54 protein-coding genes and 1 pseudogene (2 of these 55 cut by a window edge) are annotated in these 55707 nt (G+C 73.6%); 28 read left to right on the top strand and 27 right to left on the bottom strand.

Going from position 1 to position 55707, the window contains the following annotated elements:
• The 7 genes from CYQ11_RS04735 to CYQ11_RS04705 form a co-directional block, all read left to right on the top strand.
• Positions 1-847 carry the 3' portion of a bifunctional 3,4-dihydroxy-2-butanone-4-phosphate synthase/GTP cyclohydrolase II gene (locus CYQ11_RS04735; RefSeq protein WP_099197602.1) on the top strand. Its footprint begins 449 nt before the window's first position, so the window shows 847 of its 1296 coding nt (coding positions 450-1296); its start codon lies off the left edge, out of view; the stop codon is at positions 845-847.
• Positions 848-872: 25 nt separating this feature from the next.
• Positions 873-1358 (top strand): 6,7-dimethyl-8-ribityllumazine synthase, encoded by a 486-nt coding sequence (gene ribH / locus CYQ11_RS04730; RefSeq protein WP_099197601.1) that lies wholly within the window; start codon positions 873-875, stop codon positions 1356-1358.
• A 33-nt stretch (positions 1359-1391) separates the two neighbouring features.
• Positions 1392-1661 (top strand): phosphoribosyl-ATP diphosphatase, encoded by a 270-nt coding sequence (locus tag CYQ11_RS04725; protein WP_071963644.1) that lies wholly within the window; start codon positions 1392-1394, stop codon positions 1659-1661.
• Between the two features lie 62 nt (positions 1662-1723).
• On the top strand, positions 1724-2572 hold the full coding sequence (hisG, locus tag CYQ11_RS04720; RefSeq protein ID WP_099197600.1) for an ATP phosphoribosyltransferase: 849 nt from the start codon (positions 1724-1726) through the stop codon (positions 2570-2572).
• A 61-nt stretch (positions 2573-2633) separates the two neighbouring features.
• Positions 2634-3098: a PH domain-containing protein gene (locus CYQ11_RS04715; RefSeq protein WP_099197599.1), complete on the top strand. Its 465-nt coding sequence runs from the start codon at positions 2634-2636 to the stop codon at positions 3096-3098.
• A gap of 185 nt (positions 3099-3283) precedes the next feature.
• A complete protein-coding gene (locus tag CYQ11_RS04710; RefSeq protein ID WP_181143582.1) occupies positions 3284-4621 on the top strand; it encodes a hemolysin family protein in 1338 nt (445 codons plus the stop codon).
• Entirely contained in the window at positions 4618-5697 is a 1080-nt protein-coding gene (locus CYQ11_RS04705; protein WP_099197598.1) for a hemolysin family protein, read from the top strand. The genes CYQ11_RS04710 and CYQ11_RS04705 overlap by 4 nt, the downstream gene beginning before the upstream one ends.
• Positions 5698-5761: 64 nt before the next feature.
• Here the strand turns inward: CYQ11_RS04705 and CYQ11_RS04700 are convergent, their stop codons facing one another.
• Together CYQ11_RS04700 and CYQ11_RS04695 are read right to left on the bottom strand one after the other, a co-directional pair.
• Positions 5762-7645 carry an AAA family ATPase gene (locus CYQ11_RS04700; protein WP_099197597.1) on the bottom strand — a complete coding sequence of 628 codons (1884 nt, stop codon included), beginning with the start codon at positions 7643-7645 and terminating at the stop codon, positions 5762-5764.
• Positions 7646-8162: 517 nt separating this feature from the next.
• Entirely contained in the window at positions 8163-8780 is a 618-nt protein-coding gene (locus CYQ11_RS04695) for a uridine kinase family protein (protein ID WP_240003135.1), read from the bottom strand.
• Between the two features lie 182 nt (positions 8781-8962).
• Between CYQ11_RS04695 and CYQ11_RS04690 the strand changes: the two genes are divergently transcribed.
• Together CYQ11_RS04690 and CYQ11_RS04685 are read left to right on the top strand one after the other, a co-directional pair.
• Positions 8963-10333, top strand: a complete 1371-nt coding sequence (locus CYQ11_RS04690; protein ID WP_099197596.1) for a C39 family peptidase — start codon at positions 8963-8965, stop codon at positions 10331-10333.
• Between the two features lie 596 nt (positions 10334-10929).
• On the top strand, positions 10930-13149 hold the full coding sequence (locus CYQ11_RS04685) for a putative bifunctional diguanylate cyclase/phosphodiesterase (RefSeq protein ID WP_099197595.1): 2220 nt from the start codon (positions 10930-10932) through the stop codon (positions 13147-13149).
• Here CYQ11_RS04685 and CYQ11_RS04680 read toward each other — a convergent pair.
• Positions 13089-13589: a DUF779 domain-containing protein gene (locus CYQ11_RS04680; protein WP_240003134.1), complete on the bottom strand. Its 501-nt coding sequence runs from the start codon at positions 13587-13589 to the stop codon at positions 13089-13091. The genes CYQ11_RS04685 and CYQ11_RS04680 overlap by 61 nt on opposite strands.
• Before the next feature lie 232 nt (positions 13590-13821).
• Here CYQ11_RS04680 and CYQ11_RS04675 point away from each other — a divergent pair, with 232 nt between their 5' ends.
• A complete protein-coding gene (locus CYQ11_RS04675; RefSeq protein WP_240003148.1) occupies positions 13822-14439 on the top strand; it encodes a DUF4291 domain-containing protein in 618 nt (205 codons plus the stop codon).
• Positions 14440-14541: 102 nt separating this feature from the next.
• Here CYQ11_RS04675 and CYQ11_RS04670 read toward each other — a convergent pair whose 3' ends face one another.
• Together CYQ11_RS04670 and CYQ11_RS29400 are read right to left on the bottom strand one after the other, a co-directional pair.
• Entirely contained in the window at positions 14542-15294 is a 753-nt protein-coding gene (locus CYQ11_RS04670; protein WP_338105368.1) for a class F sortase, read from the bottom strand.
• Positions 15295-15361: 67 nt separating this feature from the next.
• Positions 15362-15460: an LPXTG cell wall anchor domain-containing protein gene (locus CYQ11_RS29400; RefSeq protein WP_181143581.1), complete on the bottom strand. Its 99-nt coding sequence runs from the start codon at positions 15458-15460 to the stop codon at positions 15362-15364.
• A 45-nt stretch (positions 15461-15505) separates the two neighbouring features.
• Here CYQ11_RS29400 and CYQ11_RS29395 point away from each other — a divergent pair, with 45 nt between their 5' ends.
• Positions 15506-16078: a hypothetical protein gene (locus CYQ11_RS29395; RefSeq protein ID WP_181143580.1), complete on the top strand. Its 573-nt coding sequence runs from the start codon at positions 15506-15508 to the stop codon at positions 16076-16078.
• Between the two features lie 155 nt (positions 16079-16233).
• Here CYQ11_RS29395 and CYQ11_RS04660 read toward each other — a convergent pair whose 3' ends face one another.
• Positions 16234-16374, bottom strand: a complete 141-nt coding sequence (locus CYQ11_RS04660; protein ID WP_205041773.1) for a hypothetical protein — start codon at positions 16372-16374, stop codon at positions 16234-16236.
• Between the two features lie 108 nt (positions 16375-16482).
• Between CYQ11_RS04660 and CYQ11_RS04655 the strand changes: the two genes are divergently transcribed.
• On the top strand, positions 16483-17154 hold the full coding sequence (locus CYQ11_RS04655; RefSeq protein ID WP_205041772.1) for an HNH endonuclease family protein: 672 nt from the start codon (positions 16483-16485) through the stop codon (positions 17152-17154).
• Positions 17155-17228: 74 nt separating this feature from the next.
• Here CYQ11_RS04655 and CYQ11_RS04650 read toward each other — a convergent pair whose 3' ends face one another.
• The 4 genes from CYQ11_RS04650 to CYQ11_RS04635 form a co-directional block, all read right to left on the bottom strand.
• Positions 17229-18137 (bottom strand): oxidoreductase, encoded by a 909-nt coding sequence (locus CYQ11_RS04650; RefSeq protein WP_099197592.1) that lies wholly within the window; start codon positions 18135-18137, stop codon positions 17229-17231.
• A 205-nt stretch (positions 18138-18342) separates the two neighbouring features.
• Positions 18343-18744 carry a hypothetical protein gene (locus CYQ11_RS04645; RefSeq protein WP_099197591.1) on the bottom strand — a complete coding sequence of 134 codons (402 nt, stop codon included), beginning with the start codon at positions 18742-18744 and terminating at the stop codon, positions 18343-18345.
• A 239-nt stretch (positions 18745-18983) separates the two neighbouring features.
• Positions 18984-20507, bottom strand: coding sequence for an acetaldehyde dehydrogenase ExaC (gene exaC / locus CYQ11_RS04640; protein ID WP_099197590.1), 1524 nt, complete (start codon positions 20505-20507; stop codon positions 18984-18986).
• A gap of 45 nt (positions 20508-20552) precedes the next feature.
• Positions 20553-21812, bottom strand: coding sequence for a GAF domain-containing protein (locus CYQ11_RS04635; protein WP_099197589.1), 1260 nt, complete (start codon positions 21810-21812; stop codon positions 20553-20555).
• Positions 21813-22014: 202 nt separating this feature from the next.
• On the opposite strand from CYQ11_RS04635, the gene CYQ11_RS29390 reads away from it, so the two are divergent.
• Together CYQ11_RS29390 and CYQ11_RS04625 are read left to right on the top strand one after the other, a co-directional pair.
• A complete protein-coding gene (locus tag CYQ11_RS29390; RefSeq protein WP_240003132.1) occupies positions 22015-22278 on the top strand; it encodes a holin in 264 nt (87 codons plus the stop codon).
• Positions 22279-22762: 484 nt separating this feature from the next.
• Positions 22763-23503: a hypothetical protein gene (locus CYQ11_RS04625; RefSeq protein ID WP_099197588.1), complete on the top strand. Its 741-nt coding sequence runs from the start codon at positions 22763-22765 to the stop codon at positions 23501-23503.
• Between the two features lie 110 nt (positions 23504-23613).
• Here CYQ11_RS04625 and CYQ11_RS04620 read toward each other — a convergent pair whose 3' ends face one another.
• The gene (locus CYQ11_RS04620; protein ID WP_099197587.1) at positions 23614-23790 is read right to left on the bottom strand and encodes a zf-HC2 domain-containing protein; all 177 of its coding nucleotides are present in this window, start codon (positions 23788-23790) and stop codon (positions 23614-23616) included.
• A gap of 49 nt (positions 23791-23839) precedes the next feature.
• Between CYQ11_RS04620 and CYQ11_RS04615 the strand changes: the two genes are divergently transcribed.
• Positions 23840-24421, top strand: coding sequence for a sigma-70 family RNA polymerase sigma factor (locus CYQ11_RS04615; protein ID WP_099197586.1), 582 nt, complete (start codon positions 23840-23842; stop codon positions 24419-24421).
• A gap of 65 nt (positions 24422-24486) precedes the next feature.
• On the opposite strand, the gene CYQ11_RS04610 is transcribed toward CYQ11_RS04615, so the two are convergent.
• Genes CYQ11_RS04610 through CYQ11_RS04600 form a run of 3 tightly spaced genes read right to left on the bottom strand, consistent with a single transcriptional unit; the run spans position 24487 to position 27550 of the window.
• Entirely contained in the window at positions 24487-25020 is a 534-nt protein-coding gene (locus CYQ11_RS04610) for a copper chaperone PCu(A)C (protein ID WP_099197585.1), read from the bottom strand.
• Complete coding sequence (locus tag CYQ11_RS04605) at positions 25020-27329, bottom strand: heavy metal translocating P-type ATPase (RefSeq protein ID WP_099197584.1); 2310 nt, start codon at positions 27327-27329, stop codon at positions 25020-25022. Before CYQ11_RS04605 ends, CYQ11_RS04610 begins: the two co-directional genes overlap by 1 nt.
• Positions 27329-27550 (bottom strand): hypothetical protein, encoded by a 222-nt coding sequence (locus tag CYQ11_RS04600; RefSeq protein WP_099197583.1) that lies wholly within the window; start codon positions 27548-27550, stop codon positions 27329-27331. Before CYQ11_RS04600 ends, CYQ11_RS04605 begins: the two co-directional genes overlap by 1 nt.
• A gap of 219 nt (positions 27551-27769) precedes the next feature.
• Between CYQ11_RS04600 and CYQ11_RS04595 the strand changes: the two genes are divergently transcribed.
• Both CYQ11_RS04595 and CYQ11_RS04590 read left to right on the top strand, forming a co-directional pair.
• Positions 27770-29017 carry a cytochrome P450 family protein gene (locus tag CYQ11_RS04595; protein WP_240003131.1) on the top strand — a complete coding sequence of 416 codons (1248 nt, stop codon included), beginning with the start codon at positions 27770-27772 and terminating at the stop codon, positions 29015-29017.
• 7 nt (positions 29018-29024) lie between these two features.
• A complete protein-coding gene (locus CYQ11_RS04590) occupies positions 29025-29975 on the top strand; it encodes an L-tyrosine/L-tryptophan isonitrile synthase family protein (RefSeq protein WP_099197581.1) in 951 nt (316 codons plus the stop codon).
• Here CYQ11_RS04590 and CYQ11_RS04585 read toward each other — a convergent pair.
• Genes CYQ11_RS04585 through CYQ11_RS04575 form a run of 3 tightly spaced genes read right to left on the bottom strand, consistent with a single transcriptional unit; the run spans position 29968 to position 32899 of the window.
• Entirely contained in the window at positions 29968-30759 is a 792-nt protein-coding gene (locus CYQ11_RS04585; protein WP_099197580.1) for an ABC transporter ATP-binding protein, read from the bottom strand. The two genes, CYQ11_RS04590 and CYQ11_RS04585, sit on opposite strands and share 8 nt — an antisense overlap.
• Positions 30760-30763: 4 nt before the next feature.
• Complete coding sequence (locus tag CYQ11_RS04580; protein ID WP_099197579.1) at positions 30764-31837, bottom strand: FecCD family ABC transporter permease; 1074 nt, start codon at positions 31835-31837, stop codon at positions 30764-30766.
• Entirely contained in the window at positions 31838-32899 is a 1062-nt protein-coding gene (locus CYQ11_RS04575; protein ID WP_099197578.1) for an ABC transporter substrate-binding protein, read from the bottom strand.
• Between the two features lie 226 nt (positions 32900-33125).
• Here CYQ11_RS04575 and CYQ11_RS04570 point away from each other — a divergent pair, with 226 nt between their 5' ends.
• Positions 33126-33863: a PIG-L deacetylase family protein gene (locus CYQ11_RS04570; protein ID WP_099197577.1), complete on the top strand. Its 738-nt coding sequence runs from the start codon at positions 33126-33128 to the stop codon at positions 33861-33863.
• Here CYQ11_RS04570 and CYQ11_RS04565 read toward each other — a convergent pair.
• The 3 genes and pseudogenes from CYQ11_RS04565 to dhaL all read right to left on the bottom strand — a co-directional run.
• The gene (locus CYQ11_RS04565; RefSeq protein WP_099197576.1) at positions 33853-34992 is read right to left on the bottom strand and encodes a PP2C family protein-serine/threonine phosphatase; all 1140 of its coding nucleotides are present in this window, start codon (positions 34990-34992) and stop codon (positions 33853-33855) included. The two genes, CYQ11_RS04570 and CYQ11_RS04565, sit on opposite strands and share 11 nt — an antisense overlap.
• A 117-nt stretch (positions 34993-35109) precedes the next feature.
• Positions 35110-35532, bottom strand: a complete 423-nt coding sequence (locus CYQ11_RS30185; protein ID WP_243469297.1) for a PTS-dependent dihydroxyacetone kinase phosphotransferase subunit DhaM — start codon at positions 35530-35532, stop codon at positions 35110-35112.
• A gap of 51 nt (positions 35533-35583) precedes the next feature.
• A pseudogene (gene dhaL / locus CYQ11_RS30180) lies at positions 35584-36195 on the bottom strand (dihydroxyacetone kinase subunit DhaL); the annotation flags it as partial.
• A 213-nt stretch (positions 36196-36408) separates the two neighbouring features.
• On the opposite strand from dhaL, the gene CYQ11_RS04555 reads away from it, so the two are divergent.
• From CYQ11_RS04555 to CYQ11_RS04545, 3 genes are all read left to right on the top strand, one after another.
• Positions 36409-37047 carry an HAD family hydrolase gene (locus tag CYQ11_RS04555; RefSeq protein ID WP_099197575.1) on the top strand — a complete coding sequence of 213 codons (639 nt, stop codon included), beginning with the start codon at positions 36409-36411 and terminating at the stop codon, positions 37045-37047.
• 20 nt (positions 37048-37067) lie between these two features.
• On the top strand, positions 37068-37640 hold the full coding sequence (locus CYQ11_RS30755) for a helix-turn-helix domain-containing protein (RefSeq protein ID WP_338105366.1): 573 nt from the start codon (positions 37068-37070) through the stop codon (positions 37638-37640).
• A 655-nt stretch (positions 37641-38295) separates the two neighbouring features.
• Positions 38296-38625, top strand: coding sequence for a hypothetical protein (locus CYQ11_RS04545; protein WP_099197574.1), 330 nt, complete (start codon positions 38296-38298; stop codon positions 38623-38625).
• A 183-nt stretch (positions 38626-38808) separates the two neighbouring features.
• Here the strand turns inward: CYQ11_RS04545 and CYQ11_RS04540 are convergent, their stop codons facing one another.
• The 3 genes from CYQ11_RS04540 to CYQ11_RS04530 all read right to left on the bottom strand — a co-directional run bounded on the left by CYQ11_RS04540 (position 38809) and on the right by CYQ11_RS04530 (position 44167).
• Positions 38809-39168, bottom strand: coding sequence for a hypothetical protein (locus CYQ11_RS04540; protein WP_240003130.1), 360 nt, complete (start codon positions 39166-39168; stop codon positions 38809-38811).
• Complete coding sequence (locus CYQ11_RS04535; RefSeq protein WP_181143579.1) at positions 39165-42761, bottom strand: CHAT domain-containing tetratricopeptide repeat protein; 3597 nt, start codon at positions 42759-42761, stop codon at positions 39165-39167. Before CYQ11_RS04535 ends, CYQ11_RS04540 begins: the two co-directional genes overlap by 4 nt.
• 164 nt (positions 42762-42925) lie before the next feature.
• Positions 42926-44167: a glycoside hydrolase family 18 protein gene (locus CYQ11_RS04530; RefSeq protein ID WP_099197572.1), complete on the bottom strand. Its 1242-nt coding sequence runs from the start codon at positions 44165-44167 to the stop codon at positions 42926-42928.
• A gap of 340 nt (positions 44168-44507) precedes the next feature.
• Here CYQ11_RS04530 and CYQ11_RS04525 point away from each other — a divergent pair, with 340 nt between their 5' ends.
• The gene (locus tag CYQ11_RS04525; protein WP_099197571.1) at positions 44508-45680 is read left to right on the top strand and encodes an acyl-CoA dehydrogenase family protein; all 1173 of its coding nucleotides are present in this window, start codon (positions 44508-44510) and stop codon (positions 45678-45680) included.
• 41 nt (positions 45681-45721) lie between these two features.
• Here the strand turns inward: CYQ11_RS04525 and CYQ11_RS04520 are convergent, their stop codons facing one another.
• Positions 45722-46108, bottom strand: coding sequence for a hypothetical protein (locus CYQ11_RS04520; RefSeq protein WP_099197570.1), 387 nt, complete (start codon positions 46106-46108; stop codon positions 45722-45724).
• A 194-nt stretch (positions 46109-46302) separates the two neighbouring features.
• Between CYQ11_RS04520 and CYQ11_RS04515 the strand changes: the two genes are divergently transcribed.
• The 5 genes from CYQ11_RS04515 to fxsA all read left to right on the top strand — a co-directional run bounded on the left by CYQ11_RS04515 (position 46303) and on the right by fxsA (position 52064).
• Entirely contained in the window at positions 46303-46746 is a 444-nt protein-coding gene (locus CYQ11_RS04515) for an Lrp/AsnC family transcriptional regulator (protein WP_030365423.1), read from the top strand.
• Between the two features lie 69 nt (positions 46747-46815).
• On the top strand, positions 46816-48450 hold the full coding sequence (locus CYQ11_RS04510; protein WP_099197569.1) for an amidohydrolase: 1635 nt from the start codon (positions 46816-46818) through the stop codon (positions 48448-48450).
• A 516-nt stretch (positions 48451-48966) separates the two neighbouring features.
• Positions 48967-50679 carry an apolipoprotein N-acyltransferase gene (gene lnt / locus CYQ11_RS04505; protein ID WP_099197568.1) on the top strand — a complete coding sequence of 571 codons (1713 nt, stop codon included), beginning with the start codon at positions 48967-48969 and terminating at the stop codon, positions 50677-50679.
• Positions 50676-51443: a polyprenol monophosphomannose synthase gene (locus CYQ11_RS04500; protein WP_099197567.1), complete on the top strand. Its 768-nt coding sequence runs from the start codon at positions 50676-50678 to the stop codon at positions 51441-51443. The genes lnt and CYQ11_RS04500 overlap by 4 nt, the downstream gene beginning before the upstream one ends.
• Positions 51444-51497: 54 nt before the next feature.
• Entirely contained in the window at positions 51498-52064 is a 567-nt protein-coding gene (gene fxsA, locus CYQ11_RS04495) for an FxsA family membrane protein (protein ID WP_099197566.1), read from the top strand.
• Positions 52065-52179: 115 nt separating this feature from the next.
• On the opposite strand, the gene CYQ11_RS04490 is transcribed toward fxsA, so the two are convergent.
• Complete coding sequence (locus CYQ11_RS04490) at positions 52180-52554, bottom strand: RNA polymerase-binding protein RbpA (RefSeq protein WP_004948858.1); 375 nt, start codon at positions 52552-52554, stop codon at positions 52180-52182.
• Between the two features lie 256 nt (positions 52555-52810).
• Positions 52811-53407: a membrane protein YczE gene (gene yczE, locus CYQ11_RS04485; RefSeq protein WP_240003146.1), complete on the bottom strand. Its 597-nt coding sequence runs from the start codon at positions 53405-53407 to the stop codon at positions 52811-52813.
• A 176-nt stretch (positions 53408-53583) separates the two neighbouring features.
• Here yczE and CYQ11_RS04480 point away from each other — a divergent pair, with 176 nt between their 5' ends.
• Positions 53584-55089, top strand: a complete 1506-nt coding sequence (locus CYQ11_RS04480; protein WP_099197564.1) for an SCO1417 family PLP biosynthesis transcription factor — start codon at positions 53584-53586, stop codon at positions 55087-55089.
• Between the two features lie 5 nt (positions 55090-55094).
• Here CYQ11_RS04480 and CYQ11_RS04475 read toward each other — a convergent pair whose 3' ends face one another.
• On the bottom strand, positions 55095-55707 hold the 3' end of the coding sequence (locus CYQ11_RS04475; protein WP_099197563.1) for a hypothetical protein. The gene runs 989 nt beyond the window's last position; 613 of the gene's 1602 nt are visible here — the last part of the coding sequence; its start codon lies beyond the right edge, outside the window; it ends in the stop codon at positions 55095-55097.

Raw genomic sequence — 55707 nt, 5'->3', positions numbered from 1 at the left:
CGCCCGCCCCGGCGGCGTCCTGGTCCGCAACGGCCACACCGAGGCCGGCGTCGACCTCGCCCGCCTCGCCGGGCTGCGCCCGGCCGCGGCGATCGTGGAGATCGCCGGCGAGGACGGCGCCATGCTGCGCCTGCCCGAGCTGGTCCCCTTCGCCCGCAAGCACGGCCTGTCGATCATCTCCATCGAGGACCTGATCGCCTACCGCAAGTCCTCCGAGCCCACCGTGCGCCGGGAGGCCGAGACCCGGCTGCCCACCGCCCACGGCGACTTCCGGGCCTACGGCTTCCGCTCCACCGTGGACGGCGTCGAGCACATCGCGCTCGTCGCGGGCGACCTCGGCGACGGCGAGGACGTGCTGGTGCGCGTCCACTCGGAGTGCCTGACCGGTGACGTCTTCGGTTCGCTGCGCTGCGACTGCGGGCCCCAGCTGCAGGCTTCCCTCGAACGGGTGAGCGTCGAGGGCCGGGGCGTCGTGCTCTACCTCCGCGGCCACGAGGGGCGCGGCATCGGCCTGTTGCCCAAGCTGCGCGCGTACGAGCTCCAGGAGGACGGCCGCGACACGCTCGACGCCAACCTCGAACTGGGCCTGCCGGCCGACGCCCGCGACTACGCCTGCGGCGCCCAGATCCTCGCCGACCTGGGGGTGCGCTCGCTGCGGCTGATGACCAACAACCCCGACAAGACGGCCGCCCTGATCCGGCACGGCCTGAAGGTCACCGGCCGCGAGCCCATGCCCGTGCAGGCGGGGGAGCACAACCTGCGCTACCTGCGGACCAAGCGCGACCGCATGGGGCACGACCTGCCGTGGCTGGAGACCGAGCGCGGCTCCGCCTGCGGCAACCAGTGATCGACACGACCGAGGAGAGAAGAACGTGAGCGGCAAGGGTGCACCCGAGCTGAGTGTGAAGAACTGCCAGGACCTGCGGGTGGCCGTCATCGCCGCGCAGTGGCACGAGAAGGTGATGGACGGTCTCGTCGACGGCTCCCTGCGCGCCCTGCACGAGCTGGGCATCGACGAACCGACGCTGCTGCGCGTCCCCGGCAGCTGGGAGCTGCCGGTGGTCGCCAAGGTCCTCGCCGGCCGCGGCTACGACGCGATCGTCGCCCTCGGCGTCGTCATCCGCGGCGGCACGCCCCACTTCGACTACGTGTGCCAGGGCGTGACCCAGGGACTCGCCCGGGTGTCGGCCGATACCGGCGTCCCCGTCGGCTTCGGCGTCCTCACGTGCGACACGGAGGAGCAGGCCCTGGACCGGGCCGGACTCGAGGGCTCGGCCGAGGACAAGGGCCACGAGGCGGTCACCGCGGCCGTCTCCACGGCCATGACGCTGCGTTCGGTGTCCGAGCCCTGGCACTGACCGGTGGGGTGGACCCCGTAGGGTAGGACCACCATGTCCAAGAAGACGTTCGAGGAGCTCTTCGCCGAGCTCCAGCAGAAGGCCTCCGGCGATCCCGCCACGTCCCGCACCGCCGAGCTTGTGGGCAAGGGCGTCCATGCCATCGGCAAGAAGGTCGTCGAAGAGGCCGCCGAGGTATGGATGGCCGCCGAGTACGAGGGCGCCGAGGCCACCGCCGAGGAGATCTCCCAGCTGCTGTACCACCTTCAGGTGATGATGGTGGCCCGGGGGATCTCCCTGGACGACGTATACGCTCATCTCTGATCCTTCCGGATCAGCCCGACCCCCCGCTCCACCCACTTCTCCGTACGAAGGAAAACCACCTCATGCTGCGCATCGCCGTTCCCAACAAGGGTTCTCTCTCCGAGCCTGCGTCGGCGATGCTCCATGAGGCCGGCTACCGCCAGCGCAAGGACCGCAGGGAACTCGTCCTCGTCGACGCCGAGAACGAGGTCGAGTTCTTCTTCCTGCGTCCGCGCGACATCGCGGTCTACGTGGGCTCCGGCAAGCTCGACATCGGCATCACAGGCCGTGACCTGCTCCTCGACTCCGGATCCCGGGCCGAGGAGATCATGCAGCTCGGCTTCGCCAGCTCGACCTTCCGCTACGCGACCCGTCCGGGCACGGCGAAGGACGTCAGCGAGTTCGGCGGCATGACGATCGCCACCTCCTTCTCCGGCCTGGTCACCAAGCACCTCGCCGACAACGGCGTCGACGCCTCCGTCGTCCACCTCGACGGCGCCGTCGAGACCGCCATCCAGCTGGGCGTCGCCGAGGTCATCGCCGACGTCGTGGAGACCGGCACGACCCTGCGCAACGCCGGGCTGGAGATCATCGGCGAGCCGATCCTGAAGTCCGAGGCCGTCGTCATCCGGCGCGTCGGCGCCCCCGCCGACGACCCGAAGGTCCAGCAGTTCCTCCGCCGCATGCAGGGCGTCCTGGTCGCCCGGCGCTACGTGATGATGGACTACGACATCCGCGTCGAGCAGGTCGAGCGCGCCGTCGCCCTGACCCCCGGCCTGGAGTCGCCCACCGTCTCGCCCCTGCACCACGAGGGCTGGGTCGCGGTCCGCTCGATGGTCCCGGCCAAGGACGCCCAGCGGGTCATGGACGAGCTCTACGAGCTGGGCGCCCGCGCCATCCTGACCACGGGCATCCACGCCTGCCGCCTCTGACCGGCGGTCCGAGGAAGAGCCCCAGCCGTCCGAAGACCGAGCCGTCCGAGGAAGAACAGAAGTGTCCACCCCCGCGCCCCCGACCGGCCTGCCCGAGCTGCCCGTCACCTTCCGCCCGACCCGCACCCGGATCGTGCTGCTGAGCGTCGGCATCGCCCTGCTCGTCGTGCTGACGGCGATCTCGCTGCTGCTGGAGGCCTTCACCGCGGGGGACCGGGCCACGTTCATCGGCACGGGGCTGCTGATCCTCGGCGTCCTCGCGCTGCTCAGCCGTCCCCGGGTCGTCGCGGACCGGGACGGCGTCACCGTCGTGAACCTGACGACGAGGCGCCGCCTGGAGTGGGCCGAGATCGTGCGCGTCAACCTGCGCCGCGGCGACGCCTGGGTCCACCTCGACCTGGCCGACGGCACGAGCCTGCCGGCCATGGGCATCCAGCCCGGCATGGCGCGGGACCAGGCGGTCGCCGACGCCCGCGCCCTGCGGGCCCTGGTCGAGACGCACGGCACGGGCCGGTCCGCCACCTGACGTCACTCCCGTCTCCCGGGGGCGCCTGCCCGTACCGCGCGCCGGTTCCTTGATTACTCTGGTGCCACGGGCACACACGTGCCCCGCCCCGTACCGGGGCACCTGCGAACCGAGGAGTGACGTACTCCGGCAATGGACGGACCGTCCTGTAGTACCTGCGCCGCCCCCCACAGCGAGGCGGCGCCATGAGTATCACCGTGTCCTTGCTGCTGCTCGCGGCAGCCCTGCTCCTCATCCTGGCGAACGGCTTCTTCGTCGCCGCCGAGTTCGGTCTGGTGACCGTCGAGCGGCCCGAGGCCGAACGGGTGGCCGCCGAGGGCGACCACCGGGCCCGGACCGTGGTCGAGTCCCTGCGGGAACTCTCCTTCCAGCTCTCGGGCACCCAACTGGGCATCACCATCACCTCCTTGGTGGTCGGCATGCTCGCCGAGCCCGCCCTCGGGCGGCTGCTCACCGGGCCCCTCACCGCCGCGGGCCTGCCGGACGGCGCCGCCCCCGGCGTCGCCGTCGTGACCGGCATGCTGCTGGCCTCCGCCGTGCAGATGGTCGTCGGCGAGCTGGTGCCCAAGAACTGGGCCGTCTCCCGGCCGCTCCAGGTCGCCCGCTTCGTCGCCGGCCCGCAGAGCGTCTTCGCCCACTCCTTCCGGCCCGTGATCTCCCTGCTCAACGCGGTCGCCAACCGCATGGTCCGGGCCATGGGTGTCGAGCCCGCCGAGGAGCTGGCCTCCGCCCGCACCCCCGGCGAACTCGTCTCGCTCGCCAGGCACTCGGCCCGGGCCGGCGCCCTGGAGCAGGACACCGCCGACCTGTTCGTGCGGACCCTCTCGCTCGGTGGGCTGACCGCCCAGCACGTGATGACCCCCCGGGTGAAGGTCAGCGCCCTCCAGTCCACCGCGACCGCGGAGGACGTCCTCAACCTCACCCGTGCCACCGGCCTCTCCCGCTTCCCGGTCTACCGGGAGCGCCTCGACGAGGTCGTCGGCATGGTCCACCTCAAGGACGCGCTGGCCGTGCCCGGCCACGACCGGCTGCGCACTCCCGTCGGCCGGATCGCCGTCGCGCCCATGCTGGTGCCCGGCACCCTGCCCGTGCAGCCGCTGCTGGAGCGGCTGCGCAGCGAGCAGCCGATAGCCGTGGTCGTCGACGAGTACGGCGGCACCGCCGGGGTGGTCACGCTGGAGGACATCGTCGAGGAGCTCGTCGGCGAGGTCCGCGACGAGCACGACGCGGCGGACGCGGGCCGTCCCGAGCTCGCGCCGGTGGTCTGCGAGGACGGACGGCCGGCCTGGGACGCCGACGGCGGCTGCCGGGTCGACGTGCTGCGGCGCATAGGCCTGGAGGCACCCGACGGTCCGTACGAGACCGTCGCCGGACTCGTCGCCGGCCTGCTGGGGCGCATCCCCGTGTCCGGGGACAGCGCCGAGCTGCCCGGCTGGCGGCTGTCGGTGCGCCACGTCGGTCACCACCGCGCCGAGCGCGTGCGGTTCGTGCGCACCGGCGTGGCGCCGGGGGAGCAGCGATGAGCGTCCTGCAACTCCTCTTCGCCGTGGCTCTGGTCCTGGCCAACGGCTTCTTCGTGGGCGCCGAGTTCGCGCTGGTGTCCGTACGCCGCAGCCAGATCGAACCGAAGGCGGCGGCCGGGTCGGGCCGGGCCCGGACCGTGCTGACCGGCCTGGAGAACCTGCCGCAGATGATGGCGGCCGCCCAGTTCGGCATCACCGTGTGCTCCCTGACGCTCGGCGCGGTCGCCGAGCCGACGGTGGCGGCTCTGCTGGAGCCGGTCTTCCACGCGGTGGGGCTGCCCGAGGGCCTCATCCACCCGCTGGGCTATGTGATAGCCCTGGCCCTCGTGGTCTTCCTGCACCTGGTCATCGGCGAGATGGTGCCGAAGAACCTGGCCATGTCCGCGCCCGACAGGGCGGCGCTGTGGCTGGGACCGGGCCTCGTGGGCTTCGCCCGGCTGTGCCGGCCGGTCACCCGGCTGCTCGGCGCGTGCGCGCACGGCGTGCTGCGGCTCTTCCGCGTCGAGCCCAAGGACGAGGTCGAGGCCGTCTTCACGAGCGAACAGCTCACGCACCTCGTCGAGGACTCCGGTCAGGCCGGACTGCTCGGCCCGGCCGAGCAGGAGCGCCTGTCCGACGCGCTGGAGCTGGGCAGCCGCCCGGTCACGGACGTGCTGCTGGACCCGGCCACGCTGGTGACGGTCGACCCGTCGGTCACGCCCCGGGAAGTGGAGGAGCTGACGGTCAAGACCGGCTACTCCCGCTTCCCGATATGCGCGTCCCCCGGTGGTTCCTTCATGGGGTACCTGCACGTCAAGGACGTGCTGGACCTGGAGGACGCCGACCGGGCCGTCCCGCAGCACGTGTGGCGCCGCGTCGAGACGCTACGGGCCGAGCTGCCGCTCGACGACGCGCTGACGGTCATGCGGCGGGCCGCCGCGCACCTGGCGGCCGTGACGGACGCCTCGGGGCGGATGCTGGGGCTGGTCGCGCTGGAGGACGTCCTCGAAATGCTCGTCGGCGAAGTCCGCGACCCGGCCCACCGCGTGGTGCCGGTCGCGCGCCACGCGGAGGAACAGGGCGCCCTGGCGGGCTGAGGCCCCACGGTGCCGGCGGGGGCGCGGGCCCCCGCCGGCACCTCCGTGCTCCCCGGGGGAGGGGTCACGTCAACGGATCCGAGGTGCCCGCCCCGCTCGTCCACCCCGGCCCCGACAGGACCTCCCCGTAGGCCTGCATCAGGTCCGGCAGGCGCAGCGTCGCCAGGTCGTCGCGGGTGGGCGTGCCGGCGTACCCGGACAGCCGCAGGTCCCGGTACGCGCAGCTCTTCTCGTAGAGCGTGCGCAGGAACCGGCCGTTGCCCAGCTCGTCGATCCAGCCCTGCTCGACCACGTGGGCGCTGATGCTGCGTAGTTCCTCCAGGGACTCCTCGTCCCAGGCGTCGCCGTTCTCCGCGGCCAGGACCTCGCCGATGCTGGTGAGTTCGGCGGGACGGTAGCTGGGGAAGTCCACGCGGGTGGTGAAGCGGGAGTGGAGGCCGGGGTTGGCGGTCAGCAGCCGGTCCATGCCCTCCGGGTAGCCGGCCAGGATGACCACCAGCCGGTCGCGGTTGTCCTCGGCGCGTTTGAGGAGGACCTGCAGCGCCTCGTCGCCGTAGGCGTCGCCCTTGCTGTATCCGGAGTTGGAGAGGCTGTAGGCCTCGTCCACGAAGAGCACACCGCCGAGCGCCGAGTCGATCAGCTCGTTGGCCTTGACGGCCGTCTGCCCCAGGAACTCGCCGACCAGGTCGGCCCGCTGGGCCTCGACCAGATGGTCGCCGCCGAGGAGCCCGAGGGCGTAGAAGACGCGGCCGAGGATGCGGGCCACCGTGGTCTTCCCGGTGCCGGAGGGGCCGGAGAAGACGAAGTGACGCTTGGGGGGCTGGACGGGCAGCCCCTGGCCGGCCCGGAGCCGGGCCATGTGCAGTTGCGCCGACAACGCCCGCACCTGCCGTTTGACGGGTTCGAGGCCCACCATCCGCTCCAGCTCGGCCAGGGCCTTGGCGAGCAGGACCGGATCGGAGCGGCCGGGCAGCGGCGCGCTCGCCTGCTGGGCGGGCACGCGGAACTTCTCGCGGACGCCGTCGGCCTCGACCGGCGCGCTGCCGGCGGTGACCGGGCCGGTGCCGGTGAGGACGTCGAGGGAGTCGGAGGACGCCTGGGCCTCCGGCTCGCCCGGCGGGTCCGAGGGGTCCGCCGCGGTGCCGCCGAAGGCCAGGGAGGACAGGTCGACGGGCTCGTCCAGGCCGTCGCCGTCGGCGATGGCGGTGAGCCGGGCCGCGGTGTCCATGAACGTGGGGTCGACGCGGTGCACGGCGCGGTAGAGCGGCAGCGCCGCGGCGCTGCGGCCGGTGCCCTCGTGGGCGCGGGCCAGCCAGTAGCGCAGCTCCTTGCGCTGCGGCTGTTCGCTGCGGCAGCGCATCAGGGCGGTGGCGAGCAGCGGCTCGGCCTGTCCGTACATCTCCAGGCGCACCCGGGCCATGCCGCCGAACAGCCCGGCCTCGATGCCCAGCAGCGGGTCGTCCAGGAGCGCTTCGGTGTGCCGCACGAGCTGGTCCCAGTCCTTGACCAGATACGCGCGGCAGGCGTGCAGGAAGCGTACGTGCGGGTCGGTCTCGGCCGGGGGGCAGCCGGCGAGCGCCCGGTCCAGCTCGGGGACGTGCCGTCCGTCGAGCCAGTGCGACGCGTGGGCCAGCAGCAGGTCACGGCCGTTCTCCAGGACGGGCTGGACCCACCAGCCCAGCCAGTACCAGGAGTTGAGCGGTCGGCGGTGGCGGGCGCGCTGTTCGCCGAAGCGGTCCCGGTGCCGGTACATGCGCAGCAGTGCCGTCGTGGTCTCGGCGCGCAGCGCGTGCAGCCCGAGCCAGGCGTCGGCCATGCCGGGGTCGACGCGGACCGCCGTCCTGAACTCCTCCTCGGCCTGGGTGTAGGCGCCCATGGTGTAGGCGTCGACGGCGCGCAGCCAGGCGAGATCGGCAGGGGCGGGCGGGCCCTGCATGCCGAGATCCATCACGTCCCCCACAAACCTGCCCCCGTAGCGTGCCGTGCCGCCGGGCGAGTGCCTTGGCCGCGCCTTTCCGAACCGCTGTGCTGTGGACGGGAGTTGAGTTGACCAGTGTGCCGACGCAACTCGTCGTGCGGGTCCCCGCAGGCGGGTGCGTCGTCTCGCATCGTACCTGCGCGGTCGGCGTCGCTCGAAGGGTGCGGGGGCGCGGACCACGGCACCGGTGCGATCCGGGGGCGCACGGGAAAGCGATCCGGAGAGTGGTCACCCAGGGTCACCCGGCGGGGCCGCACGCCGGAACAAAGCGCTCGAATCGCTGCGCCGGGGGCGGTACGAAGCCCCCGGTCACGGGGGAACAACCGGGGGCTTCGCGTATGCAAGCGGCTCTCGGAAGCCGCACATTGAGAACGTAAGTCCTGTACGCCCGCCAGGTCAAGCCGAGTTGGGGCCGCAGGCGGGGAACGTCCGGGGATGCGGGGTGTACCGGCGGCAACCCCTCACGCAAGGTAAGGGTGACGTCGGGTCAGTCGGTTTTCGAAGGCCCCGGCAGCAACACGTATCCCTCCATGCTCTGGAGTACCAGGAGTTGCGCATAGGGACGCGTGGGGTCCGTGGAGAAATGCGCTCGCTCCGCCTGCTTCCAGCCGTCCCAGAAATCGGTCAGTTCGGGTCCGTCACGGAGTTGACCCCTTTCCCAGGAGCCCTCATCCGTCAACTCCATCCACAACAGGCAAGCGAGATACGGCCGGAGCGCCCTCCGTCCCGCCCCCACGCCCTCCACCAGGACGACCGGCGCCGCGGGCAACGCGCGCTCGTCGTCGCCGAACCGCCGCGCCACCCAGTCGTACGCCCGGTACCGCGCGGTCTCGCCGCGCGCCAGGGGGGCGAGGATCCACTCGCGCATCCGCCCGGTCCACTCGAACAGCTCGTCGTGCGTCGCCAGGTCGTCCAGGTGCAGCACGGGGGCGCCGCCCAGCGCCGCCGCCAGCCGCGCGCAGAAGGTGGTCTTCCCCGACCCCGCGTGCCCGTCCACGGCGACCAGCCGGACCGGGCCGAGTGACGGGGGCAGGGCGCGCAGCCGGCCGGCGAGGGCGGCCAGCGTGCCGGAAGGCGGGGTGCCGGGGCTGGTGCGATCGTTCACCGCACCACCCTAGGCCGTGCCCCGCGGACCGGCCCCGGGCCCGTGCCCTCCGCCCCGGTGTTCCGCAACGCGCCGCGCGGGCATCACTGGCCGTGGGCGTCCGCACCCGCGATAGTGGTCCGGCCCGAACGGGCCGGCCCGCGTCCACAGCCCCATCAACCCACGACTGGGGGACCACCGTCATGTCCAGCAGACCCGCGCCCCGTCGCACCGTCATCACCGCCGCCCTCGCCGTGGCGGCCGCCGCCACCCCGCTCGCCTCCGCCGCCGCGTCCGCCGCGGTGCCCGGCAGGGGCTCCGGCCGCCCGGCGGGCACCGTCGACAACCACGCCTGGGTGACCTTCCCGCAGTGGGCCGGCGGCCGGGGCGCCGGCACCCGGGTCCTGGGCGGCACCCGCCCCGGCCTGGTCATCGACCGGCCCATCGGCAACCAGGAGTACGCCGACCCGCACACCCACACCACCGCCACCTGGGAGTACGCCACCTGGCGCTCCCCGGTCACCGTGCCGGCCGCGCCCGCCACCGAGATCGTCGTCTCCTGGAACGCGCACACACCGGCCGGCACCTGGCTCCAGGCCGAGCTGCGCGGCACCTACACCGACCGCACCAGCACCCCCTGGTACGTGATGGGCCGCTGGACGTCCGGCGACGCGCGCGGCGACATCCGCCGCACCTCGGTCGACGGGCAGAGCGACAAGAAGAGCAGCGTCTCCACCGACACCCTCGCCGTCGACGCCCCCGCCAGCGGGCTCCGCCTGGCCTCGTACGAACTGCGGCTCACCCTCTACCGCAGGCCGGGCACCGCCCTCACGCCCACCGTCTGGCGCCTCGGAGTGATGGCTTCCGACATCCCCGACCGCTTCACCGTGCCGGCGTCGCGGCCGGGGGAGGGGGCGGGGCACAGGCTGGCGGTGCCCAGCTACTCACAGGAGATCCACAAGGGCCAGTACCCCGAGTACGACAACGGGGGCGAGGCCTGGTGCAGCCCCACCTCCTCGCAGATGGTCATCGAGTACTGGGGGCGCAGGCCCACCCCCCGGGACCTGGAGTGGGTCGACCCCTCCTACACGGACCCCCAGGTCTGCCACGCGGCGCGCCACACCTTCGACCACCAGTACAAGGGCTGCGGCAACTGGCCGTTCAACGCCGCGTACGCCGCCACGTACCACGACCTCCAGGCCGTGGTCACCCGGCTGCGTTCCCTGAACGACGCCGAACGGCTGGTCCGGGCCGGGATCCCGGTCATCACCTCCCAGTCCTTCCTCGCCTCCGAGTTGGACGGTGCCGGCTACGGCACGGCCGGCCACCTGATGTGCGTCGTCGGTTTCACCGACCGCGGCGATGTCGTCGCCCACGACCCGGCGAGCCCGACGAACGCGGCGGTCGAGCGCGTGTACCAGCGGCGGCAGTTCGAGAACATCTGGCTCAGGACCAAGCGCCACAACGCCCAGGGCCAGATCAGAAGCGGCTCGGGAGGCATCTGCTACCTCTACTTCCCCGTGCGCCCGACGACCCGTCAGGCCAGGGCCCTGTCCTCGGTCGGGGTGCGCTGACCGGAGCCCGGCCGGGGCCCGGTCGACGACCGTCGCCCAGGCCGTTCCGGTCGTCGCGGGACGCCACCCTCGACGCATGAGAAGGGGAAGAGGTTGCATACCGGACCCGCCCCGCGAAAGAGACCCATGTCACGCCGGTGCTCCGTTTCGGACCGCGGTGGCGCGCGCATGCGTGCGGGCCAAAGTGAACGGTGGCTGAATGCGGACCGGTTATGTCCGCCTGTCGCTTCCATTCGAACGGGCGATCAGTAGCCTCTGGTCAACACCCCCGCGACGAACTGGAGACACAGTCTGATGGAGCGTCCCGTCCGGTTCCCCCCAGGCGTCGGCCCGTCCGAGCCGAGCGTGCCCTCCACCAGCGCTCGCGCCCGGGGCGGCTCGTACTCCACCACGGCCGGACGGGTGCCCGCGCGCGGGGCCACGGGGCCCTCCGGGGCGGGTTCCGCGCCGGGCTCCGGTGCGGCCCTCCCTCTTGCGGGTACCGTTGGTGAAAGGGCGTCGGGCGCGGGGCCGGCGCTGGCGCGGGGGGCGAATCAGGCCAGTGCTGAGGTTCCCGGGACGGGGCGGAGGCCGTGACCCCGAGGCCGAGTGGCAGAATGCTGTCCGTGAATCAAACCGCCGCCCCGGTTTCGTACGCGACCGTGGAAGTCCTCGGCTCCGGTTCCCGGGACGACCGATTGTTTCGGTTCGCCGCCATCTGGGGCCGAGCCATCTACCCGGGGACGGCGGCCGCCATGACGCGTGCCGAGTTCGAGCGCCACCTCGTGCCCCTCGCCCGCGTCCTGCGCGACGCCCTCCACGCCCGGCCCTTCGACTCCAAACCGGCGGTCGAGGTCGGTGCCGCGCTCGTGCGCGCCAACTGCACCGACCCCGAGGTCCTGCCGCTGATCCTCAGCGTCATCGACGCCTACCTCGTGCTGTACTGCCCGCCCGGCACACCCATGCCCGTCGAGGAGAGCCGCGCCCGCTGCTCACGCCTCCAGCACGCGGTGGCCGCGGGCTTCGCCCGCGCCCTGCGGGAGCGCACCCTCGCCGAGCAGGAGGCCGTCACCCGCGTCGCGCGGGCCGCCCAGGCCGAGACCGAGCAGGCGCTGCGCGACAGCGAGGCGCGCTTCCGCGCCGTCTTCGAAGGCGCCGCCGTCGGCGTCGGCGTCGCGGACGTCCAGGGCCGCATCACGGACGTCAACGACGCGCTCGTCCGGATGCTCGGCCAGTCGGTGACCGGCCGCAACGTCGGCGAGCTGGTCCACCCCGACGACCCGCCGGAGTGCTGGAGCCTCTACCGCGAGCTGGTCCGCGGGGACCGCGACCACTACCGCCTCGAAAAGCCGTACTACCGCAGCGACGGCAGCGTCCTGTGGACCGACCTCTCGGTCTCGCTCCTGCGCGACGCCTCGGGCGCTCCCCGGTACCAGCTCGCCGTCATGCAGGACATCACCGAGCGACGGCTGCTGCGGGAGCGGCTGCGCTACGAAGTCACCCACGACTCACTCACGGGCCTGCCCAACCGCACCCTGTTCTTCGAACGCCTCGACCGCGCGCTCCAGACCGCGACGTCCGGCGAGGGGGTCCGGCAGGGCGGCCCGGACGCGGCCGGCGCCCGTTTCGGCCTGTGCTACCTCGACATAGACGGCTTCAAGGCCGTCAACGACAGCCTCGGCCACGCCGTCGGCGACCAGCTGCTCGTCGCCGTCGCCGAGCGGCTGCGCTCCTGCGTCCGCGCGCCGCACGAACTCGTGGCCCGGCTGGGCGGGGACGAGTTCGTCGCCCTGAGCACCGGGCCCGCCGCCTCCGGCGACGCGACCGCCCTGGCCCGGCGCATGCTGGCCGCCCTGGCCGAGCCCATCCACGTGGGCGGCCGCGACCTGTCCGTACGGGCCAGCATCGGCATCGTCGACGGCGTGGCCGGCGAACCGGGCGCCGCCGAGGTGCTGCGCAGCGCCGACATCACGATGTACCGCGCCAAGGCCGCCGGCGGAAACCGCTACGAGCACGCCGACGCCGACTGCGACGCCCGCGCCATCGCCCGGCACAGCCTCACCACCTGCCTGCCCGCCGCCCTGGACCACGGCGAGTTCTTCATCGAGTACCAGCCGCTGGTACGGCTCGCCGACGGCACCGTCCGGGGCGCGGAGGCGCTCGTGCGCTGGCTGCACCCGGTGCACGGGGTGCTCGGGCCGGACCAGTTCATCCCGCTCGCCGAGAGCACCGGACTGATCGTGCCGCTCGGCCGCTGGGTGCTGGAGGAGTCCGCCCGCCAGGCCCGCTCCTGGCGCGCCGCCGAGGGCGGTGAACCCGCACCCCTGCGGGTCAACGTCAACCTCTCGCCCTCCCAGCTCCGCCACCCGGGCCTGGTCGCCGACACCGTCGCCATCCTGGGCAACGCCGGGCTCGACCCCTCGGCCCTGTGCCTGGAGGTCACCGAGAACGCGCTCATCGGCGCCGACGAGGACGAGCTGCGCCACCTGCGCCAGCTGGCCGACCTGGGCGTCGACATCGCCCTCGACGACTTCGGCACCGGTTACTCGAACCTGTCGTACCTGCGCCGCCTCCCGGTCAGCACCCTCAAGCTCGACCGCTCCTTCACCCGGGGCATGCAGCGCGCCCCCGCCGATCCCGTCGACGTCAAGATCGTCGAAGGCATCGTGTCGCTCGCCCACACCCTCGACCTGTCGGTGACGGTCGAGGGCGTGGAGACGGGCGCGCAGGCCGACCACCTGCGGCTGCTCGGCTGCGACACGGCGCAGGGCTGGTACTACGCGCGGCCCGGCCCGCCCGAGCGCCTGCACACGCTGTCGCTGGCGGACGCGTCGTAGCCGAGGGCGGCCGGGCCCCCGGACGCCGGTGCGGGCGCGTCGAGGAGCCGTGCCTCCCGGTCGGTCAGCAGCCGGGACCGGATGAGGAAGCGCACCCCCTCGGGTGCCTCCAGGGAGAAGCCGCTGCCACGGCCCGGCACCACGTCCACCGTCAGGTGGGTGTGGCGCCATCGCTCGAACTGGTCGGCGGCCATCCAGAAGCCGACCGGCTCCGCCACGCCCTCGACGGTGAGCTCGGCCAGCAGGACGTCGGAGCCGCCCGTGCGGAACTCGCCGCGCGGGTAGCACATGGGCGAGCTGCCGTCACAGCAGCCACCGGACTGGTGGAACATCAGGGGCCCGTGCTTCTCATGGAGCTTGCGGAGCAGTTCGGCGGCGCTCGGGGTGAGGGCGATGCGGGAGACTTCGGAGGCGTCGGTGACGCCGGTGTGCCCGTTCATCGGCGGTGCCCGGGCGTCCGGCGTAAGTGCGGGTTCATGGGGTTTCCTCCTCACTGTCCTGAGAGGGGACAGCCTGCCCGCAGGGGCGAGCTGATCGCCAGGGAGGGAAGGGGGCGGCTCGGAAATCGGCTGGTCACCCGGGGCGACGGCGCTGACAATGGGCCGCGTGAACAACCCGATCCACCCGGCCGCCGGGACCCGGCCGGCCCCCGCGACCCACCCGACCCCCGCGATCCCCCCGGCCGACGCGGCCGGCCCCGCGCTGCCCGCCCGTCAGATCCGGGCCCGGCACACGGACTCGACGATCACCGTCTACCAGGCGTACACCCCCGGGATCGGGGTGCCGGCCGCCCGCGACGGCCGCTTCCCCGCCAGCTGGAAGCGCGACCGGATGACATGGATCAAGCCGTCGTTCCTGTGGATGATGTACCGCTGCGGCTGGGGCACCAAGGAGGGCCAGGAGACCGTCCTGGCCGTGGAGATCAGCCGCGAGGGCTTCGAGTGGGCCCTGGACCACTCCTGCCTGTCGCACTACGACCGCCGGATCCATCCCGACGAGACCGCGTGGAAGCGTCAGCTGAAGCGTTCCCCCGCCCGGGTCCAGTGGGACCCCGAACGGGACCTGCGCCTGAACCCGTTGCCGCACCGGTCGCTCCAACTGGGCCTCGCGGGTGACGCGTCGCGCCGGTACGCGGACGAGTGGACCGTCGGCATCACGGACGTCACCGCGCTGGCGGCCGAGGTGCACCGGCGGGTGCGGGAAGGGGACCTCGACGGGGCCGCGTCGCTGCTGCCGGACGAGCGCCCGTACCCGCTCGACGACGCGCGCCTGGCCCACCTGCGGCACTAGGGGGTGTCCGATGGGTCAGCACGGGCCATCGGACACCCCCTGGGGGGCGTCCGCCGGGCCGGCGCGGACCCGTCGGACACCCCCTGGCGCGCGTTCGCCGCGTCAGTTCTCCTCTTCCTCCTGGCCGCCTTGGCCGCCCTCGTCCCCCTCCGGGGTACCGGACGGTGCCGGTGTGAGCGCGGGAGAGGGCGAGGGTGCGGGGGGCTTCGAGGAGCCGGCCGTGCCGCCGCTGTCCGGGGCGGTCTGCCGGGTTCCGGTCAGATAGGCCGTGACCACCACGTTGGCCTTGTACTCGCGGTGGGCCCGGTCGTACTCGCCGCCACAGGTGATCAGTCGAAGTTCGGCACGCTTGGTGTCGGCCGCTCCGTAGACCTTGTCGGCGTCGAAGTGGTTGTTCTCGACGGTGGCCACGTTCTCGACGGTGAACTCGGCGACGGACCCGTCGTTGCGCGTCACGTCGATCTTCGCACCGCGTTTGACGTTGCTGAGCTCGTAGAAGACGGCCGGCGAACTCTTGGTGTCCACGTGACCGACGAGCACCGCGGCGCCGGTGCTGCCGGGCGGCGGGCCGTTCTGGTACCAGGCCACGGTGTTGGGCCGTTCGTACGGGGGTGGTTCCACCCCGCCCAGGGCGTCCAGCCCGTGGGGCTCGATGGGGGCCTTGAGCCCCAGGGCCTTGATGGCCAGGGTTTGGGGGCCCGCCCCCGGCAACGGTTCGTGTACCGGGGGCAGGCCGGGCGCAGGAGGGTGTCCTGTGGCGGCGACGTCACCGGTCTTCGGAACCGCGGTTATCGGATCCTCGACGGTGTCGTGGCCCCACAGCCACAGGGCCAGCATCAGTGCCAACCAGGCCACCCCTGTCAGCAGGCGGCGGGAGCCACCGCCTGTGCGCTCTTCTGACATGACGCCGGTTCGCTTCCCGTCAACGCTTGGCCGCGTTGGCGCGACGGCGGTACCAGATCAGACCACCGGCGATGCCCACCGTGGCACCGGCGAGGGCGAGCGCGGGAGTCTCGGGCACCGAGGACTCCGGCGCGGCCACGGAAGCAGTGGCGCCGCCACCCGCGTGAGCGTGGTGGTGGGGCCGGCCGTGGTCGTTGTGGCGTCCCTCGTGGTCGCGACCGTGGTCGTCCCGGCCGTGGTCCCGGCCGTGGTCGTCCCGGCCGTGGTCACGCCCGTGGTCGTCACGGCCGTGGTCGTTGTCCCGACCGTGGTCGTGGTCACGCCCGTGGTCGTCACGACCCTCGTGGTCACGCCCGTGGTCGTGGTCACGCCCGTGGTCGTCACGACCCTCGTGGTCACGCCCGTGGTCGTTGTCCCGACCGTGGTCGTCACGACCCTCGTGGTCACGGCCATGGTCGTCACGACCCTCGTGGTCACGGCCGTGGTCGTTGTCCCGACCGTGGTCGTGGTCACGCCCGTGATCGTCGTCGCAGTCGTCACGGTCGTGGTCGCGGTCGTGACGGCCGTGGCCGCCGCGGCCATGGTCGTCGTCGCAGTTGCCGTGGTCACCGTGCTTGACCACGACGCTGCTCTGACCCGCCTTGACCGGGACGGTGGACGAACCCAGTGCGTAGGCGGCGGGGGCCGCGCAGACGGCGACTGCCGTCAGAGTGCCGCAGAGAGCGGTACGAATTGACTTCATTGGGTGTACCTCCTTCGTTCCGAGGTTCACCCGGCGACCCGGCTGGAGCATCCGCAGGGTAGTCGTATTGCTCCATCCGGTAGTCGATTGGGGCCAGACGGACGAGACGCGGTCCGATTTCAGCTGAAATCGGGGCAAGTTTCCTTGCCTCAGGAGGCGGCGCGGCCCTCCGCCCTCACCCGCTTCCCTCCGGGCTGGACGTCGTGCGGGCCGGCCAGCCGCTCGTCGCCCTGCCGGGCGGCTTGCGGAAGGCCGAGGCCGGGCCCGAAGACGATGTCCTGCCAGGTCATGCGGCGACCGCGTGCGATCAGGGGGGGGCAACGAGTGACGTGTGCCGCGCCCCTGGCCGGGTGAACCACGGAACGGTGCGATGGGTCACCGCTATTCCTTGACGAGTGATCACCCGAATCCGGTGGCGCTACGCCACCACTTCCGCAGCTCTGGCCCTGTCGGCACTCGCCGCGCTCGCGACCGTCCCGGCGTCCGCCTCCGCGCCGGCGTCACCGACCCGGCGGGACCTGCCCGAGCCGCCGCCGGCGGACGTCGCCCGGGACGAACTCGCCGGACTCACCGTCGAGGCGCCGCACTCCATGGACGGCTACTCGCGGGCGAAGTTCCCCCACTGGATCCAGCAGGGGAACAACTGCGACACCCGCGAGACCGTCCTCGCCCGCGACGGCAGAAACGTCACAGCCGATGTCCAGTGCCGCGCCGTCGCCGGCTCGTGGACCAGCGTCTACGACGGGAAGCAGGTCGACGACGCCAGGCAGCTCGACATCGACCACGTCGTGCCCCTGGCCAACGCCTGGCGCAGCGGAGCCGACAAGTGGGACACCCCCACCCGCCGGAAGTTCGCGAACGACCTGGTCGACCCGCAGCTGGTGGCCGTGTCCGCCACGTCCAACAGACAGAAGGGCGACCAGGGCCCGGACCAGTGGAAGCCGCCGCTGTCCTCCTACCACTGCACGTACGCGCGGGCCTGGACGCACGTGAAGTCCCTCTACAAGCTGAGCGTCACCCAGGCCGAGCAGAACACCCTCGCCGAGATGCTGGACACGTGCGGCCAGTGAGCGACGCGAGGTAGAGGGGCGAGGTGGCCGTCGGGGCGATGACGGGCGGCCGGTTCCCGGCTGCCGGGTTGCCCTCAATCGCCCTGACGGTGCAGGGAGTCGAGAGCGGCCAGCTCGTCCTCGGACAGGCGCAGCGCGCCGGCGGCCACGTTGGACGCCAGGTGGTCCGGGTCGCCGGTCCCGGGTATGGCCAGCACGTGCGGGCCGCGGTGCAGCGTCCAGGCGATCCGGACCTGGGCCGGGCTCACCCCGTGTGCCCGGGCGACGGCCAGGATCTCCGGGGCGTCGCCGTCGCTCACCCCGGCCTGGCGCCCGGACCCGGCGATCGCATAGAACGGCACGAAGGCGATGCCCTGCTCCCCGCAGTCGCGGACGAACGCGTCCTGGTCGGGCCGCACCCCGATGCCGTACATGTTCTGCACGCACACCACCGGCGCGATGGCCTGGGCCTCGGCGAGGTGCGCGGGTGTGATGTTGGAGATGCCCAGGTGGCGGATGAGTCCGGCGTCACGCAGTTCGGCCAGCGCGCCGAAGCGCTCGGCGATCGAGTCGTCGCCGACGACGCGCAGGTTCACCACGTCCAGGTGGTCACGGCCGAGCTGGCGCAGGTTCTCCTCGACCTGCCAGCGCAACTGCTCGGGCGTGGCGTGGGGCAGCCACTGGCCCGAGGGGTCCCGCCCCGGCCCGACCTTGGTGGTGACGACCAGGTCGTCCGGGTAGGGAGCCAGGGCTCGGTTGATCAGTTCGTTGGCGGAGCGCAGCGGCGAGAAGTAGAACGCCGCCGTGTCGATGTGGTTGACGCCGAGCTCGACGGCGCGCCGCAGCACCCTGATCGCCTGGTCGCGGTCGCGCGGGACGGCGTCCGGGACGAGCGCCTCGCCGGTCTGCGGCAGGCGCATCGCGCCGAAGCCGATCCGGTGGACCGCCAGGTCGCCGAGCTTCCAGGTGCCTGACGCCGCTGCGTTGATCGTTGCTGAGGTCATGTCGGGAATGATCTACGGGCAGGGGGATCGCCGCCACTGGTCCAGGCGTGAGAAAGACCTCGGGGGAGCTGTGGCGGACCTGCCGCCCTCCACAGGGACCCGGCCCACCGCGCGGGGCTCTGCCCGGTGCCGGGGCCTCCCGGCACCTGACCGCGTGCTTCGGACAACGAAGCCCCTCTCCTGGCGGCAGGAGAGGGGCACGAGATCACTTCTTCCGGCGCTTGCGGGGCGCGGGCACGGTCGGTGCCTCGGTTTCGCGGGCGGCGGCGAAGAAGGGCGCCATCACTTCCTCGTACTGCTTCAGGGATTCGGGACCCAGGTCGACTTCGAGCCACTTGGGCACCTGGATTTCCTTGATTTCCGTCATGGGGGAACCGTCCTCGTCCACCTCCCCCGTCAGGTCCTCCATTTCCTCGGTCACCGTCACGGCGAACTTGACCGTGGTCAGATTGTCGGTCACCTCGGGGGCGAGGTCGTCGAAGTCGATCCGCTGGACGTAAATCGGAGTCGTGATCGTCTGACCACCGACCTCGATCGTCTTCACCCCTTCTTCCACGCCGGGCTGACCCTTGTGGGACTCGTCTACCTCAATGAATTTGGTGCCCATGGACGGCGCCTCTCCTTTTGTTGGTACGCGCCTAAATCCTAGTGCAGCTCGGGCTGCTGACGCCAATTCAGGTACGGGCTGGACTCCCGTAAACAGTCGGCCGTTTGGCCGGTGGTTCCTTCCGCGCCGGAGAATCGAGTTGTTGGCGATTGGCCGCTCTTTTCAAGGACCGTACGGATATCCACCTTTTGATGAAATCTGTGCGTCCGGGGAAGGCCGTGTTCTGCGTGGGAGCGTTCTCAGAAGAACCCCAGCTTCTTCGCCGAGTAGCTCACCAGCAGATTCTTCGTCTGCTGGTAGTGCCCCAGCATCATCTTGTGGCCCTCCCGCCCGATCCCCGACTGCTTGTAGCCGCCGAAGGCGGCGTGCGCCGGGTAGGCGTGGTAGCAGTTCGTCCAGACGCGGCCCGCCTGGATGGCCCGGCCGGCGCGGTAGGCCGTGGTGCCGTTGCGGGTCCAGACGCCGGCGCCCAGGCCGTAGAGGGTGTCGTTGGCCAGGGCGATCGCCTCGTCGAAGTCCGTGAACGGGGCCACCGCCACCACCGGGCCGAAGATCTCCTCCTGGAAGATGCGCATGCGGTTGTGACCTTCGAAGATCGTGGGCTGCACGTAGTAGCCGCCCGCCAGTTCGCCGTCGAGTTCCGCGCGGGCGCCGCCGGTCAGGGGGCGGGCGCCTTCCTGGTGGGCGATGTCGAGGTAGGAGAGGATCTTCTCCAGCTGATCGTTCGACGCCTGGGCGCCGATCATCGTCTCCGTGTCCAGCGGGTGGCCCGGGCGGATCCGTTCCGTGCGGGCCGTCGCCGCCTCCAGGAACGCCGCGTAGTGGCCGCGCTGGATCAGGGCGCGGGACGGGCAGGTGCAGACCTCGCCCTGGTTGAGGGCGAACATGGTGAAGCCCTCGAGTGCCTTGTCCAGGAAGTCGTCGTCCGCCGCCGAGACGTCGTCGAAGAAGATGTTGGGGCTCTTGCCGCCGAGTTCCAGCGTCACCGGCTTCAGGTTCTCCGACGCGTACTGCATGATCAGGCGGCCCGTCGTCGTCTCGCCCGTGAACGCGATCTTGGCGACCCTGGGGCTGGAGGCCAGCGGCTTGCCCGCCTCCACTCCGAAACCGTTGACGACGTTCACGACGCCCGGCGGGAGCAGGTCCGCCACCAGGTCGAGCCAGACGTGGAGGGACGCCGGGGTCTGTTCGGCCGGTTTGAGGACGACCGTGTTGCCCGCCGCCAGGGCCGGGGCCAGCTTCCACGCCGCCATCAGGATGGGGAAGTTCCAGGGGATGATCTGGGCCACCACGCCGAGCGGCTCGTGGAAGTGGTACGCCACGGTGTCCTCGTCCAGTTCGGAGAGGGTGCCCTCCTGGGCCCGTACGGCACCGGCGAAGTAGCGGAAGTGGTCGATGGCGAGCGGGATGTCGGCGGCGAGCGTCTCGCGGACCGGTTTGCCGTTCTCCCAGGACTCCGCCACCGCGAGGGCCTCCAGGTTGTGCTCCATGCGGTCGGCGATGCGGTTCAGCACCACCGCACGCTCGGCCGGGGCCGTGCGGCCCCACGCGGGGGCTGCCGCGTGCGCGGCGTCCAGGGCCCGTTCGACGTCCTCCGCCGTGCCGCGCGCGACCTCGGTGAAGGGCAGCCCGTTGACCGGGCTCGGGTTCTCGAAGTACAGGCCCTGCTTGGGCGGTACGTACTCGCCGCCGATCCAGTGGTCGTAACGCGGCCGGTAGGTGACGATCGCCTCGGGGGAGCCCGGGCTGGCGTAGCGGGTCATGGGGGTGGCCCTCCGGTCATCGACGGGTGCTGACGCCGCAGGACGCTAGCCCCGCCCCGGTTGCGCGAACGTTGCCCGCAGCCGGCGCGCCCGCGCCGCCACCGCACCGCGGTGCCCCGCGCTCTCGGGCAGCGCGGCCAGGAGCCGTTCCCAGACCTCCAGGTCGTCCTCGCCCCAGGGGCTGTCCGCCCACATCTGGAGCGCCCCCGCGTCGCCGCCGCCCAGCACCGCCCGGCGCAGCCGGTCCTCCAGCAGCCGTCGCGTCCGGCACACCCCCGGTGCCTCCGACAGCGGCAGCGGCGGCCCCTCGTACGCGCGCAACGCGGCCCGCAGGTCGCCCGCCGCCAACTCCCGCTCCACGCACGCCGCGTCCGTCTGCACCGGAACGCTCAGCCGGTACGGGCGCGAGCCGAGCAGTCCGCCCACCAGACGCCGCAGCCGCGACAGTTCCGCGCGCAGCGTCACCGGCGGCACCGGGCGCTCCCCGTACAGCTCCCACGTCAGTTGATCCCCCGTCAGGCCTTCGGGGCGCCCCGCCAGCAGGAGCAGGATCTCGCTGTGCCGCCGCCCCAGCCGTAGCCGCCGCCCGTCCGTGACCAGCAACGCCTCGTCCCGTCCCAGCACCGACAGCACATGACCCGGCCTGGCGGACCCGGACGCCAGCTGCGCCTCCGCCGCCCGCGCCGTCGCCCGCACCAGCGCCAGGCTGTGCGGGCCGGCGAGGTGGTCGCCGCCGGTGATGTCCACGGTGCCCAGCAGCCGCCCGCTGCCCGGGTCGCGCAGCGGTGCGGCCACGCACGTCCAGGGCTGGACCAGCCGGTTGTAGTGCTCGGTGGCGAAGATCTGCACCGCGTGACCGAGGGCGAGCGCGGTGCCCGGGGCGTTGGTGCCGGCGTGCCGCTCGTCCCAGCGGGCCCCGGCGACGAAGTTCATCCGCTCGGCGCGGCCCCGTACGCCCCGGTGCCCCTCCACCCACAGCAGCCGCCCGGACGCGTCGCTCACGGCGAGCAGGTGCGCGCCGTCGTCGGCGATCGAACCCAGCAGCTCGCGCAGGAGCGGCATGGCCCGTGCCAGCGGATGCGTGCGGCGGTACTCCTCCAGTTCGGCACCGGCCAGTTCGACCGGCGCCAGGAACTCCCCGGCGGGCAGGACCGCCGCGGACCGCCGCCAGGAGTCGGCGACCACCTCCCGCACGTCCGGCGCCACCAGGCCGCCGGTCAGGAACGCGGCGTGCGCGCTGCGGACGGAGCGGCAGCGCTCGGCGGGATCGCCGCCGCACGTCATCGCCAGCCATGGGTTGACCACGTGGACCCTCCCGGAGGTCGGCCGCTTCGACGATACCGCCGCGGGCCGAGCCGCCGGCACCTTCCCAACCGTCCCTGAAAGGTGCGGGATTCACTGCCGCCGGGTACAACCCCCGGTACGCGGCGGCTTGCAGTGCACACGTCATACCGACGGATCCGCCCCGCGCCGTCCCTTACGGAACCAGCGAAACGGAACCACACCCATGCGCAACGTGCTCCTCGACATAGCCGAACGCACCCTCGCGGCCTATGTGACCACCTTCCTCGGCATCATCATCGCCGACGGGTTCGACCTCACCAGCATCTCCGCGCTCAAGGCCGCCGCCATCGCCGCGCTGCCCGCCGCACTGTCGGTGATCAAGGGCGCGATCGGCACGCGCTTCGGCGACAAGGACAGCGCGGCGTGGCTTCCCCACCGCCGCGCGGGCAAGCGGTCGAGCAACGGCAGCACGCGCCGCAGCCGGTAGCGGCCCCGGGTGGCCGCCTGCCGCTCGCCGCTCGACGGCCACCGGCCTCGGCCATCGGCCGTGACGGCGCCCCCGGCCCCGGCCGTCGACGACGCCCCCGCTGTCGGCCCCCCGTCGGCCCGGGGCACAGGCTCCCGGCTCACCAGCCCCTGTCCCCGGCCGCCTCCGGCCCTCCACCCCGTCGGGCGTCCCCACCCCCCAACGGAACCCCCGCTTCCACACGGGGTGTGCACCACGCACCCACAGCGACCCCCTTGCACACGCTCCCGCCCGGCCCCGGCGCGCGGTTGACTCGTTCTCGCGAGTCCCACTGGCGCGACGGGACCGGGTTGCCGGTCATTCCCCCCGAGCCGGCGGCCCACCGCCCCGTACCGCCGGGCGGACGGTACGGGGCGGAGCCATGCGCCCGAGCGGGGGGTCGTGCGGACGTCAGCGCGCCCCCCGCCGTCACGGCGCTTGGGGCGGGTGCAACGATGTCCCCGTCATGAGAGCAGGGCAGCAGACCGGCCAGGTCCCGCGGGCGCTGCGAGCCGGAGTGTTCGCAGCGGTCTGTGTGCTGCTCGCGGCCCTGGGCCACGCCGTCATGTCCGGGACCCCGGTCCCGTGGTGGGCCATAGCCGCCGCGCTGTCCGGCACGGGCGGCTGCGCGTGGTTCCTCGCGGGGCGCGAGCGGGGCCCGCTGCTGATCACCCTCGCCACGGTGGGCGCCCAGACGGCGCTGCACTCCTTCTTCACGGTCGCCCAGAGCGTCGGGCGTGACGCCGCACAGGGCGCGGCCGTGGTCACGGGCGGCGCCGCCGCCGACCCGGGCCCCCTCGCCACCTGCGGCGGCGGGCACGGGGCGGCCATGGCCGCGCCGGGGGCGGGCGGCGGGCCCATGGACCACGCCATGACCGCCGGCATGGAGGGCATGGCCGGGCACGGCATGATGTCGATGCACGCCGGCCACGGCGCCCTCGGCATGTGGTCCGCGCACGTCCTCGTGGCCGTCGTCTGCGGCGTCTGGCTCTCCGGCGGCGAACAGGCCGCCTTCCGGCTCGGCCGGGCCGTCGGCGCCCGGCTCTTCGCGCCCCTGCTCCTCCTCTTCCACGACGTCCCGGCGCGCTCCGGCCCGCCGCGCGTCCGCGCCGGCCTCGGCCGTGCCGCGCAGCGGCTGCGGCAGCTGCTGTACGCCGACGTCATCGCCCGGAGGGGTCCTCCCACGGCCCGCGTCGCCGTCGCCTGACGGCGAGCGACCAGGCCGAACGACATCACCGGGGCCGCCATGCCCGCATGGCGCCCGGACGCGAGGAAGGACCCGGGGCGATGACCCCTGCCCTCACACAGCCGGCTTTCTCAGCCGGCATCCAGACACGCCGCGAGCGCCTTGAGCCGCCGCGCCCGCTCGGCCCATCCGCGGCACTCCGCACAGCCCCGGGCGTGGGCGTCGAGCGCGGCGCCGGACACGCCCGGCGGCAGCTCCTCCCCGTCGACGCGGGCGGACAGGGCGGTACGAACATCACTGCAAAGCACCCCGCCATCGTCCCCGGCGCCGGCTCGCACCCCCGCACCGGGGGCCGCCGTGCGTGACGACGAGAAGGTGACCGCCTGGGCGCTGGCCGCGCGCGCCGGCGACGGCGACGCGGTGGAACGGTTCATCCGCGCCACCCAGAGCGACGTGCGGCGGTACGTGGCACGGCTCAGCAACGACCCGCAGGGCGCGGACGACCTCGTACAGGAGACGTTCCTGCGCGCCCTGCGCTCGCTCCCGCGCTTCGAGGGCCGTTCCTCGGCCCGCACCTGGCTGCTGTCCATCGCCCGCCGCACGGTCGTGGACCGGCTCCGCTTCCAGGCGGCCCGTCCCCGGCTGTCGGACACGGACGACTGGCTGTCGGCCGCCGAGCGGGCCCAGTCGGCGGCGCTGCCCGGCTTCGACGAGGGCGTGGCCCTCTCGCAGCTCCTCGACCGCCTGCCCTACGAGCGCCGCGAGGCGTTCGTGCTCACCCAGATGCTGGGCCTGCCCTACGCCGAGGCCGCAGTGGTCGCCGGCTGCCCGGTCGGCACGGTGCGCTCGCGCGTGGCGCGTGCGCGTGAGGCGCTGATCGGCCAGCTTGAGACGGCCGAGCGCGCCGCGGCGGCGCGGGTGCCCGCGCTGGCCGGCTAGCCCGAAGCGGCGGATGTGACGAGGGGCCGGGGCGCCGCACGGCGCCCCAGCCCCTCGTGCCGTTCTCAGCGGGTGCCCGCCTTTGGACGGCTGCCCGCCCGTACGACCAGCGCCTCGCCGCGCACGGTCCCGCTCTTGCGGAACCGCAGGACGAAGGGGAGCCGGTCGCCGACGCGCACCTTCGGCGGCCGGTAGACCATGATGTCCAGCCCGTGCGGAGACATCTCCAGCGTGCCGTGCGCGGGGACGGTCGCGGAGGCGACCATCCGCATGGAGCCCGCGCCGTTCCTGACCACCGTGCGGCTGAGCATCGCACCGCCCGCGGACGGCACGTCGACGCCGACGAGCTCGTCGTCCGCGTCGCCGGTGTTGCGCAGCCGCACCATCGCGGCCGTGTCGTCGATGCCGAACGGCACCAGCACGCTCGCGTCCTCCACGGTGACCGCCGCGGGCCGGCCGGCCGCGCCGGAGGCCGTCCAGGCGGTGAGGCCGCCGAGCGCCACCGCGCCGGCCGCGAGCGGCACGAGGGCGGCCCGGGCGGTGCGGAGCAGCGAGTCCTTCGCCGGACCGTTCGGATTCTTCGGGTGCGACGGGTTCATCAGATTCCACCTCGGGAGTTCCGGCTGCCGGCGGGCCGCGGCTGCCAGCCGCGCAGCCGCAGGCTGTTGCCCACGACCAGCAGCGAGCTGGCGGACATGGCCGCCGCGGCCACCATCGGGTTCAGCAGCCCGACGGCGGCGAGCGGCACGGTGACCAGGTTGTAGCCGAACGCCCAGGCCAGGTTGGACCGCACCGTCACGGAGGTGCGCCGGGCCAGCCGGACGGCGTCCGCCAGCGCGCTCATGTCCTCGCGGACGAGCGTCACGTCCGCCGCCCCGATGGCCGCGTCCGTGCCGCTGCCCATGGCGATGCCCAGGTCCGCGCCCGCGAGGGCGGCCGTGTCGTTCACCCCGTCGCCGATGACGGCGACCCGGTGTCCGCGCTCGCGCAGGGTGCGGACGAGGGCGGCCTTGTCCTCGGGCGTGGCCCGGGCGTGCACCTCGGCGATGCCGAGTTCGCCGGCGACGGCGCGGGCCGCGGCCTCGCTGTCGCCGGTCGCCAGCACGGGGCGCAGGCCGAGCCGCTTGAGGTGGTCGACGGCGCGGTAGCTGCCGGCCCGTACGGTGTCGCCGAGGGCGACGACGGCCTCGGGGGTGCCGTCCACGTGCACGACGACGGCCGTGTGGCCGGCCCGCTCGGCGCGGTGGAGGGCGTCGGCGAGGTCGCCGGCGGGTGCGCCGTGCTCGCCGCCGGGCCGGGGCCGGCCCACCTCCACCAGCCGGCCCGCCACCTCGGCCCGCACGCCGACGCCCGCCGTGGCGGTGAAGCCGGCCGCGGCCGGCAGGGCCTTCGCCTCCGGTCCCGCGGCCTCCACCGCGTGGGCGTGGATCGCCCGGCCGACCGGGTGCTCCGAGCCCGCCTCCGCCGCCGCGGCCAGCCGCAGCGCGGCGTCACGGCCGAGGCCGCCGGCGCGGGCCGTCACCTCCGTCACCGTCATCGAACCGGTCGTCAGCGTGCCCGTCTTGTCGAGCACCACGGTGTCCACCCGGCGCAGCCCCTCCAGGGCCTGCGGGCCGCCGACCAGGATGCCGAGGCCGGCTCCCCGTCCGGTGGCGGCCAGCAGGGCGGTCGGGGTGGCCAGGCCCAGGGCGCAGGGGCAGGCGACGACGAGCACCGCGACCGCCGCGGTGACGGCGGCCTGCGGTGACGCCCCGGCGCCCAGCCAGAAGCCGAGGACGGTGACGGCGACGGCGAGGACGGCCGGGACGAACACGCCCGCGACCGCGTCCGCGAGGCGCTGCACCCGGGCCTTGCCCGCCTGGGCCTCCTCCACCAGCCGGGCGATGCGGGCGAGTTGCGTGTCGGCACCGACCGCCTCGGCCCGTACCTCCAGCAGCCCGCCGGAGTTGACGGCTCCGCCGATCACGGCCGTGCCCGGGCCGGCCTCCACCGGCGCGCTCTCACCGGTGACCAGGGACAGGTCCAGGGCGGAGGCGCCCGCGACGACGACGCCGTCGGTGGCGACCTTCTCGCCGGGCCGCACGACGAAGTGGTCACCCACGCGCAGGTCCTCGACCGGGATCCGGCGTTCCGTGCCGTCGGCGGCCCGTACGGCCACCTCCTTCGCCGCGAGCGAGGCGAGCGCCCGCAGCGCCGACCCCGTGCCGTGCCGGGCCCGCGCCTCCAGGAGCCGGCCGGTCAGCACGAACAGCGGTACGCCGACCACGGCCTCCAGATAGACGTCCGCCGTGCCGCCCGTGGCCGACGGCACGAGCGTGAACGGCATTTGCATGCCCGGCTCCCCGGCGCCGCCGAGGAACAGCGCGTACGCCGACCAGGCGTACGAGGCGAGCACGCCGAGGGAGACGAGGGTGTCCATGGTCGCCGTCGAGTGGCGCAGCCCGCGCAGCGCACGCTCGTGGAAGGGCCACGAGCCCCACACGGCCACCGGGCTGGCCAGGGCGAAGCACAGCCACTGCCAGTTGCGGAACTGCAGGGCCGGCACCATGGACAGCACCAGGACCGGCACGGCCAGCAGCGCGGTGATCAGCAGCCGGTCGGTGGCCGGCGCGGTGCCCGCCGGCGCCGCCGGCTCCTCGGCCCCCTTCGCCGGCTCGGGTGCGGGCAGCGCGGCGGTGAAACCCGCGGCCACCACGACGGCCATCAGTTCCTCGGCCGTCACGGCGGCGGGGTGGGTGACGCGGGCCCGGCCGGTGGCCAGGTTGACGCCGGCGCTCACCCCCTCCAGCCGGCCCAGCTTCTTCTCGATGCGCGCCACACAGGCCGCGCAGGTCATGCCGCCGACGATCAGCTCGGTGACGACGGCGGAATCCGTGGTGCCGGTGGTTCCCGTGGTGGTCGTGCTCATCAGTGGCCCATCCCCGGCATGCCGCCCATGCGCCCGCTGCCGCCCCCCGTGCCGGCGCCGCCGCCCGCGTCACCGCCGCCGGTGCGGTGCATGCCGGGTGCGACGGGACCGGCGGCCGACCCGGCGGCGTACGAGACGCCGAAGAGGACGGCCAGGAGGAGGACGAATCCGGCCAGGGGGGCGTACGGACTGAGCGGGGGACGTGCGGGGCGTGCGGTCATCGCCGCATCGTGACACGGCGCGCCGAGCAGGCCGGGCTCTTCACCCGTTTTCCGGCGCGTGAGGATTGTCCCTTTCGCCGCCGGGAACCAGCGGGCCTCCGGTCCCGACTACCCATGGATCGCGGGGCCGTTCCGCGACCCCGTACGAAAAGCCGGGAACTCACCCCCGCGGCCGTACGACTTCCTTGGGGTCCACGACGTTGCGAGGAGATCCCCACCGTGCCGCTGCCCGACCCCGTGCCCCTGTACGGCCCCGAGTACAAGCGCGACCCCTACCCGCTGTACGCGCGGATGCGCGACGCCGGGCCCGTTCACCGGGTGCTGTTCCCCAGCGGGGTCACCGCATGGCTGGTCACCGGTCACGCCGCCGCGCAGCGCACCCTCGCCGACCCCCGGCTGGGCAAGAACCACGCGCTCGGCAACGATCGCTGGCGCGAACGCGCCTCGATCATGCCCGAGCCGCAGCACTCCCAGCTCCAGGTCCACCTGCTCCACCAGGACGCCCCGAAGCACACCGCGATGCGCCGCCTGGTCACCGACGCCTTCGCGCCGCGCCGGGTCGAGGAGCTGCGGCCCCGTTTCCAGCGGATGGCCGACGCGCTCGTCGACGCGATGCCCGCCGGGGCGGACTCCGCGGATCTCGTGCGCTGCTTCGCCGCCCGCTTCCCCTTCCAGGTGCTCGCCGAGGTCATCGGGCTGCCCCCGCACCTGGCCGCGCGCTTCCGGCGGGAGTGGGGGAAGGTCGTGGCGCCCGTGGGTCCCACCGACCCCGGCCGGCCCGCGTACGAGGCGCTGCTGCGCGAACTCCAGGAGTACATCGCCGAAGTGGTCGCCGACCGGCGCGAGCACCCCGGTGACGGCCTCCTCGGCCGCCTGGTCGCCGCCCGCGACGAGGGCGAGCTGACCCCGGAGGAACTGGACTCCATGATCTTCCAGCTGCTGGTGGCCGGCCAGGAGCCGGTCACCAACCAGATCACCACCGCCCTGGTGGCCCTGACGCGCCATCCGCGGGCGCTGGAGCGGCTGCGCGCCGAGCCGGAGCTGATGCCGGCCGCCGTGGAGGAGCTGATGCGCCTCGACAGCGCCTTCGAGCTCACCACCTGGCGCTTCCTGGCCGAGGACGCCGACCTGCACGGCGTGCGGGTGCCCGCGGGCGACTCCGTCATCGTCTCCCTGTGCGCCGCCAACCGGGACCCCGAGCGCTTCCCCGCCCCCGACACCCTCGACCTCGACCGGTCCCAGGGCCCGCACCTGGCCTTCGGGCACGGCGTCCACTTCTGCCCGGGCGCGGCCCTGGCCCGCATCGAACTCCAGGTCGCCCTCGGCACGCTGATCGGCCGCCTGCCGGGGCTCCGCCTCGCCGTCCCCGACGAGGACCTGCCCTGGATCCCCGCGGTCCTCGGCCGCGGCGTCGCCGAACTGCCCGTCGCCTTCGACCCGCCCGTCTGCCCCCGCCCCCGTGGATGACCCCAGCATGAGTCTCGACACCCTCACCCCCACCGCATCCCGCACCTCCGTCGAAGCGCAGGTCCTCGGCCTCCTCCTGCCCCACCACCGCACCACCGGGGCGGGCTCGGCGGACCCCGCCGACCACCCGGAGCAGCTGCGGCAGATACGGCAGTTCACCGAGGCGGGGGAGACCATCGTCCTCACCCTCCCCGGCTTCCCCTGCAAGTCCCCCAACCCCGCCAAGGTCCTCGGCCACCTCCCCGACGAGGGCGAGCGCCTCTCGCTGGCCTTCCTCGACCGGCTGTGCGCGCGCGTCGGCGAGGTGTACGAGCCCGGGGCCCGCATGGTGATCTGCTCCGACGGCCACATCTTCGGAGACGTCATCCACGTCCCCGACGCGCACGTCGACGCCTACGGGGACGAGCTGCGCGCCCTGATCGCCCGGGCGGGCCTGCGCCACCTCGACATCTTCGACCTGCGGCACGTCCACGGGGACCTGGACTACGACACCAAGCGCGCCCTGGTCACGAAGGCGTACGCCCCCGCCCGCGCGACGCTGCGGGAGCAGGTGCGCGCCGACGAGGAGACCGCCCGCCTCTACCGCGGCGTCACCCGCTTCCTGGTGGAGGACACCGCGGACTTCCCCGGCACCCGGTCGGCGCTCCAGCGCGAGTGCCGGTCGCGGGCGTACGACGTCATCGCCCGCAGCCGCGCCTGGGGCGACCTCGTCGCCGCCCACCACCCGCGCTCCGTACGGCTGTCGATCCACCCGCAGCGGCCGGGCGCGGAGAAGTTCGGCATCCGCCTCCTCGACGCGGCCGACGCCTGGGCGACGCCCTGGCACACGGCCGTGCTCCGCACCCCCGGCGGCGGGGCCCGGCTGATGCACCGCGCCCGCGCGGAGCAGCTGGGGCGCCTCGTCCTGAAGGACGGGCGCCCCAGCCACTACGAAAGCCGCTACGAAGCGGTCAGCTGACCGGTGTCAGCGCGGCCGGCGCCCGGTGGTCGAAGGCGATCAGCGGGTCGCCGGTCAGCGGGTGCTCGACCACGGCGGCCCGCACTCCGAACACCTCCGCCAGCAGATCGGCGGTGAGCACCTCGCGCGGCGTCCCCGAGGCCACCACCGCCCCGCCGTGCAGCACGTGCAGACGGTCGCACACGGAGGCGGCGGCGTTGAGGTCGTGCAGGGCGAGCAGCGTCGTGCGGCGCTGCTCGCGCAACAGGGCCAGCAGCTCGACCTGGTGACGGACGTCCAGGTGGTTGGTCGGCTCGTCCAGGACCAGCACCCGGGGGTCCTGGGCCAGCGCCCTGGCCAGCAGCACCCGCTGGCGCTCGCCACCGGACAGCGCGGAGAACCGCCGCCGCCCGGCCCCCACCATGCCGACGCGCTCCAGAGCCGACTCGACCAGGCCGGCATCGCCCCGGTCCTCGCCCGCGAAGGCCCGCTTGTAGGGCGTACGCCCCATGGCGACGACCTCACGGACCGACAGCTCGAAGTCGCTGCCCCGCTCCTGCGGCAGCGCCGCCACCTGCCGGGCGGACTCCGCGGGAGACAGCGCGCGGATGTCCGTACCGCCCACGAGCACCCGCCCGGCGTGCGGGCGCAGATGCCGGTAGACGGTCCGCAGCACGGTCGACTTGCCGCTGCCGTTGGGCCCCACCAGGCCCGCGATCTCCCCGTCCTCGGCCACGATCCGTACCCCGGACACCACGGTCCGGCCGGACAGGGCCACGTCCAGGTCCTCGACGGCGATCCTCATACCCCTACGACCTCTCCAGGCGGCGGTCCAGCAGATACAGCAGCGTCGGCGCACCGATCAGTGCGGTCACCACGCCCACCGGCAGCTCCTGGTCCGGCAGCGCGGTACGGGCCAGCAGGTCGACGACCACCAGCAGCAGCGCCCCGAACAGCGCGGCCACCGGCAGCAGCCGGCGGTGGTCGCCGCCCACCACCATCCGGCAGGCGTGCGGCACCATCAGCCCCACGAAGCCGATGGCCCCCGAGACGGCCACCAGCACCCCGGTGAGCAGGCTGGTGACGACGAACAGCTCGCGCCGCAGCCGGCCCACGTCCACGCCCAGGCTGGCGGCGGTCTCGTCGCCCATCAGCATCGCGTTCAGCGCCCGGGAACGGGCCAGCAGGGCCGCCAGCCCCAGCAGCACCGCCACCGCGGGCAGGGTGAGCGTGTCCCACTGGGCGCCGCCGAGGGAGCCCATCATCCAGAACAGCGCCCCGTGCGTCTGCTGTTCGTCACCGGCCTGGAGCACCAGGTAGTGGGTGAAGCCCGACAGGAACTGCCCGATGCCCACCCCCGCCAGCACCAGCCGCAGCGGCGAGAAGTCTCCCGCGCGCCGGGCGAACGTCCACACCAGCGCGAAGGACAGCAGCGCCCCGGCGAACGCGGCCGCCGACAGCCCCAGGCCCAGCGCCCCGCCCGCGCTCGCGCCCAGCACGATCGCCGCGACCGCGCCCAGCGACGCCCCGCTGGAGACGCCCAGCAGATAGGGGTCCCCCAGCGGATTGCGCACCAGCGCCTGGGTGGCCGTGCCGACCAGGCCCAGCCCCGCGCCCACCAGGGCCGCCAGCAGGGCGCGCGGCACCCGCAGCCGCCACACGATCAGATCCTGCGTGCCGGGCGCGGGCTCCCGGCCGGTGACGCCGCGCAGCACCGCCGACCACACCTCGCCGGGCTCGACCGATGTCGAGCCCAGGCACACGGAGGCGACCAGCGCCACCAGCAGGGCGGCGCCCAGCGCGGCGCAGGCCCAGCCGGCCCGCACCGTGCGGACGCCCGCCTCGCGGTCGTCGCCCCTCTTCGCGGTGGCGAGGGCCGCCACCTACTTGACCCGGTCCGGGTGCAGCGCGTGCGCGATCTCCCGCACCGTGTCCGCGGAGCGCACCCCGCCGATGGTGGTGCGCTCGGAGGCGACGCGCAGGAAGCGGCCCTCCTTGACGGCGTCCAGGCCGGCGGTCGCGGGGAACTCGCGCAGGAACTTCTCGGCCTCCTCGAAGGCCTTGCGGTCGGCGTCCTCGCTGCCGCGGTTGCGCACGGCCAGCTGGATCCAGTCGGGGTTCTTGGCCACGACGTCCTCCCAGCCGACCGGCTTGAAGTCGCCGTCGCAGTCGGCGAAGACGTTCCGGCCGCCGGCCTGGGTGATCACCGCGTTGGCGACCTGGCGGTTGCAGACGGCCATCGGCTGCTTGGTGCCGGCGTCGTAGTCGAAGAGGAAGTAGGTGGGCCGCTTGTCGGCGGGCACGTCCTTGAGCGCGTCCCGCACCTCGCCGGTCTTCTTGCGCATGGCGGCGACCAGCTCGGCGGCCCGCTGCGAGGTGCCGGTGATCCTGCCCATCTCCTCGACGTCGGCCTCCACGCCCGACAGGTCGGTGCGCGGGGCCTTGCTCATCGACGCGCAGGCGGTCGACTTGAGGAAGACGTGCTTGATGCCGGCCGCCTTGAACTCCTCGGCCGTCGGGGCGTCGCCCATCTTGCCCATGTTCTTCATGGAGGAGAACGAGTCGACGTACAGGTCCGCGCCCGAGCCGAGCAGCTTCTCCTTGGGGATCACGGTCTTGCCGAGCACCGGCACCTTCGCCCCGCTCTCCGCGTACTGGCCGGGCAGCACGCCGCTGCCCGGCGGGAAGCCCGTGCCCACGACCTTGTCGCCCGCGCCCAGCCACATCAGCAGCTCCAGGCCCGCGGCGTTGCTGGTGACGATGCGGCGCGGCGCGGAGTCGAACGTGGTCTTCGCCCCCGTGCAGTCGCCGACGGTCACGGGGAAGCCGGCCCGGGAGCCCGCGCTCGCGCCCGCGTCGTCGGCCTTCTCCGTCCCACCGCCGCCACAAGCCGTCGCCGCCAGGGCCACAGCGGCCAGCACACCGCACCACGCACGAGGGCGCATCACACAATCTCCCGAAAGCTCGACATCACACGGACCCACCGGAGAGGGCCCGGACCAGATAGTCGGACCGCGCGTCCACCCGGTTCCCGCGTGTCGCGAAGAAGAGTGAAACGGAACGACCGCCCACGCATACGCTGCCCCGGGGCCCACCGCCCGCGAGCCGCTCGCTCACCGTCCGAAAGCCACCCGCGCGCCGCGCGGACCCGCAGCGAAGGAGACAGCAGCCATGACCGACCAGCTCGCCGAGATGCCCACCGACTGGCAGCGCGCCCTCGCCATCGTGGCCCACCCCGACGACCTCGAATACGGGGCCTCCGCCGCCGTCGCCACCTGGACGGACGCCGGCCGGGAGTGCGCGTACCTGCTCGCCACGTTCGGGGAGGCCGGCATCGACACCGTCACGCCCGCCGAGGCCGCGCCCCTGCGCGAGGCCGAGCAGCGGGCCAGCGCCGCGGCCGTGGGTGTCGAGAGCGTCGAGTTCCTGGGGCACACCGACGGGGTCGTCGAGTACGGCACCGCGCTGCGCCGCGAGTTCGCCGCCGCGATCCGGCGGCACCGCCCCGAGCTGGTGCTGACCCTCAACCACCACGACACCTGGCCCGGCGGCACGTACTGGAACACCCCCGACCACCGGGCCGTCGGCCGGGCCGCCATCGACGCCGTCGCCGACGCGGGCAACCGCTGGATCTTCCCCGACCTGGTCGACGACGGCCTGATGCCCTGGACGGGCGTGCGGTACGTGGCCGTCGCCGGCTCCCCGCGGCCCACCCACGCCGTGGACGCCGCCGCCGGACTGGAACGGGCCGTGCGGTCCCTGCTGTGCCACCGCAGCTACATCGAGGCGCTGACCGACCAGGACCCGGAGACGTACTGCCGGACCTTCCTGGAGGGGCAGACGACGGCGGTCGCCGGGCGCTTCGGCGGCCGGCCGGGCGTGGCCTTCGAGCTGCTGCTCAACCGCTGACCTCCGGCCGGGCCGGGGGACCGGACGCCCGCTCCACCACCAGCACCGCCACGTCGTCCTGGAGCCGGCCGCCGGTGTGCGCGGCGAGGTCGGCGCGCAGCCTCCCCAGCAGCTCGGGGGTGGGCAGGGCGGCCCAGGCGTCCAGCCGTTCGGCGAGCGGATAGAAGCCGCCGTCCGGTGCCCGCGCCTCGGTCACGCCGTCCGTGCAGGCCAGCACCCGGCTGTCCGGGGGCAGGACGACGCGCTGGACCGGCCGCGGCTGGTCCACCAGATCGCCGAGCCCCAGCGGCAGCCCCGGCTCCTCCGTCTGCAGCTCCCGCACCCCGCCGTCGGCGCCGATCAGGAAGGGCGCCGGGTGCCCGCAGTCGACGAACACCACGGGGATCCGGCCGGGCGCCCCGGCCGACGCCGCCGGGTCCTCCTCCGTGCCGAGGACCAGCGCCGTCACGAACTCCTCCGCCGCGTGCCCGTTGCGGGCCCGCTCCTGGTACTCCGCCGACCGGTGGTAGCGGTGGAGCCCCTGCTCCATCGCCACCACCCCGCTGCCCAGGTCCCGCCGGTGGTAGGCCGCCTCCCGGAACGCCGTGAGCACCGCCGCCCCCGCCCCCAGCGTGCCGAGCCCCTTGCCCCGCACGTCACCGATCAGCACCCGGGTGCCGTAGGGGGTGTCGACGACCTCGTAGATGTCGCCGCCGATGAGCGCCTCCCGCTGCGAGGACACGTAGAAGCCGTCCACGACCACGGAGTGCGTGCGCAGGGGCAGCGGCCGCAGCAGCGCCCGCTGGGCGGCCTCGCCGGTGGCCCGCACCCGCTCCAGGAGCGCCTCGCCGTCGCGCCGCAGCCGGGCCATCACGATGCTGGCGCCGACGATGAGGAGGTTGCCCAGCACCGCCCCGACGCGGTTGACGAGCGACGCCTCGCCCGGCATCACCCCGTGGTGGGCCGCCATCAGCAGGAAGTCGGCGATGCCCACGAACACCGTCTGCCGATAGGTGCAGATAGCGGCGGCCGTCACCGGGGCGAGGGCGGCGTACACGTCCAGCCGCAGGTAGGCCGGGGTCATCAGGTCGATGCACACCACGGCCGCGAGATAGGCGAGGACGAGCGCAAGGGGCAGTCTGCGCGACACCGCGGCGGTACCTCCGCGCCGGAAAGGGGAAATGGACACGTAGACATTTCCAGACTTTCGCCGCGAATGCGTGCCGTTCGCTCCCGTGTCGGCCACGTATGTGTTCGGTTTCGCCGGTCAGAGCTTGCGGTACGCCCGCGCGTCGTCCGCCGCCGCGAGGACGGCCGCGAGGTCGCCCCCCGCCGAGGCGGTCACCAGGGCCGCCACCGCGCCCTCCACGAACGGGGCGTCCGCGATCCGCACCTCGGCGAACTCCTTCTCCGCCCGCAGCGCCTTGACGGTCAGTACCGCGCTGCCCATGTCGCACAACACGACCACGCCCGCCCCCCGGTCCACGTCGCGCACGGCCGCGCGGACCAACTCCGCGCTCGTACCGATCCCCCCGCCGGGCACCCCGCCCGCCGCCGCCACCGGCGCCGGCTCGCCCCCGCCGACCAGGGCGCGCGCGAGGGCGGCGGTGGACTCGGCGACGTCGCGGCTGTGCGAGACGAGGACGAGCCCGACGAGGGCCGGGGGCTCCTCGGCGACCTCGGCACTCACCGCCGGCTCCGCCGGCTCCGGTTCGACGGCACACAACCGGGGGTCCGTCGCCTCGTACAGCGCGGTGACCAGCAGGGCACTGGAGGCGGCGCCCGGGTCCTGGTGGCCGATGCTGCGCTCGCCCAGGTAGCTGGCGCGCCCGCGCCGGGCCAGCAGCGGGACCGTCGCCTCGGCCCCCTCGCGCGCCGCGCGCGCGGCGGCGTCGAGGGCGGCGGTCACGTCACCCTCCGCCAGGGCGGCGGCGTACGCGTCGGCGGCCGGCTGGAGTGCGTCGACCATCGTCTTGTCCCCGGGCGCCGAGTCCCCGAGCCGCCGCACGCTCGCCACGGCGGCGGCCAACGCCCGCCCCAGGGTCTCCGGCTCGACGACTTCGTCCTCGCCGAGCACCTTGCCCATGCGGCGCAGCACGGTCCCGTAGAGCGGCCCCGACGCGCCGCCGACGGTGTTGGTCAGGTGCACGCCGACGGCGGTGAGCAACGCCCCGGGGGTTGCGGGCGGTTCGTCGGCCACGGTGGCGGCGGCCGAGGTGAACCCCCGCTTGAGGTTGGCGCCGTGGTCGGCGTCCCCGATGGCGGCGTCGAGATCGGTCAGCCGGGGAGCCGCGGCGACGATGACACGGGTGGCGCGGTCCAGGAAGCGGCGGAAGAAGTCCAGGTCGAGCATGACGGTCATGTGCGGTGCTCCTCGTCACGGGACGCGCGCTGCGATGCGCTTGGTACGCGTGTGCGGGGCACAGCGTAGTGGGGCGTGCGGTGCTGGTGCCGGGTGAGCGGCTGGGTGGGCGGGCCGGGGCACTCGGGGGCTCCAACTGCCCTGCGGGGACGTGCGGGGCGGAGTCGGCGTCGGACCCGCCGCCCATTCCGTAGGCTCAGCCACATGATCGAGGCAGTGGTGTTCGACGTCGGTGAAACGCTGATCCGCGACGACCGTGGCTGGCAGCGATGGGCGGACTGGCTGGGAGTGCCCCGGCATACGCTCTCCGCGCTCGTCGGCGCCGTGGTCGCCCAGGGGCGCGACAACGCCGACGCCCTCCGGCTGGCCCGCCCGGGCGTCGACATCGGCGCCGAATACCGTGCGCGCGAGGCCGCGGGGCACGGAGAGATGCTCGACGAGAGCGACCTCTACCCGGACGTGCGCCCGGCGTTGACCGCGATGCGTGACTCCGGCCTGCGCGTCATCATCGCGGGCAACCAGACCCGCCGTGCCGGGGAGCTGCTGGCCGCCCTCGATCTGCCCGCGCACGCCGTCGCGACATCCGGCGAGTGGGGCGTGGCCAAGCCCGACCCGGCGTTCTTCGCAAGGGTGATCGCCCTTGCCGGCGCGGCGCCGACCCGGATCGCGTATGTCGGCGACCACCCGCAGAACGACGTCGTACCGGCGGCCGCGGCGGGGCTACGGACCGTTCACATCCGTCGTGGGCCCTACGGTCACTTGTGGGCCGACAGCCCGGAAGCGAGGACGGCGGACTGGCGTGTCCAGTCCCTGACCGAACTCGCGGGCTTGCTCGTACGGTAAACACCCCGAACGGAGTGAGCATGACGGTGCCATCGGTCACAGACGTGGGCAGGCGCATCGCATATCAGCGACGTGTCGCCCGCTTGACGCAGCGGCAGCTTGCCAACGCCGCTCACATCGCGCTCGGCACGCTGCGCAAGATCGAGCAGGGCGAACGGGGCATCGGGGACGACGTTCTTGACTCGGTCGCGGCGGCTCTCGGCGTCGACCCCGCGCAGCTCCTCCCGCGACAAGACCAGGCGGACGACCGGGTTCACGCCGCCATGCCCGGTCTGTCCGCCGCCATCGCGACCTACGACCTGCCGGACGACGGCCCTGTCCGTCCCGTTCAGGAACTTCGCACAGCAGTCGAGGAGTCCGTGGCTTGGCGGCTGAGCGCGCAGTACGTGCGCATCACCCGCAGACTGCCCGCGCTGCTCGAAGAACTCTCCCGTTCGCGCCAGCTCGTCCCCCCCCGCACAACGCCCGCTCGTGGCAATGCTGCTTGTGTCCGCCTGCCGAACGGCCGACGCGGTCGCTTACAAGTACGGGGCCCGGGATCTGTCGGCCCGCCTCGTCGACCTCATGCGCTGGGCCGTCACGCAGACAGGTGATCCGCTCCTGGAGGCCGCCGTAGCTTACGTGCGGACCGAGACGTACTTCGCCGCGCGGGCCCACGGCCCTGGGTTGCGCGCGCTGGAGCAGGCCCTTGACGCCGCCCCTGCGCCGGAATCGGTGCAGAGCGCCGCCGCGCGCGCACACGCGTACCCGAAGGCATCTACCACGGCACGGCGTTCGGACCCGCTTCCGTACGCATCCACGAGGTGAGCGTCGCAGTCAGCCTCGGCGGTGACCACGTACACCAGGCTCTCGCTGCGGCCCGGAACTGGACCCCGCCGGACTGCCTGCCGCAAGAGCGTCGCTCGGGGTACTACATCGAACTGGCGCGCGCCCTACTGTGGGCCGGTCGGCCCGATGCGTCCTTCGCGTCGCTGCAAGCTGCCCGCCGTATCGCGCCCCAGCACACGCGTGAGCACCGGTGGGTGCGAGAGGACGCCGCCACCTTGCGCAGGTTGAAGCGGTCCGACGCGGAGAGCCTGACGAGCTTCGCAGAGTGGTGCCGCGCCACGAGATGAGGCGGCGAGGTACCCCTCGCCGGGGTACTTGCGGCACTTGGCCGGGGCCAGTCTCTGTGCTGACACGGCAGTCGCACAGAAGGGAGCCGCCGTGATCGAGCATCGGCGACAGCAGCACGTACGCCCACCATTGGTGGCAGGGCAGCTCTGGGACCTGGCCCGCGTCGACCTCGAACCGGCCCGCGCCGCCCTCGCGCGGCTGCACGAGCGAGGGCGGCCCGTCGGGCCGTGTCTGCTCGCGCGGGCCGCCAGAGCCACCTGGTGGCTGCTGCCCCTCGGGACCGGCTACCGCCTCCTCGGCACCGGGGGAGTCACCCTCCTTCCCGTCGGGCACGAGCTGCACGTGCCGCCGCCCACCCGGTACGTACGGGACCGTGTGTGGCTCGTGCCGGCGCGGAACGGGTCGTTCACGCACCCGGAGGACCTGCGCGAAGCGCTGGAGGCGGTGGCGTCGTGCCGGTGACGAGGCCCTCCGACGCGTACACCACCGCCGAGTGCCGGCTCGGCCAGCACGCCGTCTGTCACGGCGACGTCGACATCCGCCGCGTGGGCGCGCCCGCGTACGAGGCGCCCGTGGAGCGGCTGCGGTGTGACTGCTCGTGCGGGCATCCGCGTCGCGGGACGGCGGAGGGTGACGCGGCTCGGCCTACTCCTCGGCGTCCGTGACGACCTCGTCCACGACGACGGCGATGATCCCGTCCCGTTCGTCCCCGGACGTCCGGCCGTCCGCCGGCAGTTCGAGCCGCACCCGGCGCGTGACCACAGCCCGTGCGGGCCGTTCGGTCCTGGCCCGCAGGTCCTGGTAGACCGTCCAGGCCAGCGCGGCCGCGCTGACGATCAGGGAACCGAGCGAGGCCGGATCGGCGTACTGGGCCGGCCCTCTCGCGTGCAGTGCCGCCTCGACGTCGGCTTCCAGCCGGGGGCCGTGCGCGGCGGCCAGGCGCCGGGCCGCCGCGCGTGCTCCCCGTGCGGCGGGGCTGTCCGTCACCGGTGGCTGCTCGCTCATCCATCCTCCTCGGAACCGAATGTCTCGATCTGCTCCCGGACCGCCGCCGGCAACCGGGCCCCGGAGACCCGCTGCCAACAGCGTTCCAGCGCCTCGATGCCGAGTTTCGTGGTCAGGCGCGCCAGCACGCGGATGCGCGGGTTGCCCGGCTGTGGTAGCCGGCCGGAGAGGGTCAATGAACGGACCGTCCATTCCAGGGCCTCACCGGCCTTGCCGCGGTTCTCGGCGAGCAGACCCAGCTGTCCGTAGGTCCTCGACATGCCGGGCCTGTCCTCGAGCGCTTCCACGATGGCCAAGGCCTGGACGTACCACTGCTCGGCCTCGTCCAGCCGCCCCATGGCATGCGCCCCCAGACCGAGCTGGCCGCATGTGAGGGCTACGCCGGGCCGTTCGTTCATGTCCCGCTGAAGGGCGAGGGTGCGCTGGAGCCATGGCCCGGCTTCCTCCCAACGCCCCCGGCCCTGCTCGAACGTGCCGATCTGGCGGCAGGCGTCGGCCGTGGCGTGGTTGTCCCTGAGGTCCGTCGCGATGGCCAGATAGCGGCGAAACCAGTGCTCGGCCTCATCCCATCGCCCTCGCGCGTCGGCCACCCGGCCGAGAGCACCGCACAACGTTGCCGCGTGGTGCGCCTCTCCCCCCTCCTCTTCGAGGAGGAGGGACTGGCGGAAGCACCGCTCAGCCTCGTCCCAGTGGCTCCGCGCCATCGCCACGTCGCCGAGCCGGTGGTACGAGCGGGCCGCGCCTTCCCGGTCGTCCAATTCCCGCCAGACGGCCAGGGACGCGCTGAACCATCGCTCGGCCTCGTCCCACCGGCCCTGTCTCTGAGCCGCCCTGCCCAACTCGCTGTAGACCGTCGCGAGACGTGGCCGAGGAGGGTCCGGATGGGATTGAAGCATCCTGAGGATGTCGGCGTAGGCGGCTTCGGCGGCGTCGAACCGGTCGGCGAGCTGCATCCTGCCCGCCTGCGCGGACATGAGGGCGAGCCACAGGTCCCCGGCGTGGTCGCCGAGCGGGGGAGGAGTGCCGTCCGGGTCCTCCAGAGCGAGCCGGGAACGGTCTGTCCATGCGTCCGCCTCCTCGGGCAGTCCGTTGTGGTGCCAGTAGAGGAGAAGCGGTTGGATGATGAGCCTGGCGTGGGCCCAGAGTCTGTTGTCCAGGGCGTACCCCAGGAAGTGGCCCATGGCGCTGCGGTGCAGGTTGATGATGTGGTAGCTGTGCTTGGCGGTTGCGCTCCGTGTCGCTTTCCGTAGTGCCTCGGCGTAGTTGATCCATGCCGCCAGCAGGGCCCGTTCGGCCTGGGCGCGTTGCGACTCGTAGCCGTCGGGGTCGTCGGCCTGCCACTGACTGGCGAGATAGGAGGGCAGCGCGGGGTGGATGCCGTACAGGCCCCAGTCCAGCTCGGTCAGCAGCCCCAGCTGGGCCGCCCGGTCCAGTACCGCTGTCCACCCGTTCGTGTCGACGCCCCGGAACCGGTGGGGGACCTGTTCGCGTCCGGAGAAGATGTTCAGCAGTATGGCGTCCGCCACACCGTGGAACAGGCTCACCGCCGCCAGCAGCCGGCGCTGCACCGGATCCAGATGGGCCAGCGAGTAGCTGATGCTGGCCGGCAGGGACGTGGTGCGGTCGCCGCCGGGTGGTGCGGGCAGGGCCGCGCCGCCGCGCAGGCCCGCCAGGAGCGCACCCGCGTCGGTGGTGTCCAGGTGGGGCAGGATCAGTCGCATGCTCAGGGGATGGCCGTGCAGCCATTCCAGCAGCTCGGCGAAGGCGCGGTCCGCGCGCCGGGGCGCTGCGGCGGGGAACGGTCGCAGGACGTGGTCGGCGTACTCGACGGCCTCGTCGGGGGACAGGCCGCCGACGGCGACGCGCCGCAGGTCCCCCAGCCAGTGCTCGGGCGTGCGGCTGGTCACCAGGATCACGCTGCGACCGCCGGCGGCGACCTCGGCGAGGAAGTCCTTGAGCTCGCCGCGCCCGGTGTCGTCCAGCGGGGGAGTGGCCGCGGCGGGGTCCGGCATGGACGCGACCGACTCGAAGTTGTCCCAGACCATCAGCAGCCGGTGCTCGCGCAGCAGGTCGCGCACCAGCTCGCGGCGGACGTCCGGCGGTTGACGGGCGAAGTCCGCGCCGAAGACCCGCAGACCGATCTGCGCGACCACACCGTCCAGGCCGAACGAGGCGACACCGGGCTCGAAGGAGTGCCAGATCACCCACTCCGGCCGCTCGACACCGCCCGTGTCGCGCCACCAGCGGCCGAACGCCTTGGCCAGCTCGGTCTTCCCGGTTCCCCCGGGGCCGTGCAGGACGACCACGCGCCGGGCGCGGGCCGCGGTCTCCAGGGTGTGGAACAGGCCGTCGCGGCCGACGAACTCCCCCTCGGGGGACAGAGGGTCGTCCGCCGCACCGGGGCCGCGTTCACGCAGCCGGTCCAGTGCGTCCTCCAGGGACAGTCCCGAGCGGGCGGCCGTGGGCTCGGCCCTCAGCTCGGGGAACCGGACCTCACGGCGCAGGTAGTGCACCGGAATGGCCCAGTCCGCCAGCGGGAGCTCACCCTTGGGACTGGGCCGCTCCGGCCGCCGGGCCATCTGCGCCCGGCCCGCGCGCACCGCTTCCCCGATCGTGTCGCCGACGAAGAGGCGCTCGTAGAAGGCCGTCACGAACTCGGCCGCGGCCACCGCGTACACGCTGTACGCCATGGCCACCACCGCCGAGGCACCGCCGGCCAGCAGGCGGGTGGCCACGGCCGCCTCCAGCTGTTTGCCGACGGCCCCGGACTGGCAGGCGTTGAGCACCACGACCGGTACCCGCGCGTCCGCCAGCACCCGGGCGATCCGGCCTGCCGGGACGTGGTCCGCGCCGCCGCCCGGCTTCTCGAAGACGAGCACGCCCTCCTCCGCCAGGGTCCCGTGGCCGTCGAAGTGCACGATCTGGAAAGGCGTCCCGGCCTCGCGCGCCTCCCGCAACCGCTCCACCAGCGCCTCCAGCGTGGGCGGACGCAGCACCTCCACGTCCACCCGGCCGCGCACGGCCTCCAGACGGCGCAACAGCGGGCGGGCGATCATCCGGTAGCCCACGTCGTGTGCGCCGTCGGGCCGGGAGATCACCATCAGCACGCGCAGCCGGTGGCCGCCGACCTCGAACGCCTCCCCGAGGTGGGCCGGCAGGGCGCGGCTCAGCCCCATCCCGTCCAGCGCCAGCGGCGTGGGCAGGCGCGGATCGCACAGGAGCTCCCACGGCAGCCCCAGCCAGGCCGGCGCCGAGGACCGCAGCACGATCTCGGCGGAACCAGGGTGGGTGGCCCGGGTGCGGACGCGTACGTAGGCGTCGCGGGCGGGTCCCGACCCGAACAGGGCGGTGAACATGACCCGTCCCCAGGACGGCAGGCGGTCGGCGATCCGGCAGCCACGGTCCTCGTACACCCCGAACGGTGCCCGCAGGTAGTCCTCCAGGTACCAGCGCAGGTCCTCCAGGTCGTCGGAGTCCAGCGGCCAGTTGAGCACGACCGGCTCGCCCGCGGGAGCGGGCAGTTCCCCGTCCAGCCACGTCGAGACGGACGCACGCCCCGTCGCGTCGAGATCAACCAGTAACCGGTCCACCATCGTGCGCCCGAGCCCCCTTCGAAGCGTCATCGCAACCCGTTCAGGCGAACATACCTACGCCGGGTACGGGCTGCCCCGGCATTCGCCGGATCGCGGGCGGTGACCTTCGCCGACACGAGGTGCCCCCTCGGCCGTAGGGCCGAGGGGGCCGGGCGACGGAGAGGTCAGTTGATCGCCTTGATCAGCTCCCCGTCCGCCGTGTCGCCGCTCAGCTCCCAGAAGAACGTGCCGCCCAGGCCCTGACGGTTCTTGTAGGCCGTCTTTCCCGCGATCGTCGAGGGCGTGTCGTAACTCCACCAGTCGCTGCCGCACTTGGCGTAGGCCGTGCCGCCCACCGTGCCGTTGGCCGGACACTTGGTCTTGAGGATCCTGTAGTCCTCGAAGCCGTCCTCGTAGGTGCCCTTCGCGGGGCCGGTGGCCGTGCCGCCCGGGGTGGACCGGGTGACGCCCGTCCAGCCGCGGCCGTAGAAGCCGATGCCGAGCAGGAGCTTCGCCGGGGGGACACCCAGGGACGTGAGCTTCTGGATCGTGGCCTCCGTGTTGAAGCCGGCCTTGGGGATGCCGGTGTAGGAGGTGAGGGGGGAGTGGGGGGCGGTGGGGCCCTTCGCCTCCCAGGCGCCGAAGTAGTCGTACGTCATGGGGTTGTACCAGTCGACGGAGCGCGCGGCGCCCGCGTAGTCCGCGGCCTCTATCTTGCCGCCGGCCGAGGCGTCGGCGGTGATCGCGGCCGTGACCAGGTTCGACCCGCCGAAACGGGCGCGGAGTGCCGCCATGACGTCGCGGAAGGCGGCCCGCCCGCTGGTGTCGCAGGTCAGGCCGCAGGCGTTGGGGTACTCCCAGTCGATGTCGATGCCGTCGAAGACGTCGGCCCAGCGGGGGTCCTTCACCAGGCCGTAACAGGACTCGGCGAAGGCGGCCGGGTTCTTCGCGGCCTCGCCGAAGCCGCCGGACCAGGTCCAGCCGCCGAAGGACCAGACCACCTTCAGGCCGGGGTGCATCTTCTTGAGCTTGCGCAGCTGGTTGAAGTTGCCGCGCAGGGCGCCGTTGTCCCAGGAGTCGGCCTTGCCGTCGACGCTGCCGGCGGCGTCGTAGAACTTGTCGTAGTCCGCGTAGGCGTCGCCGATCGCGCACTTGCCGCCGGTGACGTTGCCGAAGGCGTAGTTGATGTGGGTGAGCTTGGCGGCGGAGCCGGACGTCTCGATGTTCTTGACGTGGTAATTGCGCTCGTAGACACCCCAGTTGGTGAAGTAGCCGACGACGCGCCGGCCGGCGCTGGTGTCGTCGCCCGAGGGGGAGTCGTCGGCGGTGGCGGGCACGGCGGCCAGTCCGGCCGCGAGCAGGGCCGAGCAGGCGGCCGTCGCGGTGAGCAGGGTGCGGGTGCGGTGCCGTCGTGGCGTTCCGGGCATGGCGGTCTCCTCGGTGGGGGTGGGAGAGGGGGGTGGCCGGGCGCTCAGCGCTTGGCATGAACGCGCTCAACGGAAACGGTGGGGAAACCGTAGAAGGACTAGACCAATACGGTCAATGGTTCGGACCAAAACGCCGCACCGAATCCCGGGGGGCGTTTTTCAAGATCCGTCAACCCGTGACGGGCGCCCCCCGATCGGGCATACTCCAACCCGCCACAGCCGCAGGTCACCGCGTTCCGCGACCCGGCGCGGGACCATCGGCTGGGCACAGACTGGTGGCGGCGCCGACACCCATGTGCGCCCGTCGCCGCAGCGCCCGACAGGGAGGAGAGCCGCCGCCATGAACCGACACGGCCCGCAGCCGGTGGAGCGCCAGCTGCCCACCGACGAAGCCCGCGACCTCATCGCGCTCGTCCGCGAGCTGGTCCAGCGGGAGATCCAGCCGAAAGCGGCCGAGGAGGAGGAAGCGGGACACTTCCCCCGTGAACTCTTCGGGCTGCTCTCCTCGTCGGGGCTGCTCGCCCTGCCCTACGCCGAGGAGTTCGGCGGCGGTGACCAGCCGTACGAGGTCTACCTCCAGGTGCTCGAGGAGCTGGCCGCCGCCCGCCTCACCGTGGGACTCGGCGTCAGCGTGCACACCCTCGCCTGCCACGCGCTCGCCGGATACGGGACCAAGGAGCAGAAGAAGGAGCACCTGCCCGCCATGCTCGGCGGCGGGCTCCTGGGCGCCTACTGCCTGTCCGAGCCCTCCTCCGGCTCGGACGCCGCCTCCCTGCGCACCCGCGCCACCCGCAGCGGCGACACCTGGACCATCGAGGGCACCAAGGCCTGGACCACCCACGGCGGCATCGCCGACTTCTACACCGTCCTCGCCCGGACGGGCGGCGAGGGTGCCCGCGGCATCACGGCCTTCCTCGTGCCCGGCGACGCCCCCGGCCTCGCCGCCGCGCCGCCCGAGCGCAAGATGGGCATGAAGGGCTCGCCCACGGCGCAGCTGCACTTCGACGGGGTGAGCGTCCCCGACGCCCGCCGCATCGGCGAGGAGGGGCAGGGCTTCGCCATCGCCCTCTCCGCCCTGGACTCCGGGCGCCTGGGCATCGCCGCCTGCGCCGTGGGGGTCGCCCAGGCCGCGCTGGACGAGGCCCTCGCCTTCGTCGGCGAGCGGCGGCAGTTCGGACGCCCGCTCGCCGACTTCCAGGGCCTGCGCTTCATGCTCGCCGACATGGCCACCCAGATCGAGGCCGGCCGCTCGCTCTACCTCACCGCGGCGCGGCTGCGGGACCAGGGACGGCCCTTCGCCAAGCAGGCCGCCATGGCCAAGCTCTTCTGTACGGACGCGGCGATGCGGGTGACCACCGACGCCGTCCAGCTCCTGGGCGGCTACGGCTACACGGCGGACTTCCCCGCCGAGCGCTACATGCGCGAGGCCAAGGTGCTCCAGATCGTCGAGGGCACCAACCAGATCCAGCGGATGGTCGTCGCCCGGCACCTCGCGGGCCCCGAGTCCGCCTGACCCCGTCCGCCGCGGCCCGGCCTGGCCGCGGCGGACCACTCCTACGAGCGGCTGGGTGCGCCGGGCACGCGCAACGGGCGCGAGCCCGGGCCGCCGATGTGCGAGAACGGCTGCCGCCGCCAGTCCAGGCTCTCCGGCAGCGTCAGCAGCAGCGCCGGGTCCATCCCGCACGCCGGGTCCCCACCGGCCGGAGCGGCGTCCTCCACACCGCGGCCCGACCCCCGGCAGACCGTGAGGCCGAACGGATTCCACGGGGACGGGCACAGTGCGTGCTCCGGCAGTACGTCCTCGTCGGCGAGCAACGCGATCGGGCGAGCGCAGTCCGGGCAGATCACCCGGAACATCTCATAGGTCTCGGCGTCGTACGGACCCTCGCCGTAGCCGTCGTCGTCCAGGCGCTCGTCGTCCAGGCGTTCCAGACTGGGCATGGTGTTTTCCCCCTCGGATGGGCCGGCCGGACATCTCGGCCCCGGCCACAGCAAGCACTTCCCTCGGGAGCAGGCGGGTAATCGCCGGGCCCGGGAGGACACGGGCGCATACCTGTGGCGTTTGTCACATAGGTAGTGCGCCTGTGGTGACGCCGACTGTGCCGCGCGCGCCGTAACCCAGTAGGTTGATCCGCGTGGAGGAGCTGGACAGAGAGATCGTGGAACTGCTCGTCAAGGACGGGCGGATGAGCTACACCGACCTGGGGAAGGCCACCGGCCTGTCCACCTCGGCGGTGCACCAGCGCGTGCGCCGGCTCGAACAGCGCGGCGTCATCCGCGGTTACGCGGCGGTGGTCGACCCCGAGGCGGTGGGCCTGCCGCTCACCGCGTTCATCTCCGTGAAGCCGTTCGACCCCAGCGCCCCGGACGACATCGCGGACCGCCTCGCCGAGATCCCCGAGATCGAGGCGTGCCACAGCGTGGCGGGGGACGAGAACTACATCCTCAAGGTCAGGGTGGCCACGCCGCTGGAGCTGGAGCACCTGCTGGCGCGGATCCGGTCGCTGGCGGGCGTCTCGACCCGCACCACGATCGTGCTGTCCACGCCGTACGAGGCGCGGCCGCCGCGCGTGGGCTGACGGCCCGTCCCCCGGCCGCCGGCGGCCCCGGTTTCAGGAAGGGGCGGTGCGGGGGTCAGACTTGGCGTCATGAGTGAGCGCCCCGGCAAGCCGCGTACCGTCCTGCTGCGCAACGGCACCGTCTACAGTCCCGCCGACCCCTTCGCGACCGCGATGATCGTGGAAGGCGACAGCGTCGCCTGGGTCGGCTCGGAGGGGGCCGCCGACTCCTTCGCCGACGGCGTCGACGAGGTCGCCGACCTCGACGGAGCGCTCGTCACCCCCGCGTTCACCGACGCGCACGTGCACACCACCGCCACCGGACTCGCCCTCACCGGCCTCGACCTGACCGGCGTCCCCACCCTCGCCGAGGCCCTCGGCCGGATCCGGGCGCACGCCGCCGCCCGCCCCGCCGACCGCGTGCTGCTCGGCCACGGCTGGGACGCCAGCGCCTGGCCCGAGGGACGCCCGCCCTCCCTCCGCGAGCTGGACGAGGCCACCGGCGGCCGGCCGCTCTACCTCACGCGCGCCGACGTCCACTCCGCCGTCGTCACCACCGCCCTCCTCGACCTCGTCCCGCGCGTGCGCGAACTGCCCGGCCACACGCCCGGCGCGCCCCTGACCGGCGCCGCCCACCACGCCGTGCGCGCCGCCGCGTACGCCAGCGTCACCCCCGCCCAGCGCACCGAGGCCCAGCGCGCCGCCCTGGCCCGGGCCGCCTCCCTCGGGATCGGATCCGTCCACGAGTGCGCCGGGCCCGAGATCTCCAGCGAGGACGACCTCACGGGCCTGCTCGCCCTCGCCGGCGAGACGCCCGGGCCCCGGGTGACCGGCTACTGGGCGCAGGCGCTCACCTCGGCGGACGAGGCCGGGCGCATCCGGGAGCTCGGCGCCGTCGGCGCCGCCGGCGACCTCTTCGTCGACGGCTCCCTCGGCTCGCACACCGCCTCCCTTCACGAGCCCTACGCCGACGCCGGCGGCGTCACCGGCACCGGGCACCTGGACGCCGCCGCCATCGCCGCCCACGTCGCCGCCTGCACCGAGGCCGGCATCCAGGCCGGCTTCCACGCCATCGGCGACGCCGCGCTCACCGCCGTCGTCGAGGGCGTACGGGCGGCCGCGGACAAGGTCGGCCTGGCCCGGGTCCGCGCCGCCCGGCACCGGATCGAGCACGCCGAGATGCTCACCCCCGAACTGATCGCGGGCTTTGCCGAACTCGCCCTCACCGCCTCCGTCCAGCCCGCCTTCGACGCGGCCTGGGGCGGCGACGACGCCATGTACGCCCAGCGCCTGGGCCGCGAGCGGGCCCGCACCCTCAACCCGTACGCGGCCATGCTGCGCGCCGGGGTGCCGCTCGCCCTCGGCTCAGACAGCCCCGTGACCCCCCTCGACCCGTGGGGCACCGTCCGCGCGGCCGCCTTCCACCGCACGCCCGGGCACCGGGTCTCGGTGCGCGCCGCCTTCACCGCGCACACGCGCGGCGGCTGGCGGGCCGTGGGGCGGGACGACGCGGGCGTCCTGGTGCCGGGCGCGCCCGCCGACTACGCGGTCTGGGCGACCGGCGACCTCGTCGTACAGGTCCCCGACGCCCGGGTGGCCGACTGGTCCACCGATCCCCGCTCGGGCACCCCCGGCCTGCCGGACCTCACGCCCGGCACCGCCCTGCCGGTCTGCCTGCGGACGGTCGTGGCCGGACGGACGGTGCACACCCGCCCGAACGAGTGAGGGACGTGATCGGCGTACCGCCGAACGATGTGCGGCGGGGCCGTCGCCAAACGGCCCCATCTGCCGTACTGACCTGCTGATTTGAGCGAGGCACGCAGGTCGTGCCCGTATTGACAGGGAGCGGGCGGCGGCCGGTAGGTTCTCGCTGTCCACCACAGGACGTCCGGCCGGTGCATCTCCACACAGTCGTCGAACGCCACTGGGCCATGGGGGCGGGGTGCCGCAGAAGGCGGCCCGCCACTGGGAGCCAGGTCCAGCGCACGGGGGCGAGGGAAGGTTCCGCCAGGCCGGCAGGTGCGACCCGGGTGGGGCCCGGACGTTCAGTAGACAACGGCTCTCGGTCGACCCGCAGCCAGCGGATCCCAGGCCGGCCCGAAGGACGCCGGGCCCCCATTCCGCTCATGACGTCCGCCCGCCTCCCGCGCGGATCATGCCGTGCGCCCCGGCGGGCCGCACCCGGTCCGGCGCGAGGTACCGTCGAGCGATACACCCGAAACGCTCCAGGAAGGCGCGACCTTGCCCTCGGGTTCCGAAACCACTCCGCGAGCCACCAGCCCGGCGGCCGAAGCGCCCGTGCGCGAGGCCGGGGCACCCGCCACCGCGCCCCCGGCCGGTGCGAAGGCGCCCGCGCGCCCCGGGCGGGCCGTGCGCCTGGCCCGGCTCGCCCGCCGTGAGGCGCCCCGCACCGGCCTCGCGGCCGCCGCCGGACTGGCGCTCGCCGCGGCCTTCCCGCCCTACGGCCTGTGGCCGCTGTCGGTCCTCGCCGTCGCCGCGCTGGCCCTGCTCACCCGGGGCCGCACCGCGCGACAGGGGGCGTGGACGGGATTCGCCTTCGGGCTGCCCTTCTTCTTCGTCCTGCTGCGCTGGCTCCACGTCGTGGGCTACGACGCCGTGACCGGGCTCTCCGTGATCGAGGCGCTCTTCGTCGCCCTGCTCGGGGCCGGGCTCGCCATGACCTCGCGGCTGCCCGGCTGGCCGCTGTGGGGCGCCTGCCTGTGGATCGCCCAGGAGTGGGCCCGCGACCGGGTGCCCTTCGGCGGCTTCCCCTGGGGGCGGCTCGCCTTCGCCAACACCGGCTCCCCCTTCACCCCGCTGGCGGCCCTCGGCGGGGCCCCGCTGGTGACCTTCGGGGTGGCCCTGGCGGGCGGACTGCTGGCGTACGCCGTGGTGGGGGCCGCCCGGCTGCGGGCGGGCGCGGCCCGGACGGTGCGGGCGGCGCTGCCCGCCGTGGGGGCGGTGGCCCTCGCCGGAGCCGTCACCGTCGCCGGCTACGCCGTGCCCCTTCCCACCGGCGCGGACGACACCGCCGACATCGCGATCGTGCAGGGCAACGTCGAGAAGCCCGGCATGGACTTCCTCGGCCGGCCGCTGATGGTCCTCGACAACCACGTCCAGGCCACGCTCCAGCTGGCCCGGGACGTCGAGGCGGGCCGGACCAAGCGGCCGGACCTGGTGATCTGGCCGGAGAACTCCTCCGACCTCGACCCCTTCCAGTACCCCGAGGCCCGCGAGCGGATCGAGGAGGCCGTCCGCGCGGTCGGCGTCCCGGTGCTGGTCGGAGCCCTCGTGGACCACCCGGACAAGCCGGGCTACATCGACAACAAGGGCATCGTCTGGGACCCCGCCACCGGCCCGGGCGCCTCCTACGCCAAGCAGCACCCGGTGCCGTTCGGCGAGTACGTGCCCTTCCGGGCGCAGCTGAGCAAGGTCATCACCCGTCTCCAGCGCGTCCCCCGCGACTTCTACCCCGGCGACCACACCGGTGTGCTCCAGGTCGGCCCCGCCCGGCTGGGCGACGTCATCTGCTTCGAGGTCGCCTACGACGAGATCGTCCACGACACCGTCAAGGCCGGCGCCCGCGCCCTCGTCGTCCAGACCAACAACGCCACCTACGGCCGCACCGGCCAGCCGGAACAGCAGCTGGCCATGTCGTCCCTGCGGGCCGTCGAGCACGGCCGGGCCGTGGTGACCGCCGCCACGAGCGGCATCAGCGCGGTGGTGGCCCCCGACGGCAGGGTGCTCCAGCGGAGCGAGGAGTTCACCCGCGACGTGATCACCGCGCGCATCCCGCTGCGCGACGGTACGACCGTGGCGGACCGCGTGGGTGCGGCTCCCGAATGGGCGCTCGCTATCGTGGGACTTCTGGCCTGTGCGGCCACCCACCTGATCGGCCGTCGGGTCCGGCCGGAGGGAACCGAAAGAGACATGGACAAAAAGGGGCAGCTGTGACAGACGCCGGTCAGCGGAGATACGGCCCGCTCGGCACGACCTTGGTGATCATTCCGACCTACAACGAGGCGGAGAACATCAAGCCCATCGTCGCCCGGGTGCGGGAAGCCGTACCGGAGGCGCACGTCCTCGTCGCCGACGACAACAGTCCCGACGGCACCGGCAAGCTCGCCGACGAGCTCGCGGCCGAGGACGACCACGTCAAGGTGCTGCACCGCAAGGGCAAGGAGGGGCTCGGCGCCGCCTACCTGGCCGGCTTCCGCTGGGGCCTGGAGCACGGCTACGGCGTCCTGGTGGAGATGGACGCCGACGGCTCCCACCAGCCCGAGGAGCTGCCCCGCCTGCTCACCGCGCTGGCCGGCGCCGACCTGGTGCTCGGCTCGCGCTGGGTGCCCGGCGGCCGGGTGGTGAACTGGCCCAGGTCCCGCGAGTTCCTCTCCCGGGGCGGCTCCACCTACTCCCGGCTGATGCTCGACGTGCCGATCCGCGACGTCACCGGCGGCTTCCGGGCCTTCCGCAGGGAGACCCTGGAAGGGCTGGGCATGGAGGACGTGGCCTCCCAGGGCTACTGCTTCCAGGTCGACCTGGCCTGGCGTGCGGTGAAGGCCGGGTTCCACGTCGTGGAGGTGCCCATCACCTTCGTCGAGCGCGAACTGGGCGACAGCAAGATGAGCCGCGACATCGTCGCGGAGGCGCTGTGGCGGGTCACCTCGTGGGGCATCGGCTCGCGGGTCGGCAAGGCCCTGGGCCGCAAGGAGTCGTAAGGGGCCCATAAGCGCCCGCTCCGTCTCCGGCCGCCTCCCAGGCACACTTGAGGCATGACGTTCGGAACGCAGCAGCAGCCCGTGAACAGCCGACCGCCCCGGCGGAGCCGCGCCCGCAGGATCGTTCCCCTGGGCGTGGCGGTCTGGGCGGTCCTGGAGATCTGGCTGCTGACCTTGGTGGCCCACGCCGCGGGCGGGCTGGCCGTGCTGGCCCTGCTGGCCGCCGGAGTGGTCCTCGGCTCGTACGTGATCAAACGGGCCGGGCGGCGGGCCTGGCAGCGGCTGACCCAGTCCCTGCAGACCGCCCCGGGGGCGACGCCGGCGCCCGAGGAGGGCGGCGGCAACGCCCTGACGATGCTGGGCGGGCTGCTGCTGATGGTGCCGGGCCTGATCTCCGACGCGGCCGGGCTGCTCTGCCTCTTCCCGCCGACCCGCGCGCTGCTGCGGGGGGCCGTGGGGCGGCGCCTGGACCGCGCGGGCGGCCCCGTCGGAGGTCTCGGGGACGCCTACCGCCAGGCGCGCGCGGGCGGGCCGCAGGACGGCAAGGTCGTCCAGGGCGAGGTCGTCCACCACGACGAGCCGCCGGCGCCCCGCCACGACGACCCCCAGCTGCCGCGCTGACCCCTCGCCCGGCGGGGCGGGGCACGACGCGCACAAGGGCCCGGGCCACTGCTGAAGCGCAGTGGCCCGGGCCCTTGTCGGTGCTGTCGTAAACGGTCGCGCGGAGCGCCCGCCCTCAGGCGGACTTGCGGGTGTCCCGCGGGTGCACCGCGATGTTCATGGCACCGGAGCGCAGGACGGCCAGCCTCTCGGCCAGCACCTCCTCCAGCTCCTCGCGGGTACGCCGCTCCATGAGCATGTCCCAGTGCGTACGCGCAGGCTTGCCCTTCTTCTCCTCAGGACCGTCGCCGTCCACCAGGAGTGCCACGGCGCCGCACGCCTTGCACTCCCACTCCGGCGGAATCTCCGCCTCTACCGAGAACGGCATCTCAAATCGATGGCCGTTCGGGCATGCGTACTCCACCGCCTGGCGCGGGGCCAGATCGATGCCGCGGTCGGTCTCGTAGCTGGTAACCACAAGTCGCGTGCCGCGGAGAGCTCGCTCACTCATGAATCGTGCCTCCCGGGCTTGTCGCCCACAGGACAGGTGTCGCTGTCGTCGTCATCCGGTCAACGTCCGGTCGGCGGTGAAGATTCCCCGTTGAGGGACATGCGTCGCCCGTCGTGCCGCCCCTTGTTGTACCCACCAGCGCCCGTTTTGTCACATCTGACAACAGATGTCACCCTGTGTTTCCGCTGCTTGAGCGCGCAGTAACGGTCCGCTTGGTAGGTCGAAGGCGTACACTACCGGCCCGCAAGTTTCCGGCCTAAACCGGGTCCGGAACATCGTGCGCGGGCAAGATCGGAGAAATGGGTTCCGCTTCGCTGGGGCCGCCTGTTTCCGGCAGGGCGAAGACCTTCAGGAAGAACTGCGCCAGGGGTCCGATCGCCACCGCGAAGAGCACGGTGCCCACGCCCAGCGAGCCGCCCAGGGCGAAGCCCGTCGCCAGCACGGCCACCTCGATGCACGTCCGCACGAACCGCACCGAGCGGCCCGTCCTCTTGTGCAGGCCGGTCATCAGCCCGTCCCGCGGACCCGGCCCGAAGCGCGGCGCGATGTAGAGCCCGGTCGCCAGCCCGCACAGCACGACCGCGACCAGCAGCAGAGGGATCCGCGCCCACAGCGACTCCGGGCGCGGCGTGAGGCTCAGCGTCGCGTCCAGGGCCAGGCCGATCACCAGCACGTTGGAGACCGTGCCCAGTCCGGGGCGCTGCCGCAGGGGTATCCACAGCAGCAGCACCAGCACGCCCACGGCGATGCTGGCCGTGCCGATCGACAGCCCCGTGTGCCGGGAGATGCCCTGGTTCAGCACGTCCCACGGCGCCAGCCCCAGCCCCGCGCGCACCTGCAACGCGGCGCTCATTCCGTACAGCACGAGCCCGCCGTAGAGCTGGACGAGACGGCGGGCAAGGAGCGACCCCCCTGATGCGGACAACGAAAACCTCCGGAGCGGTGGTGCGAGTGGCCTGAGGCATGACAGTCTGTGGACTGGGTCAACTCAAGATCCATGGCCAATTCCGGGAAGGTGGACTGCAAGCGATGACTCAGTGGACCTCTTCCGTGGGGGCGCCACAGCTGGCGCGCCTCCTCGGATCACAGCACGCCCGCGACACGGTCACCTCGCTCGGCGCCCGGCGGGCGCCCGCCTACCGCAGCCTCGCGGACGGCATCCGGCTGCTCGTCCTCGAGGGCCGGGTGCCGGTCGCGGCCCGGCTGCCCGCCGAACGGGAGCTGGCCGCCGCCCTGGCCGTCAGCCGCACCACCGTGGCCGCCGCCTACGAGGCGCTGCGCGGCGAGGGCTTCCTGGAGTCCCGGCGCGGCTCCGGGAGCTGGACCGCGGTGCCCGCCGGGAGCCCCCTGCCCAGCCGGGGCCTCGACCCGCTGCCGCCGGAGGCCGCGGCCTCGGTGATCGACCTGGGCTGCGCCGCCCTGACCGCCCCCGAGCCCTGGCTCAGCCGCGCCTTCCAGGGCGCGCTCGAGGAGCTGCCGCCCTACGCCCACACCCACGGCGACTACCCCGCGGGCCTGCCCGTCCTGCGCCAGGCCATCGCCGACCGCTACACCGCCCGCGGCATCCCCACCATGCCCGAGCAGATCATGGTCACCACCGGGGCCATGGGGGCCGTCGCCGCCATCTGCCGGATGATGGCCGGGCGCGGCGAGCGGGTCGCCGTCGAGTCGCCCTCGTACGCCAACGTGCTGCAGCTGATGCGCGAGGCGGGCGCCCGGCTGGTGCCCGTGGCCATGGCCGACGGGCTCGCCGGCTGGGACCTGCCCGCCTGGCGCCAGGTCCTGCGCGACGCCGCCCCGCGGATGGCCTACGTCATCGCCGACTTCCACAACCCCACCGGCGCCCTCGCCCCCGAGGAGCAGCGCCGGGAGCTGGTCGAGGCGGCCCGGGCCGCCGGCACCCTGCTGGTCGCCGACGAGACCATGTCCGACCTGCTGCTCGACCCGGACGTCGACATGCCGCGTCCCGTCTGCGCCTTCGACCCCGCCGGCAGCGCGGTCATCACCGTCGGCTCGGCCAGCAAGTCCTTCTGGGCGGGCCTGCGCATCGGCTGGGTCCGCGCGGCCCCCGACGTGATCCGCGGCCTGATCGCCGCCCGCGCCTACGCCGACCTCGCCACGCCCGTCTTCGACCAGCTCGCCGTGACGTGGCTGCTGACCACCGACGGCTGGGACGAGTCCATCGCCATCCGGCGCGCCACCACGCGCGCCAACCGCGACGCCCTCCTCGCCTCGCTCGGACGGCACCTGCCCGACTGGGAGTTCACCGTTCCGCACGGGGGCCTGACCCTGTGGGTGCGCACCGGCGGGCTGTCCGGTTCGCGCATCGCGGAGGCGGGGGAGCGGCTGGGCGTACGGGTGCCCTCGGGGCCGCGCTTCGGGGTCGACGGGGCCTTCGAGGGGTACGTGCGCCTGCCGTTCACGGTCGGGGAGGCGGTGGCCGAGGAGGCCGCCGCCCGCCTCGCCGAGGCCGCCCGCCTCGTGGCCAGCGGCGCCACCGCCGCCCTGGAGACGCCCCGGACCTACGTGGCCTGAGGGCACTACTCCGTGGGCTGGAACGGAATCGGCCCGTCCCCCTCGCCCCGCGTCGCGGGCCAGGCGGGCGCGGGCGCCGCGCCGGCCCAGTCCGGCAGCAGGCGCAGCACCGCCCGGCGCTGCGCCTCGCTCGTCGCCTCGTCGTGGGGGTCCGGGGTGGCCGGCACCTGGAGCCTGAGCACCGGGCCCGCGCCCAGGCGCGCGTAGCCCCGGCCGGGCGGCACACGGTCGGTGGGCGTGGTGCACGGCGGCGCGCCCAGCACGGCCGCCACCTGCTCGGGGGAGACGGCCCCCAGCACCACCCGCGCCTCGGTCTGCCCCGGCAGGTGCGGTGCGAGCAGCCCGGCACTGTCGAGCTGCTCGCCCACGACGACGGTCACGTTGGCCATCCGGCCGTGCCGAAGCGGCACCTGGAGCAGCTCCTGCGGATCGGGCCGGCCCTGGCCGGCGGCGAGGTGGCTCAGCGCGGCGGGCCGGTCGACGACGATCCACAGGGGGCGCCGGATGTCGTCGGGCGCAGGACGTCCCTGCCGCCGGGCGTAGTTGGCGGTCATGAGCCGCCGTTCGGTCTCGTGGCAGGCCCACTCCAAGGTGGCCAGCGCACCCGAGAACGAGGAC

Origin of the sequence: Streptomyces cinnamoneus (assembly GCF_002939475.1) — a bacterium.
GTDB lineage: Bacteria > Actinomycetota > Actinomycetes > Streptomycetales > Streptomycetaceae > Streptomyces > Streptomyces cinnamoneus_A.
Note: the sequence above shows the minus strand (reverse complement) of the source record. Positions and strands in the feature narration are given on the sequence as shown.

Coding starts and splice junctions, on each gene's coding strand:
- CYQ11_RS04725 (WP_071963644.1), top strand. CDS start 1,392: ATGTCCAAGAAGACGTTCGAGGAGCTCTTCGCCGAGCTCCAGCAGAAG.
- hisG (WP_099197600.1), top strand. CDS start 1,724: ATGCTGCGCATCGCCGTTCCCAACAAGGGTTCTCTCTCCGAGCCTGCG.
- CYQ11_RS04710 (WP_181143582.1), top strand. CDS start 3,284: ATGAGTATCACCGTGTCCTTGCTGCTGCTCGCGGCAGCCCTGCTCCTC.
- CYQ11_RS04705 (WP_099197598.1), top strand. CDS start 4,618: ATGAGCGTCCTGCAACTCCTCTTCGCCGTGGCTCTGGTCCTGGCCAAC.
- CYQ11_RS04700 (WP_099197597.1), bottom strand. CDS start 7,645: ATGGATCTCGGCATGCAGGGCCCGCCCGCCCCTGCCGATCTCGCCTGG.
- CYQ11_RS04690 (WP_099197596.1), top strand. CDS start 8,963: ATGTCCAGCAGACCCGCGCCCCGTCGCACCGTCATCACCGCCGCCCTC.
- CYQ11_RS04685 (WP_099197595.1), top strand. CDS start 10,930: ATGCTGTCCGTGAATCAAACCGCCGCCCCGGTTTCGTACGCGACCGTG.
- CYQ11_RS04680 (WP_240003134.1), bottom strand. CDS start 13,589: ATGAACGGGCACACCGGCGTCACCGACGCCTCCGAAGTCTCCCGCATC.
- CYQ11_RS04660 (WP_205041773.1), bottom strand. CDS start 16,374: ATGACCTGGCAGGACATCGTCTTCGGGCCCGGCCTCGGCCTTCCGCAA.
- CYQ11_RS04650 (WP_099197592.1), bottom strand. CDS start 18,137: ATGACCTCAGCAACGATCAACGCAGCGGCGTCAGGCACCTGGAAGCTC.
- CYQ11_RS04645 (WP_099197591.1), bottom strand. CDS start 18,744: ATGGGCACCAAATTCATTGAGGTAGACGAGTCCCACAAGGGTCAGCCC.
- exaC (WP_099197590.1), bottom strand. CDS start 20,507: ATGACCCGCTACGCCAGCCCGGGCTCCCCCGAGGCGATCGTCACCTAC.
- CYQ11_RS29390 (WP_240003132.1), top strand. CDS start 22,015: ATGCGCAACGTGCTCCTCGACATAGCCGAACGCACCCTCGCGGCCTAT.
- CYQ11_RS04625 (WP_099197588.1), top strand. CDS start 22,763: ATGAGAGCAGGGCAGCAGACCGGCCAGGTCCCGCGGGCGCTGCGAGCC.
- CYQ11_RS04610 (WP_099197585.1), bottom strand. CDS start 25,020: ATGAACCCGTCGCACCCGAAGAATCCGAACGGTCCGGCGAAGGACTCG.
- CYQ11_RS04605 (WP_099197584.1), bottom strand. CDS start 27,329: ATGAGCACGACCACCACGGGAACCACCGGCACCACGGATTCCGCCGTC.
- CYQ11_RS04600 (WP_099197583.1), bottom strand. CDS start 27,550: ATGACCGCACGCCCCGCACGTCCCCCGCTCAGTCCGTACGCCCCCCTG.
- CYQ11_RS04590 (WP_099197581.1), top strand. CDS start 29,025: ATGAGTCTCGACACCCTCACCCCCACCGCATCCCGCACCTCCGTCGAA.
- CYQ11_RS04585 (WP_099197580.1), bottom strand. CDS start 30,759: ATGAGGATCGCCGTCGAGGACCTGGACGTGGCCCTGTCCGGCCGGACC.
- CYQ11_RS04575 (WP_099197578.1), bottom strand. CDS start 32,899: ATGCGCCCTCGTGCGTGGTGCGGTGTGCTGGCCGCTGTGGCCCTGGCG.
- CYQ11_RS04570 (WP_099197577.1), top strand. CDS start 33,126: ATGACCGACCAGCTCGCCGAGATGCCCACCGACTGGCAGCGCGCCCTC.
- CYQ11_RS04555 (WP_099197575.1), top strand. CDS start 36,409: ATGATCGAGGCAGTGGTGTTCGACGTCGGTGAAACGCTGATCCGCGAC.
- CYQ11_RS30755 (WP_338105366.1), top strand. CDS start 37,068: ATGACGGTGCCATCGGTCACAGACGTGGGCAGGCGCATCGCATATCAG.
- CYQ11_RS04540 (WP_240003130.1), bottom strand. CDS start 39,168: ATGAGCGAGCAGCCACCGGTGACGGACAGCCCCGCCGCACGGGGAGCA.
- CYQ11_RS04535 (WP_181143579.1), bottom strand. CDS start 42,761: ATGGTGGACCGGTTACTGGTTGATCTCGACGCGACGGGGCGTGCGTCC.
- CYQ11_RS04530 (WP_099197572.1), bottom strand. CDS start 44,167: ATGCCCGGAACGCCACGACGGCACCGCACCCGCACCCTGCTCACCGCG.
- CYQ11_RS04525 (WP_099197571.1), top strand. CDS start 44,508: ATGAACCGACACGGCCCGCAGCCGGTGGAGCGCCAGCTGCCCACCGAC.
- CYQ11_RS04520 (WP_099197570.1), bottom strand. CDS start 46,108: ATGCCCAGTCTGGAACGCCTGGACGACGAGCGCCTGGACGACGACGGC.
- CYQ11_RS04510 (WP_099197569.1), top strand. CDS start 46,816: ATGAGTGAGCGCCCCGGCAAGCCGCGTACCGTCCTGCTGCGCAACGGC.
- fxsA (WP_099197566.1), top strand. CDS start 51,498: ATGACGTTCGGAACGCAGCAGCAGCCCGTGAACAGCCGACCGCCCCGG.
- CYQ11_RS04490 (WP_004948858.1), bottom strand. CDS start 52,554: ATGAGTGAGCGAGCTCTCCGCGGCACGCGACTTGTGGTTACCAGCTAC.
- yczE (WP_240003146.1), bottom strand. CDS start 53,407: ATGAGCGCCGCGTTGCAGGTGCGCGCGGGGCTGGGGCTGGCGCCGTGG.
- CYQ11_RS04480 (WP_099197564.1), top strand. CDS start 53,584: ATGACTCAGTGGACCTCTTCCGTGGGGGCGCCACAGCTGGCGCGCCTC.